This window comes from Pelotomaculum isophthalicicum JI (genome assembly GCF_029478095.1).
Taxonomy (GTDB): Bacteria; Bacillota; Desulfotomaculia; order Desulfotomaculales; family Pelotomaculaceae; genus Pelotomaculum_D; species Pelotomaculum_D isophthalicicum.
In genome coordinates this window covers 1-57,671 of record NZ_JAKOAV010000009.1, presented here as the reverse complement: position 1 = coordinate 57,671, position 57,671 = coordinate 1, and the positions used below count along the sequence as shown (strand labels likewise).

Below are 57,671 nucleotides of genomic sequence, written 5' to 3'. Positions count from 1 at the left end.
AGCCCCGGCGTCATTGCTTCCACTGCTTGCGCGTCCAGATATACCATGGTGCCTGCTGCCTTAGGCTTGCTTGCTATTTCCTTTTTTCCGAAAGCAGTTGAATTTGTTAGTTTAATTCCAAGAGTTGTGATTGGCAGTGTACTGATTTATGTGATGTGCTCCCAAGTATCCGCGGGTCTGATGGTGGCCTTAAAATCCGCCAAAATTGAATTTGATGACGGTCTGGTCATGGGGCTGCCTTTCATGCTTGGGATAGTGGTATCCTTTTTGCCGGGGGATGTTCTTGGAACCTTCCCTGTGTCTCTGAGACCATTATTAGGTAACGGTTTCGTGGTTGGCGTACTAGTGGTACTTTTTTTAGATCATGTTGTTTACCGGTCAAAAACATAATATTAAGCTTGTTATCTTCGGTAGAAGTCGTAATACATTTCTCGGGCTTAGTCTTCGCTATTTTCCCCATAAATTCCTCCTTTTATAATATCCTGTAAAGTAGATATCTTCCAAATAACCCCTGGCATTTTATACCTAATATGAACCTCCGAGAATAATTCTAGAAAGCTCTTAGCCCTAGCTAGTGACTAAAATTTAACAGAATGCGAACAATAAATGAAGCGTAGAGATTCCGGTGGTGATCAGAAATAAAAAAATATCGTTCACCCTTGATGTCGGCCTTATGGTCGATAGCCATTCCTGGTTTTGGACAGCTTTATATCGGGGATTATCTTATAGGAGTATTGCTGGTTTTATTGGAGTTAGTAATCAATGTAAAAGCAAGTTTGAATTTATCCATCCTATATTCATTCAGAGGGCAGTTTCAGAATGCTTCAGACGTGGCTAACTTCCAGTGGATATTGTTTTATCCTTGTTTATATGCCTACTCAATCTGGCAGGCTTATAACAGGGCAATGGAGATCAACAATGGTTTTATCCAGGCTGAAAAAGACAGAATATTTGCCAATACGAAATATAACGGGTTGTTTATCGGTGTTGCGATGGGAGGAACATTGGGTGTTATATATAGTTGTAGAATCGGTCCTATATTCTGTGGGATTTTAGGTGGAGTAATAGGTGGGTTATTAGGGGCTGTTATTGAGAGACTGAGTAAGGGAATATTTTATAAGAACTAGGGAAAATATAATCAAAAATATCGTGTGGGAGGCAATAAATTTGGAACAACAAACAACAATAGAAGCTCAAGGTACAATACAAGAAATTCACCACCATGCTCCACTAACTTCATCCGAAATAGCAATACTTTGGCGTACAAATGTTTATTATAGTATGCTTGAGTGTATCTATAAGCATTTCCTGAATACATTGGACGCCCCAGACCTTCGTCCATATATTGAGGATGCCATATCTATGTTTGAGAAGCGGGTAAATCGAACTTCTAAAATCCTAAAGAAAGAAGGACCTATCCCAAAGGGGTTCGGAGATGAGGATATAGATTTAGGTGCTCCGAGGTTGTTCACGGATCTATATTATTATTACTTTACCCTTAATTTGGCTCGGATTGGACTCCAACTCGGCGGTATGAACTTATCCCATTCAGTTCGTAAGGATGTTCGGGACTTCTATACAGAAGCTCTTATGTCAACAACGAGGTTCTATAACCGGTTTTCTGAAATAATGCTGGAAAAGGGAATTTATATTCGGCCACCCATTACGAATATTTACAAGGAAGCAGATGTGATAGAAAAACAGAACTTTTTACGCGGGTTCTTAGGTGAACGAAGACCTCTTCTTGCTGAAGAAATAGATCAACTTTTTTTTGGGATTAGAAATAACGAGTTGGCAAAAGCCTTAGCAACTGGTTTTTTGCAAGTCGCTAAATCAGAACAGGTTCGAGCATACATGGTAAAAGGTGTGGAGATCGCTAGGAAACTCAAGGATATATTAAGTTCAGCTCTGCAAAAGGAAAACATTCCGGTCTCAATACAGTCCGGCGAATTGGTCACGGACTCAACTATACCACCGTTATCTGACAAATTAATGATGCAAAATGTGGTTGTGTTAATCGGTATCGTGAACTATGCAACTTCCATTGCATCAAGCTTGAGACATGACCTCATCGTAACTTATACCCGGTTGATTGGCGAGGCTGTGAACTACGGGGAGGATGGGATAAACATTATGATAGAGAATGGCTGGTTCGAGGAACCTCCACGCAAAATAGACCGGCGGGAACTGGCTAAGGAACCGGTACATTAATAAAATTATTTTATTTAACAGGGCTTATTAAAAGGTATTAATCCCAGCAGGAGCAAAACTCGGAAAGGCTCCGAATTTTCACTGGGAACTCTCGCCTCCAGAACGGGAAGACTTCTATGTTTTTCACCGTTATTCTTACTATTTTTCAACAGTGATTACTAACCCAAGAAACCCCCTCAAAGCCTTATCTGGCGGGAGTGTGTGAGAATCGAACTCACCACGGACAGGAGCACTGCCCGACGACTGGTTTTGAAGACCAGGAGCACCACCAGGCACCATCCACCCCCGCTAAGCATTATAACATATATTCTATAACCCGGCAACGAGAGCGGTTACGGAAAGAACTTATCCGGAATTAATCTTATTGTTTTTCGACAGTAACAATAAGTTGTCGCTTTTTGCTGCTGTATTTTGGTTCGCCTTTTTTATATAGGGAGGATTTTTACATGCACCAGCGAATATTTATAAAGTGGTTTAAGTCCGTTAAATCTGGCTAAATAAGCTGATTTGTTGGTAATTTTGTCTTAATTAAAGAGTAATTGTAGGTGGAAAAATGCTGGAGCTCTATAAAGGCATAGAAGAAGACATGAAAGTTGTAGAAAAAGAATTGCAGGCAACACTACAGGCGCAAGACCCCTTTATAACAGAAACATCCACACATCTCTTCTATGCAGGGGGCAAGCGATTGAGGCCTGCTCTAAGCTTATTGGGAGCTAAGTTTTGCAATTTTAAATTAGCAGACGTAATACCCCTGGCAGTTGCTCTGGAGCTAATCCACATGGCCACACTCATTCATGACGACGTGGTTGATAATTCATTGATCCGCAGGGGTCTTCCCACAGTAAATGCAAAATGGGGAAAGGCAACATCAACTCACATTGGAACATATCTATTCGCGAAATCATTGATCTTGATTTCCCAGTATGAAGAAAAGAAACCGCTAATCACAAAAGTTCTGTCTGATGTCAGCGTAAAAATGTGTGAAGGTGAGATCCGGCAGATTTCAGCTTCTTTTGATACCGGCCAGGTATCGAAGGATTATTTTTATAGAGTTAAACGCAAAACAGCGTTTTTGATCATGGCAAGTGTGCAACTTGGGGCGGTAGCTTGTGGGGCAGACAGAAAAACATATTTGCCTCTTCGTAGATATGGGAATAATATTGGTATGGCTTTTCAAATAACCGATGATATCCTGGATATGGTCGCCGACCAGAGCAAATTAGGCAAGCCTGTCGGTGGGGATCTACGCCAGGGAATTATCACCTTACCGGTTATTATTGCTCTTGAAAAATCCGGAGAAAAGAAACGTTTGGTGGAATTGGCGGGGAAAATGGAAAAAAGTGAAGAGGAAGTGCAGGAAGCGATTGAAATAATCAGAAGCTGTGGAGCTATTGATTATTCATTTGAAGTAGTTAATAAGTATCTGAGCAAGGCCAAAGAAGAATTGATGGCTTTGCCCGATTTGCCTGCGAGGAATAATCTTTCGGCAATCGCTGATTTTATTGGTATCAGAAAGCATTAACATATATGGACAACAGTATAATATAAGCTAATTCTTCCCCCGGAGGTATGGGATGGGGCATTATCTAATATCTCTAGACTTGAGCGATAAATTATGTCTGGTTATTGGCGGTGGACAAGTAGCAGAACGTAAAGTATACTCCTTAATTGAAAGTGGCGCCTTGGTTCGGGTTGTCGGCCCGGAATTAACCCCGGGTCTCAAGGATATGGTAGAATCAGGCCGGATTCTCTACAGACAGGGGCAATACCTTCCGGCAGACTTAAATAATATTTTTCTGGTAATCAGCGCCACGGACAACAAGGAAGTAAACCGGCAGGTTGCTGAGGACTGCGCTTCCCGAAACCTGTTAGTGAACATCGTTGATACCCCGGAGAAATGCAATTTTTTCGTTCCTGCCGTAGTCAAACGGGGGGGGCTTTCCATCGCGGTATCGACCAGTGGCAGGAGTCCGTTGCTGGCCAGAAAAATACGTGAGGAACTGGAAACAACTTACGGTCTTCAATATGGTGAGTTTCTGGATTTGATCGCTGATATTCGCAGAGACGTAATTAATAATGTTTCCGACAAAAACAAGAAAAAAGAAATTCTTGAGAATATGGTTTGTGACGAAGTTTTGGATTTTCTTAAAAGCGGCAGGATGGATATGGTAAAGGAGAGAATACTTAGTGCTTATCGCAGTGGTAGGACTTAACCACAGAACAGCTTCGGTTAAGGTGCGGGAGAAGTTGTCATTCAGCGGTATTTCCCTGGAGAAAGCTTTGAAGCAGCTAAAAACTTATCCCGCGATACAAGGATGTGTTATTTTATCGACATGTAACCGGACTGAAGTCTACGCCGCCACGACGGAGGTGGATGAAGGGCTTAACGCCATCCGGGATTTTTTATCTCGCTGGTCTGGTGTGGATGTTTCTGAGATAATAAATATAACTTATTGTCATGCCCTTTACGACGCTGTCCGGCATCTATTCAGGGTCGCGGCAGGATTGGACTCGATGCTGCTTGGTGAGACCGAAATACTTGGCCAGGTAAGGGCGGCTTACCTGCAGGCTTATGACTATTATACGACCAACCGTATAATTAATACCATGTTTCAACAGGCTATTGCTATCGGGAAGCGCGTACGGACGGAAACAGGGATTGATAGGAATGCCGTGTCAATCAGTTATGCAGCGGTTGAGTTGGCGAAGAGCCGGCTGGGCAGCCTGTCCAGTTGTTCGGCGCTCATCATCGGCGCCGGCAAAATGAGTGAACTGGCTGCAAAACACCTTGTGGCAAACGGTGTTTCTGGTATTATTGTTTCAAACCGTTCCTTCGACCGGGCGGAGTTGCTTGCGTCACAGATGGCGGGGAAAGCGGTCAATTTTAATGAATTGTCCAAATACCTTGAAACGGCGGACATTGTAATTAGTTCTACCGCGGCTCCCCATTGTGTGATTAAAACTGCCGAAGTAAGTCATATTATCGAAAGAAGACACGGACGGGAGATGATTATGATTGACTTGGCAGTACCAAGGGATATCGAAACTGGAGTCGGCGAGCTTGAGGGAGTTGCCCTCTATGATGTTGACGACCTGGAAATGGTTGTGGATCGCAACCTGGCTGAAAGAAAACAAGCAGCCATAAGAGCTGAAAAAATAATCGAAGAAGAATTAAGTGAATTCATGAAGTGGTTGGGGACACAGTTCGTTATTCCTACAATCTCCGCTTTAAAACAGTGGGGGGAAAATATTAAAAGAAATGAGCTAAGGCACGCGTTAAACCGTTTGGAAAAGCTTTCCGAGCACGATCAAAAAGTGGTTTGCTCACTGGCCAATTCGATTGTCAATCAGATCTTGCATATACCGGTGACTCAGCTAAAAAATTATGCGTTGACCAATGAAGGACACCTTTACACCGAGGTGCTGCAAAACCTTTTTTGCCTTAACGTTCCCGGCCAAAAAACCACAAAAAAGACACCGAACGCTAATACTGAAAACAATACCGGTCTTGCCTAAAATAATTGGGAGTTTTATATGAGCAAAGAAATCGTTATCGGTACAAGAGAAAGCAGGCTGGCTCTTTGGCAGGCTAATTGGGTAAAAGACTGCTTGCAGAAGTTAGCGCCAGCATATAGTTTCCGGATAAAAGGTATTAAGACTCTGGGAGATAAGAATCTTGATACGGCCCTGGCAAAAATCGGAGATAAGGGGCTCTTTACGAAGGAACTGGAGCTTGCTCTGCTGCGCGGTAAAATTGATTTGGCTGTGCATAGTATGAAGGATATGCCCACTATTTTGCCGGAGGGACTGGTGATAGGAGCGGTATGCCGCAGGGAAAATCCCGGCGACGTGCTGATTTCTCGCAAAGGTAATAAACTCGAGGATTTGCCTCCGGGCGCTATTATCGGCACCAGCAGCCTCAGACGCCGCGCTCAGCTTTGTCACTACCGGAATGATTTTAAAATTATCAACCTGCGTGGCAATGTCGACACCCGCTTGGGCAAACTGGAAAGCGAAATGATGGATGCTGTCGTGCTTTCTTTCGCGGGAGTGCACCGTCTGGGACTGGGTGACAGGATTACGCAGTTGATTCCTCTCGAAGTATGCTTGCCCGCGGTGGGGCAGGGTTCTATTGGCGTGGAAATACGCGCCGGGGATGAAGAAATGCAAAACCTGACCGGTAAAATTGATCACCATGAGTCGCGCTTGGCTGTTACTGCTGAAAGGGCGCTTTTGAGGAAACTTGAAGGCGGTTGTCAGATACCGGTCGGCGCTCTTGGTACGGTTGACAACGGGCGCTTATTGCTGGAAGGAGTAGTAGCGAGTTTGGATGGCAGTAAACTTGTGCGCTCTTCCTGGTCAGGCTCGGCTGAGGATGCGGCGTCTATCGGCGTACAGTTGGCGGAAAAGCTGGCACAAATGGGTGCGGGAGAATTATTGCGGAGTATGCGGCAGGAGAATTGTCATAATGTATGAAGGCGTTGTTTACCTGGTGGGCGCGGGACCCGGCGACCCGAAATTAATTACCGTACGCGGTCTTGAATTGATCAAAAAAGCCGATACAATTATATATGACCGGTTGGTGGCCCCCAGGCTCCTGGCATTTGCCCGGCCCGGGGCTGAAATTATTTATGCGGGCAAGGAACCCGGTTGCCACGCTATAAAACAGGAGGAAATATGCCGCCTGTTGGCGGAGAAAGCCGGCGAGGGGAAGGTTGTAGTCCGGCTGAAGGGAGGGGATCCCTTTGTTTTCGGCCGTGGCGGAGAGGAAGCCGAAGCTCTTCATGAGGCGGGAGTGCGTTTTGAGATTGTTCCAGGAGTGACCTCGGCCATTGCGGCGCCCGCTTATGCCGGCATTCCGGCGACTCACCGGGATTATGCGTCTACCCTGGCTATTATTACCGGAAATGAAGCCCCGTTAAAAGATGATTCCAGTATTGACTGGGAGAAAATCGCCACGGGTGCGGATACTTTAATATTTCTGATGGGTATGGCGAACTTACAGGAAATAACGCAGCGTTTAATAAATGGCGGCCGTTCTTCTCAAACACCGGCGGCGTTGGTAAGATGGGGTACGAGACCGGAGCAACGCACTCTGGTCGGAACACTGGAGAACATTAATGAGCAAGCTGAAAGATCGGGTTTCACAAACCCTGCTGTAATTATTGTGGGCGAGGTCGTTCTATTAAGGGAGAAACTGAAGTGGTTTGAAAACAAACCTCTATTTGGCAAAAAAATATTGGTAACCCGTGCGAGAGAGCAAGCCGGCGCTCTTTCAGAGAAAATTGAAGCCCTTGGCGGTGAATCACTGGAATTTCCCACTATAAAAATTGCTGAACCTGTAGATTTTGCTTCTTTGGACCAATCTATTAAAGAACTGAATAATTTTAATTGGGTAGTTTTTACAAGCGTGAACGGTGTTGAGTCTTTTTTTAAGAGGCTGCGCCACCACCGGAAAGATATACGTGAGCTCTATAACGCAAGGCTTTGCGCTATCGGACCCAAGACAAGAGAAGCGCTGGAAAGATACGGGCTTTTGGTGGAATACATACCCGGTGAATACCGGGCTGAAGAAATAGCCGTGGGGCTGCGCGGCAAACTAACATGCGGAGAGCGTGTGCTTTTGCCAAGAGCGGCGGAAGCGCGTAAAGTATTGCCAAAGGCATTAAGCGAAATGGGAGCTGTTGTGACTGAAGTTGCCGCTTATCGTACCGTGCCGGCGGCCGGCAACAGTGCCGCGTTAAAAGAAGTACTCGGACGTGGCGAGATAGATCTGGTTACCTTTACCAGTTCCTCCACCGTACGATACTTTGTTGAGATGGCCGGCAGCCCGTTGCTTAGTGCTACGCGGGGGAAATTCGCTGTCGCCTGTATCGGACCGGTTACTGCAGGCGCTGCCCGCGCATTGGGCCTTCAGGTTGACATGGTGGCGGAGGAATATACAATCGAAGGATTGGTTGAAACCATCGTTAAATCACAGGAGTCAGAATTCAGGAGTCAGAATTCAGAATTCAGGAGTCAGAATAAGAGCATGGTTTTTTATCTTTAAATATTCTGAGTACTGACTCCGGACTCCTGAATACTTAAATATTGCGAGGGTGTGGAATAAATGATCGGCGTTACTAAGCTATTGTGTGGTGATGAATATTTCGGTGACTCACTGCGTTATAGCAGCGGAGCGGGAAACCAAGCACACGGCGTAAACGCGGGGCATGGGCCGGTAGTGGTATGGAACTGTACCCGGACCTGTAATTTAAAATGTATTCATTGTTATTCCACTTCAGACGCAAAAAAATATGAAGGTGAACTGACCACTGGGGAAGCGTTGCGTTTTATCGATCACCTGGCGGAGTTTAATGTGCCTGTTCTCTTGATTTCAGGAGGCGAACCGCTTTTAAGAAATGATCTGCCGGAACTGATTACTTTCGCGGTAAGTAAGGGCATCCGGGTGACTTTATCCTCCAACGGCACCTTGCTCAATGAGGAAAAAGCTAAAATTTTTAATAAATTGGGTATCAGTTATATTGGCGTCAGCCTTGACGGCACCGGTGCAATAAATGACCGCTTCCGGGGCTGCGGGGGTGCTTTTAACGCTGCCCTCAACGGCATCAGGAACTGCATTGCCGTGGGACAGCGGGTAGGTTTGCGCTTTACCATTAACAAGCATAATTATCATGAAATAAATGATATTTTTGACTTGATTGAAAAGGAAAATATACCACGGGTTTGCTTCTACCACTTGGTTTATACCGGCAGGGGAAGCAAAATGGTTGGGGAGGATATATCCAAGGATGAAACGCGCGCGGCCGTAAACTTGATTATTGAACGTACGGCAGACTTCCACCGGCGCGGTCTGAGGAAAGAAATTCTGACAGTGGATAATCACGCCGACGGTATTTACATATATCTTAAACTCAAAAAGACTGACCCGGCAAGAGCGGAACAGGTTTTAACGCTGCTCCGGATGAACGGCGGCAACCGCACCGGGATGGCGATCGGAGCGGTAGATTGGAACGGAAACGTACACCCAGACCAATTTACCCAAAACTTAACTTTTGGCAATGTGCGGGACAGGAAGTTCGGAGAAATATGGACCGATTACTCACAGCCTGTTTTAGCCGGACTGAAAAACCGGAAGCCGCTCCTGAAAGGTCGCTGCGCTCAATGCAAGTGGCTGGATCTCTGCAACGGCAATTTCCGGGCCCGCGCCGAAGCGGTAACCGGTGACTTCTGGGAAGCTGATCCGGCCTGTTACCTGACTGATGAAGAGATTGGACTGCAATAATAGATAGGAGTCAGAATAAGAGCATGGTTTGTGTTGAAATATTCTGCCCTGAAGATAAATCATTACCATTTTCAGCCACCCAATGGTGAAGCGAAGCTTCTTTAAGTCTGAATTTTTAATTCTGACTACTGACTTCTGAATTCTGAATACTTGAATTATGGGGGTCCTATACTATGTCTTTCCCCGTACAGCGTCCAAGGCGTTTGCGGTCAAATGAAATTATTCGCCGGATGGTACGTGAGACGGCTTTATCCGTGGACGATTTCTTATACCCCGTTTTCGTTACTCACGGGGAGGGCGTTGCCCGGCCTGTCGAGGCTATGCCCGGCATATATAACTACTCGATAGACAGGCTACTGGAGGAACTGACGGAAGTAGCCGGGCTCAAAATACCCGGTGTTCTTCTTTTCGGCATCCCCGCAGTTAAAGATGACCTTGGCTCGGAGGCATATGCCCGCGACGGGATTGTCCATGAAGCGGTGCGGGCAATTAAAAAAGCATTCCCCGGTTTATTGGTTGTAACTGATATATGTCTTTGTGAATACACCAGTCATGGTCATTGCGGAGTGGTTGAGAACGGCAGTGTGTTAAACGACCCGACTCTTGAGTTGCTGGTCAAGACAGCTCTGTCTCATGCCGCGGCGGGGGCGGACATGGTTGCTCCTTCCGATATGATGGACGGACGTGTGGGAAAGATTCGCGCGGCGCTGGATGCCCAAGGATATGAAAATGTTTTAATTATGGCTTACTCCGCCAAGTATGCATCGGCTTTTTACGGACCTTTTCGCGAAGCGGCGGGTTCGGCCCCGCAATTTGGCGACCGCAAGACCTATCAGATGGACCCGGCCAACGCCGGTGAAGCCCTGCGGGAGGCGCGGCTGGATATAGAAGAGGGAGCTGACATCGTCATGGTCAAGCCAGCCCTGGCCTATTTGGATGTGATCCGGCGGGTCAAAGACGAAACCGGTTTTCCGGTGGCGGCGTACAATGTCAGCGGTGAATACAGTATGGTTAAGGCGGCGGCGCAAAAGGGCTGGATCGATGAGCGAAAGATTGTCATGGAGTTACTCACCGGCATTAAACGGGCGGGGGCGGACATTATTCTCACCTACCACGCCAAGGACGCGGCAAAATGGCTGCGGGAAGGGGAATAGCCGTGATAGTATCCTGGAACACCACCAATGCATGCAACATGTACTGCCGGCACTGCTACCGCGACGCCGGGGAAAGGTCAAATGAGGAACTGAGTACAAAAGAAGGCCTGGCGCTGGTAGACCAGATAGCTGAAGCCGGTTTTAAGATCATGATCTTCAGCGGCGGGGAGCCGCTGATGCGCGACGATATATATACGCTGCTAGAGCGGGCGAAGGAAAAAGGACTGAGACCTGTTTTCGGCACCAACGGCACTTTGATCAGCGGGGAAGTGGCCCGGCGGCTCAAGGAATCCGGCGCCGCGGCAATGGGAATCAGCCTGGACAGCGTCGACCCGGCCAGTCATGACGATTTCAGGGCTGCACCGGGGGCATGGCAGGGGGCGGTGGAAGGGATGCGCGCCTGCCGGTCAGTTGATCTTCCTTTTCAGGTCCATACTACCGTGATGGAATGGAATCTGCCGGAAGTAGAGAAATTAACCGACTTCGCGGTAGATATCGGCGCTGTCGGGCATCATATTTTTTTCCTGGTTCCATCCGGCCGCGCTGTCAACATTGAGGCTGAATCATTGCAGGCCGCCCAGTACGAAGCATTGTTGCGCCGCATAATGCGCAAGCAAACTGAGGTTAAGATTGAGTTGAAGCCGACTTGCGCTCCTCAGTTTATGCGGATTGCCGCCCAATTGGGGGTGAAGACACGCTTCAGCAAAGGCTGCCTGGCCGGGATATCTTACTGCATAGTCAGCCCTGGAGGTATCGTCCAGCCGTGCGCCTACCTGAATATCCCGGCCGGTAATGTCCGAGAGAAGACTTTCGGCGAAATCTGGCGCGACTCAAAAATTTTTCATTCATTGAGAAACGGGGAGTACAAAGGAAGCTGCGGCTCCTGTGAGTACAAACAGATCTGTGGCGGCTGCCGGGCCCGCGCTTATTTCTACCACGGCGATTACCTGGCTGAAGAACCGTGGTGTCTTTACCGGGCCGAACACTAAAGGTTATATTCTGAAGGGGCGTTGTTTCATGCATTTGGATAAAATCGACCGGAAATTATTAGATCTAGTCCAAGATAATTTTCCTTTAATACCGGAGCCGTACCGCAAGCTTGGGGAAATTATCGGTGTGAGCGAGAATGAAGTCCTGGCCAGGCTGAAGCGAATGCGGGACGAAGGGGTAATCCGCCGCCTGGGCGCTATGTTTGAATCAAGAAAACTTGGCTATAGCGGCACTTTATGCGCCATGCAGGTTGAACCGGATAGAGTGGATGAAGTGGCCGCCGTAATAAATTCCTTTTCCGGTGTGACCCATAACTATCTAAGGGAACACCAGATTAATATGTGGTTTACCGTGCTGGCTGGAAGCAAAGATGAGTTAAGTGAAATATTAGGTCTAATCCGTGAGAGAACAGGTATCGGAGAAATAATGGATCTGCCCGCGGAAGAAGTATTCAAAGTTAGAGTTAATTTTAGTCTTTAGTTAAACGAGGTGGATAAAATCCTAACCGAACTAGACATAAAGATAATCAGAGTTCTTCAAAACGGCCTGCCTCTGGTTAGCCGTCCCTTTCAGGCAATGGCGGAAAAATTGGAGATGACCGAGGATGAGCTTATCGATAAAGTAAAAAGTTTTATTAACGACGGGATAATCAGACGTTTTGGAGCGACAGTGCGGCATTTTGATCTCGGTTTCGTGGCGAACGCCATGGTGGTATGGGATGTGCCGGAAGAGAAGGTGTCTGAAACGGGACGGATAATGGCCGGGTTTGAAGAAGTTACGCACTGCTACCGGCGTCCGCGGCGTCCTGGTTGGCCTTATAACCTTTTTACGGTTGTCCATGGGCAAAGCCGGGAATACTGTGATGAAATCGCAAAAAGGCTGTCCCGGGCCACCGGGATAACTAACTATTCCCTGCTGTACAGCACCGCTGAGCTTAAAAAAAGCAGCATGCGTTATTTTGAATAGAAAAGAGGTCAGAATCAGGTGACCAGGAATTACACCAGGTCGGTTGAGCTTTTTGAGAAAGCGAAAAAAGTTATCCCCGGCGGTGTCAACAGTCCGGTGCGCGCCTTCAAGTCGGTGGATTCAACCCCGCTTTTTATTGAACGGGGTGAGGGACCGTTTGTTTATGACGCTGACGGGAACGAATACGTCGACTACGTGTGCTCATGGGGGCCACTGATCCTGGGGCACCGTCACCCGCGGGTGGTTGAGGCGCTGAAGCGCTGCTTGGACGAGACCGGGACCAGTTTTGGGGCGCCGACTGAATTCGAGAATGTCCTGGCCGGCATGATTGTTGACGCCGTGCCGTCCGTGGAAATGGTGCGGCTGGTTAATTCCGGCACCGAAGCCGTCATGAGCGCGCTCCGGCTTGCCAGGGGTTATACGAACAGGAATAAAATCGTCAAGTTTGAGGGGTGTTACCACGGGCACGCCGATTATTTGTTGATTAAAGCCGGCTCCGGGGCGCTGACGCTGGGCGTGCCGACCAGTCCGGGAGTAACGGCCGGTACGGCTGCCGATACTATAAACGCGGAATACAACGACTTGACTTATCTGGATGAGTTATTTAGAAAACAAGGTGAAGATATCGCGGCGGTGATAGTGGAACCGGTCGCGGGGAATATGGGTGTCGTTCCGCCCGCCGCGGGTTTTCTGGAGGGGCTGCGCCGATTGACCCGGGAATACGGCAGCCTGTTGATTTTTGACGAAGTGATGACCGGTTTTCGTGTGGCTTACGGCGGGGCGCAGCAGCTTTACGGGGTGACCCCGGACTTAACCTGTCTCGGTAAAGTGATTGGAGGCGGCCTTCCAGTGGGCGCTTACGGCGGCAGCGTCAAAATTATGGAGCAGGTGTCACCTGCGGGGCCGGTATACCAAGCCGGAACATTGTCGGGAAACCCCCTGGCGGTGACGGCGGGCATCGCTACTCTAAAAATGTTAAACCAACCGGGTGTTTATGAAAGTCTTGAAGAAAAGTCGGCAAAACTGGCCGGCCGGCTGACTGACGCAGCCGGAGAAACCGGGGTGGAAGTCAGTTTCAACCGGGTCAGTTCGATGTTATGTGTTTTTTTTACGGGGGCAAAAGTTAAAAATTACGTGAACGCATGTTTATCAAATACTCAACGTTATACCGCTTTCTTTAAATCCATGCTGGAGCAGGGAATTTACCTGGCCCCTTCCCAGTTTGAGGCAGCGTTTATCTCCCTGGCGCACAGCGACAAGGAATTGGAAAAAACGGCGGAAGCGGCGCGGAGCGCTTTCCGGGCGGCAATGGCAGTTACCGCAGCTACAGTTTAACGGCAGGTATTATATTTTAGGTTGAAAAAGGCCGCATGCGTTAAGGTATTCACCACAGCAGGTTACGGCATTCTGCAGTCCGACCTTGCCTATTTCCTTTAAAAAATCACTGATATCAATTTCAGCCGGGATTTTTTTCTCCATAGCAAAATACTTGGGAATAAGGGCGGCGCAGCCCATTTTTCTCTCCTCCCTGCCGATGATTGTGATGTAGAACCGGCAGTCCCCGCAGGTGTTCACCGCTTTTTGTTTGGATTCCGGGATAAAGAGCCGGTGACTTGAATACAGGTAATTTCTCCTGTAGTAATCCGTTGTGTTGGACATTGTCAGCACCCCCATCTGTTCTGGAACATTACGCTGACGCCGGTCAGGGATGTCGCTTTAAAGATCGCTGTTTCACCATGGCGGTCTTTGATTTTATCCAGAGCGCGCGTAATCTTTCTCCTTTTTTCGGTGACGCCGAACAGATCCAACTGCTCTTCTGAATTTTTGATCAGGTGGGAAAGAGTGAGACCAACCATTCTTACCGGCTTCCAGTACGGCCAGTGCCGTTGCAGAAGCACAACGGCAGTGCCGTAAATATCCTCCGACAAGTCAGAAAAATAAGGCATGGACTGAGTCCGGTGCAGGCATTGGAATTCGGTGTCCTTAAGAGTAAGTCCGACGGTTTTGCCGGTATAACCCCCGATACGCACCCGCCTGCCCACTATTTCCGAGAGTTCGTGAATAATCACCTGGATGTTTTCGTGCCCGGCCAGATCTTTGGGAAGAGTAATTTGGTGGCCGGCTGATTTAACCACCTCCAGGTTTGCCGGGTTGACCGGGGAATAGTCCACGCCGTTGGCAGAGTTTTTCAAGATTAACCCGATTAGCCCGAACCGTTTTTTTAAAGTACCGGCCGGATAGTTTGCCAGATCTCCAATTGAATGTATATTAAGGAGCCATAGGTTTTTTTCCATCCGGTGCCCTACACCAAAGAGCTCTTTTACCGGCAGGGGCCAGAACACCCGGGGAACGTCCTGAAAATTCACTTTGGTAATGCCCAGCGGTTTTTTAATTTCCGCCGCCATTTTACTTATTATCTTGTTTGGACCGATCCCGACGGAGGTGGGTATGCCTGTTTCTTCCAAAATATTTTTTTGGAGACGGGAAGCTATTTCTTCTGAAGAATCTGTTTTATGGAGACGTTCCGTGCCGGTCAAATCAACCCAGCTTTCGTCGATGCTGAATGGCTCCACCAGGGGGGAATACCGGCGTTTGATCCTGAGAATCCGCGCCGAAAAGTCAACGTACAGGCTGTGCTGCGGGGAAACAATCACACCTTCGTTCCCCAGTTTCTCGCGGGCCTCCCGTACCGCCATGCCGGTTTTTATGCCGTATTCACGTTTTGCTATATAGTTCGCTGCCAGACAGATCCCGTGGCGCTTCTTTTCATCCCCGCCGACGACCACAGGAATATCTGCCAGTTCAGGATTTAAAGCGATATGGCAGGAGGCGAAAAAAGAGTTTGCGTCAATTAGGAGAATAGGGCAGTTCAAAACCATCACCCCGCAAACAAGTGTTCGTATTACTATTATATCCAAAACACTTGTTTGTAGCAATGGATAATTATACTACCATTCCCATGCTAGTGATTAGGTTTTAACCACTTGATTTTAATGATATGGTTTTCCAATGGCTTAAATTCAGGGTCACCGGTTAAAAGTATTCCACGGGTGTTTACTGTTGTTGCCGCCGCAAAAGCATCTGCGTATGATAACCGGTATCTGGCTTTAATGTCCCCGGCCATCATAGTAACTTGCTCCTCAGCTTGCATCAGTTTAATAGGCCAGGCTTTGATAATTTCTACAGCTTGTCTGGCTATTTGACGGTTGTATACGCGCTGTAGCCTGTAATAAACCTCACCTAGATTAATCCAACTCATATAAACTGCAATTTGCATATCCCGGACTGATCGTAAAATATCTTCGACATCTTGGGCTGCTGGTTCATCGTTTAGGTAAGACAGGACAGCGTAACTATCTAATACGAATTGTTCCACTTTCAGTCCCGGCCTCTCTTTTTACGTTCAATTTCTAGTTCTTCGGCCCGGATTTCTTTCATGTGCTGGGCTGCTGTTTCACCGCCGTGAAGCATTCCTCTGGCTGAACCTATTGGGTCTTTCGGAATAGGAATGATCGCTATGTGTCCATCTATCTCAGTTATCCTGGCAAGCGAGTTAGGTTTTAGCCCGTATTTTTCCCTGAGAGTGATTGGAATAACTATTTGCCCTTTAGAACTTATTTTATTAATTTCCACTCCTGCACCACCTTAACAAGTTCTACTGATATTATTATTTTATCACAATAATGCATTAAGTAAAACTATATGTTTAAATATAAAACCACCTGCTTTAGCCGGTGGTGTGTTGTTTTATATATGTAAGCCGATAGCTGTTGTCCCGCAGGTCTTTATTCATGTTTTTTGGGCCAGGCCGGTAAGTTCGCTGATTTCGTTGATTCCGTTTTCATGAAGGTAGTTCTCTATCCCCTTGAGCACATCCATGGTTGCCCGGGGGTTGATAAAGTTGGCGGTACCCACTGCTACGGCAGTGGCCCCGGCCAAGAAAAACTCGATTGCGTCTTCAGCTGTGGTAATACCGCCCATGCCGATAATAGGCAGTTTTACCGCCTGGTATACCTGCCAGACCACCCGTACCGCCACCGGTTTAACCGCCGGGCCGGAGAGTCCTCCGAGCACATTTCCCAACACCGGACGTTTCTTTTTTATGTCGATGGCCATCCCTAAAACGGTATTAATCATGGAAAGCGCGTCCGCTCCCGCTTCCGCCACTTTTTCGGCCACTGCCACGATGCTGGTTACATTAGGTGATAGTTTTACAATCACCGGCAAGCCTGTGCTTGCTTTCACCGCGCGGGTGACTTCCGCCGCCATGGCCGGGTCGCTGCCGAACTGCATCCCGCCTTTTTTAACGTTGGGGCAGGAGATGTTGACTTCCAGGCCGGCTACACCGGGGGCGCGGCTGAGCTTACCAGCCAGCAGGGCATAGTCATCCACAGTGTCACCGGCTATGTTAACAATAACCGGCAGGTCATAATTCGCCAGGAAGGGTAGCGCTTCAGAAATAAAACGCTCCACGCCGGGGTTTTGCAGGCCGATGGAATTCAAGATGCCGGCTGGTGTTTCAGCAAGCCTGGGGGTGGGGTTGCCGGTTCTCGGCAGCAGGGTAATCCCTTTTACCACAATGGCGCCCAAGCGGTTTAAGTAAAGGTAAGGCGCGTATTCCGGCCCAAAGCCGAAAGTTCCCGACGCGGTGGTGACCGGATTTTTCATCAAAATACCGCCGACATTCACGGACAGGTTCGGCTTGATTCGGCTCATTCCCATACCACCTCTTTGGCCGGAAAAACCGGGCCTTCCACACAGGCCCGCCGGTATTGCACACCATTTTCCCCACTCCGGGTTTTGCAGGCGCAGGAGAGGCAGGCTCCCACACCGCAGCCCATTCGTTCTTCAAGGGATACTTCACCGGTAATGCCGGCTGTTGTAATAATATCTGTCAAACGTTTAAGCATTCCGTAAGGGCCGCAACCGTAAACCTTTGCATCATCACCGCGCCGGATCGGTCCGCTTTGATTATCGCTCTTCCGTAAATATTCCTCAAATAAACCGGTGACAGTTCCATGGTAACCGGTCGAACCGTCGTCGGTGGAAGGGAAAACCCGGTGGCCAGATTCCTTAATTTCATTCATAAAGAATAATTGTTTTTCTGTGGCCGCTCCCAGAAAAACATCGGCGCTGGTTCCCGAATCAGCTATCTCTTGCAGGAAAAAATAGAGCGGTGCAATGCCGATGCCGCCGGCCACAACGAAAATACGCGCATGCCTTGAAGGTATCGAAAAACCATGACCGAGCGGCCCCAATAGGCTGATGGTGTCACCTCTATTATTTTTCGAAAGAAGGGAGGTTCCTTTTCCGGCAACTCGATAAAAAAGAATAACCTTGCCCTTTTCACGATCCACAGCATGGATGCTGACCGGTCTGCGCAATAACGGGTCCGAAGTATGGCCACAGCGTACATGCACGAATTGCCCCGGTTTCGCCGCTTCAGCAATTTCCGGCGCAAACAAGTATAACCTGAAATGACCCGGCGCAATCTTATCTTGCTTTATAACTTTCGCGTCAGCAACCGGCGACAATTTTTTCCCTCCCATATCGCATATTATTATTTATTTAATGTATTCTTGAAGCGGGACCAGTCTGTTATGCTCCTTTTCCTTTTCTTCAGCGAGAACATCTATAATAGCGCGGGTGGTATCCAGCGATGTCAGGCAGGGAACACCGTATTCAACTGCCGCCCGGCGGATTTGGAAGCCGTCCCGCTCCGGCGCTTTACCTTTGGTCAAGGTGTTGATCACCAGGTTTATTTTATTTGCCCGGATCAAGTCAACAATATGCGGGGAGCCTTCGTGAACTTTCTTCACTTGTTCCACCGGCAAACCGGCTTTTCTGATTAGCTCCGCGGTTCCGGAAGTGGCAAGGATACGGTAGCCCAAGTCTTCCAGGCTCCGGATGACCGGCAGGGCTTCTTCTTTATCCCGGTCGGCTATAGTGACCAGGACGGTTCCCTCTTTAGGAAACATACTCCCGGCTGCGACCATTGCCTTAAATAGAGCTACTTTAAAGTCGCGGTCAACGCCCATGACCTCTCCGGTTGATTTCATTTCCGGACCTAATGAAATATCCACCTGGAGCAGCTTTGCAAAGGAGAAAACAGGAGCTTTTACACCGATAACGTCACCTTCAGGATAGAGCCCGGAGTGGTAGCCCATTTCCTTTAAAGTACTGCCCATAATAATTTTTGTAGCCAGGTTAACCATCGGGATGCCGGTAATCTTGCTCAGATATGGCACGGTACGGCTGGACCGGGGGTTGACCTCAAGTACATAAATTCCATCGTCATGCAGCACGTACTGAATATTTATAAGACCTTTAACGTTTAAAGCCCGGGCCAGTCTGATGGTATAATCGACAACTTGTTCTTTTATCTTTGGACTTAGTGTTTGTGGTGGATAAACCGCGGTGCTGTCACCGGAATGAACACCCGCCCGCTCAATATGCTCCATGATTCCCGGAATCATAATGTCCACTCCGTCAGAAATGGCGTCAACCTCAAGCTCCTTGCCGAAGAGGTACTTATCCACCAGCACAGGGTGTTCAGGTGTTATTTTTACCGCAGTGGCCATGTAATTCAATAAATCGTCATTATTATAGACAATCTCCATGGCCCGGCCGCCAAGGACATAAGAGGGACGCACCAGCACCGGGAACCCAATCTCGGAAGCGATTATGACCGCTTCATCCACCGAAAAAGCAGTACGGCCTGGCGGTTTAGGTATACCCAACTCAATAAGCAGGCTGTCAAACCGTTCGCGGTCTTCAGCCCGGTCAATATCTTCCACGGTAGTTCCCAATATCCTGATGCCGGCGTTTTCAAGAGGCTTGGCCAGATTTATGGCCGTTTGGCCACCGAACTGCACAATTACTCCCTCGGGTTTTTCCCTGTCCAAGATGTTTAAGATATTCTCAGTGACCAGAGGCTCGAAGTAGAGCCTGTCGGCGGTGTCGAAATCAGTGCTTACTGTTTCGGGGTTATTATTAACAATAATTGCTTCAAATCCTTGCTCACGGAGCGCCCAGACAGAGTGCACAGAGCAGTAGTCAAACTCAATACCCTGTCCGATCCGGATCGGGCCGGAGCCCAGCACCATAACCTTGCGCTGGGATGTGGCCTGGGACTCGTCTTCCTGATCGTATGAAGAATAATAGTAGGGCGTTTCAGCTTCAAACTCGGCGGCGCAGGTATCTACCATTTTAAAAGTGGGCAAAATTCCGTTTTCTTTGCGTCTAGCCCTTATCTCACATTGATCCAGCCCGGTCAGTTTGGCCAGGTGGGCGTCGGAGAAGCCAAATTTCTTGGCTTGTTCTAGCAGGGCAGGGGATATGCCCTCTTCAGCGGTGCGACAAATTTCATTTTCAAGCTGCAGGATACCCTGGATTTTATCAAGAAAAAAGCGGTCTATTTTGGTAATATCATGTACCCGCTCAATGGTCAAGCCCCGGCGCAAAGCTTCGGCGACAAGAAAAAGACGTTCATCTTCCGCGCAGGCCAGTTTGGCTTCAAGCTCCTCCGAACTTAATAATTCCGCTCCAGGCAGTTTCAAATAGTCCAACCCGATTTCCAAAGAGCGGACAGCCTTTAACAGCGCGCCTTCGAAGGTGCGGTTGATCGCCATTACCTCTCCGGTGGCTTTCATCTGAGTGCCCAATTCACGGTCGGCCAGGGCGAACTTGTCAAACGGCCAGCGGGGGTATTTAATAACCACATAGTCCAATGCCGGTTCAAAACAAGCATAGGTCTTACCGGTAACCGCGTTTTTAATCTCGTCCAGGGTCAAGCCCATGGCAATTTTAGCCGCCACTTTGGCTATCGGGTAACCGGTGGCCTTGGAGGCCAGGGCGGAAGAACGGGAAACCCTGGGGTTGACTTCGATCACGTAATATTGAAAACTGGCGGGGTCCAGGGCAAATTGCACATTACAACCACCTTCTATACCAAGAGCGCGAATAATCTTCAGGGACGCTGTTCTTAATAGCTGATATTCTTTATCGCTCAAGGTTTGCGAAGGAGCCACCACGATGCTGTCCCCGGTGTGGATTCCCATCGGATCTATGTTTTCCATATTGCAGATGGTAATGCAGTTATTGGCGCTGTCCCGCATTACCTCGTACTCCAATTCCTTCCAGCCCACCACGCAGCGCTCGATCAACACCTGGTCAATGATGCTGTATTTTAAACCTCTGGTTGTGATGTTGCGCAACTCATCCATTGTGTAAGCGATGCCCCCGCCGGTGCCGCCGAGGGTGTAGGCCGGGCGCACGATTAAGGGCAGCCCGATTTCGCGGGCAAAGTTCTCGGCTTCTTCCAGTGTTGAAACAATTATGCTTTCGGGAATAGGCTCCCCGATTGTCTGCATCATTTCCTTAAATAATTCCCGGTCTTCGGCGCGCTTAATCGCCTCTAAAGAGGTACCCAGAAGCTGTACTCCTTCCCTGGCCAGAATACCGGATTCCGCAAGTTGCAAGGCCAGGTTCAGACCTACCTGCCCGCCCAGGGTGGGGAGCAGGCCGTCCGGTTTTTCCTGCCGGATTACTCTGGCGACAAATTCCGGTGTCAAGGGCTCGATATACACCCGGTCGGCCATGTTGGCGTCTGTCATAATCGTGGCTGGATTGGAGTTTACCAAAACCACTTCCAGGCCTTCATCCCGCAAGGAACGGCAGGCTTGGGTGCCGGCGTAGTCAAATTCGGCTGCTTGGCCGATAATAATGGGGCCGGAGCCGATAACCATTACTTTATTGATACCTTTTTTTAGCGGCATGCTACCTCCCCCCCTTATCCATCATAGCCATGAACTGTTCGAAAATGTATTCGGAGTCTCTCGGACCGGGTGAGGCTTCGGGGTGGTATTGCACGGAAAAGACCGGCAGGTATTTGTGCTTCAGACCTTCCACCGTGCCGTCGTTCAAGTTGCGGTGGGAGACGACAATGTCCAGCCCTTTCATTGATTCCTCATCAACTGAGAATCCATGATTATGCGAGGAAATATAAACCCGTCCGGTTTCCAGATCCTTTACCGGGTGATTGGCTCCCCGGTGGCCGAACTTCATTTTATAGGTCTTGGCGCCCAAGGCCAGACCAAGAATCTGGTGGCCAAGACAAATACCAAAAACGGGAAGTTTGCCGATTAATGAACGAACCGTTTCAATCGCATAAGGCACGTCGGTAGGGTCGCCAGGACCGTTAGAGAGCATAACCCCAGCCGGGTGCAAGGCAAGAATGTCATTGGCTGTCGTGTTCGGGGGCACAACTACCACTTCACAATTGCGTTCCTGAAGACAGCGAATAATATTTAGTTTAGCGCCGAAATCCATCAAGACAACACGGTGACCGTCACCAGGCAATGTGTAAACTTCAGTGGTGGCCACAGTAGGGACCAGATCTTGCCCGGTAAGGTGTGGACAATTGCGCGCCTGTTCCACAAGCGACTGTATATCGGCGGCGCTGGTGCTGATGATGCCGCGCATGGTTCCGAAACTGCGGAGTCGTCTGGTTAGGGCACGGGTATCAATGCCGGCCAGGCCGATCACGTTTTCTCTCTTTAAAAAAGTGTCAATGATTTCGGAAAGTCTCCAATTGCTGGGCCGATTGCACTCCTCCCGCGCAACGAAGCCGCGGACGTACGACTTTTTTGACTCGAAGTCCTCTTTCATGATGCCGTAGTTACCGATTAATGGGTAGGTCATCACAACGATTTGGCCACAGTATGAAGGGTCGGTGAGAACCTCCTGGTAACCGGTCATCCCGGTATTGAAAACCACTTCACCCCATCTTTCACCTGTTGCGCCAAAAGCTTCGCCGGTAAAAACGGTGCCGTCTTCCAGGGCTAGTACTGCTCGCATAATAACACCTCCGCAATATTTGGGAAATCTATTTAAAAGAAAGATTATTTATAATCATAATAAAATACCTTCACGCATTACTACGCGTCCTCCAACTATCGTCATATATGGCATGCCCTTTAATTGCCGCCCGGTGAAAGGAGTGTTCCGGCCTTTACTGGCAAACTGCTCCGGGTCAACTGTCCATGAAGTCGCCGGGTCAATAATTGTTATGTCAGCGTCAGCGCAGGTCTTTAGTGTACCCTTGGAGATCCCCAACACCGAGGCCGGATTTATGGTCAGCTTTGAAATGGCCTGCAATGGAGTAAGCACACCGTTGGCGACCAGTTCGGTCCAGACCAGGCCAACCGCTGTTTCCAGGCCTACAAGACCAAATGGGGCGAGTTCATATTCTACATCTTTTTCCTCAATGGTGTGCGGGGCATGGTCGGTAGCAATAACGTCAATAGTGCCGTCGGCCAATCCATCCTTTACCGCGGCCACATCGGCGGCAGTGCGCAATGGCGGGTTAACCTTAGTGGACGTATCGTAACCAGCTACTGCCCCGTCATTCAGGCTGAAGTGGTGAGGCGTGACTTCGGCGGTAACTTTGACGCCTCTGGCTTTAGCTTCGCGTACCAGTTGGACGGAACCGGCAGTGCTGACGTGAGCGATGTGCAAGCGGCAACCGGTTTCTTCGGCCAGAAGAATATCTCTGGCCACCATCACTTCTTCCGCGGAAGACGGTATTCCCTTCAAACCAAGTACGGTGGACATGTATCCCTCGTGCATTGCTCCGCCGGCGGAAAGATTCTTATCTTCACTGTGGGATATTATAGTCAGGCCGAGCATCCGGGCATACTGCATGGCCCTGCGCATTAAGCCGGCGTTCATCACGGGCATCCCGTCATCGGAAAAAGCCACCGCTCCGGCTTCCTTCATATCACCCATTTCAGCCAGTTCCTCACCTTTGCTTCCCCTGGAGATAGCTCCTATAGGATAAACATTTGAGGTTCCCTTTACAAAGGCGGTGTTTTTTATATGTGAAATTATAGCGGCGTTGTCGGCCACGGGGTTGGTGTTGGGCATGCAGGCCACAGTAGTAAAGCCGCCACGCGCCGCGGCGCGGGTGCCGCTGAAAATGGTTTCTTTGGCTTCAAATCCAGGCTCGCGCAAGTGCACATGCATATCGATTAAACCCGGCGCCACCAGCTTACCGCTGACATCTAACACTTCAGCGCTACCGGCGTTTAAATTTACCCCTATTTTAGCAATTTTGCCGTCAGCGAGCAGAATATCCTTCTCGACAACTTTTCCGGTGCCCGGGTCGATCACTGTTCCGCCTTTAATGAGCAATCTCATGCTGGTTACCACCTCCGGTCAGCAGGTAAAGCAATGCCATGCGCACCGCTACTCCGTTAGTTACTTGTTCATTTATTACAGACTGAACTCCATCCGCCACCTCCGGGGCAATTTCCACACCCCGGTTCATCGGACCCGGGTGCATTACCAACGCGTCCGGCGCGGCTAGTTTAAGACGTTCAGTATTTATCCCAAAAAGCTGGCTGTATTCGCGCAGCCCGGGGAATAATCCCTGTTGCTGCCTTTCCGTTTGAATCCGGAGAATGTTGATTACGTCAGCATCTGCGATGGCTTCCTCAATACTGGCGTAAATCATTGCACCAGTTTTTTCAATTCCCTGGGGGAGAAGTGTGGCCGGTCCTGACAACCTTACCTCGGCGCCCATTTTGGTAAAACCCCAGATATCAGAGCGGGCTACCCGGCTGTGTAAAATATCTCCGATGATTGCTATCTTCAGCCCTTCCAAACGGCCTTTTTTCTCTCTCACGGTAAACAGATCCAATAAAGCCTGGGAAGGGTGCTCATGGGCGCCGTCTCCGGCATTAATAACCGGGGCGTTAATAGTTCGGGCCAATAATTCAGCCGCACCTGCCATCGGATGCCGAAGCACTACCAAATCCGCACCCATGGCGGCGATAGTACGGGCAGTATCCTTTAATCCTTCCCCCTTGCTAACACTGCTTGTTCCCGCGGCAATATTAACTGTATCTGCACTTAAGTACTTGGCTGCCAGCTCAAAGGAAACCCTGGTGCGAGTGCTGGCTTCATAGAATACAGTTACTACTGAACGACCCCGCAAGGTAGGTACCTTTTTAATTTGCCTTTTAATTATCTCCTTCATTGGCGTGGCAGTATCCAATATCAGTTTTATTTCTTCGGCCGGGACAAACTGCAGGCCAACTAAATCTTTGCCACTAAGTCCCATCTATTTACCCTCCAAGCTCAAAAATAAAGACCCCTGTCTGGTTAATTACCGGGCTGGGGCCTTAAAGGGAAGATTTCCGGAACCTGTTCCCTTTCCGGCCTCGCAGGACCGTACTTTGTTAGGATGGAGCCGGATTAAGTCGTCAAATTCCGGTTGCCGGCCGGTGTCTCTTTTGACGACCCGAATTTTTACTTAGCCATGGGGTTCGAATATTATCACTCTGTCCTCACCGTCTATTTCTGTCAAACGTACTAATACTGATTCTTTGCTTGAAGTCGGTACATTTTTACCGATATAATCAGATCTGATAGGTAACTCACGGTGGCCTCTGTCAACAAGAACAGCTAATTGAATTACTTTAGGTCGTCCCAGATCTATTATTGCGTCAAGGGCCGCTCTTATTGTGCGGCCTGTATAGATGACGTCATCCACCAGGATCACTTTTTTACCGGAGACAGGGAAGGGTATCTCTGTTGATCTGACCAAGGGATGATGAGCTAAAGTTGTCAGGTCATCACGGTAAAGAGTAATATCCAGAATACCTACCGGTGTTGTACACCCTTCGATCTCCTTGATCCGTTCAGCAAGACGTTCTGCCAGGGGAGCGCCTCTGCGGCGGATACCAATCAAAGCCAGATTTTCTATGCCTTTATTTCGCTCAATTATTTCATGGGCGATGCGGGTTAAAGAGCGACGAATCCCTTCTTTATCCAGGATTTGCGCTTTCTCTTTAATCATGCGAAACCTCCGTGGTTTTTCAGTGAACAATTACGTATGCCGGGAGTTTAACCAAAATAAAAAACCTGCTCACCACCGGTAAGCAGGCATAGTTGGCCTCGTTAACCATTTCTATGAATCCTTACCGGTCTCACGGGACCGATTTCAAGGTACTTATCCTTAATTAGTTTATAGAAAATAGAAGAACGTGTCAATAGATAATTTATTTAGCTATACGTCTATTTGTAGAAACAGACATTGCGCCATCCTTATCCAACTCTGCTTTGACATTGTTCTGTATAGAAGTGAAGTTGAGCTGGCGATCGCCAATTTGAATACGCACACCTTCATTGACTTTATTAATAAAAACTTTTCTTTTCTCACCTGTCCTGATTACCGTTTTAGCGCCCAATTCAGAACCCGCTTCGTTAATAATAACATCTCCGTTAGCTAATATTTCACCGCCGCGGAACACTCCAGCTATGTTCACGTTACCCCCGGCGCGGATAGTGGTATTGATACAGCCGCGGCCACTTACTTTCACATCACCGGAGGCTTCGATTTTGCTGTTCACTGCATACGCAAAAGAGATGTCGGCTTTGTTCCTGGCCATATTCTCTATTAATTTATGCGCTTCGTCCATTTTCAGGAGGATGCTGCGCAAACAATCTAGCGATTCTAATTTTAACAGATTTAATCCCCGGAGATACCTGCCGATATCCACCATTAGTTCTGTTATTTCATGGGGTAGACTAAATGAGTTCTCACCGGCAAATTTAATTAACTCATTAATTAGATTGGGAACGCGGGAGTATTTCTTATCAATTAAAACTTGGATTAATTGACCGGTTTTTACATCCTTTAATTGTGGATGATTGGCCAGCCCGGGAACCAGCTTGGCGATTTCAGACAAATCTGACTGAATGGGGTCAAGCATTCTGAAAAAATCTTTGTAAAATGATTTATTGCTCCCGGCTATCAGGTTGCTCCCGGTTATATTTTGTTTGACATTAACCCCTCCCTGGGCTGTGATATTAGCCTCAAAAACCATACCGTGAATGTCGACTTTTTCCGACGCCTGTACTGACATACCCTCACAGACAGTGCCCTGTACTACAACGCTGCCTTTAAAACGAATATTTCCGGATGAAATGTCAACGTCGCCTTTTTTTTGCAGCACCGGGTCTACATCAATTGCATACTTGTTGCCAATCTTCTTCATAACAGGACTACCACTAATCTTAGCTATTACTTTACTACCGTCAGATGAAACTTCCGCCCCTTTACCGGCGGTCAATTCACAAACAATAGGTTGGGCGGGGGCAATAATATCACCTGTCACTTTTTTTCCCGGAGTGCCCTGAACTCCCGGGTGTTTCACCGCTAGCAGCGTACCCGGATCAACCGACAGTATTTCAACCATATCGCGAAAATTAACTTTCTTGTCATCATCTTTAACCTTTTCATCGTCTGATTTTTTTTTGACGGTTAGTTCAACCTGTTCGTCAATTGTATTTCCGGGAGGATCCCCTTCGGCTATAACATACTGTCCACTTTCCGGTTTTGCCAGTATATCTTGGATAACGTCGTGTTTTATACCGTAGTTAATATTTTTTTTCGCTAACTCCTGCATTATATCAGCCAAGGTAAAGGGACAGGCATCTTCAAGGTTACTTGATAATTCTAACACCAAGTTACTTTCAGGATCACTGTCCTGCGCATATTGACGGTTAATAATACTTGTCTTCATTTCAAGCACGGCCGACAATCCGCCGGAGGTCAACTTTACCTGATAGGTTCCTTTCTTCTCTTCTTCTTCACTTGTTACAGCTTTTAATTCAATAATATCTTTTTCACTAACGGTAGTTTTTTCTTCAATTTTTATTCCGTTTATCAAGAGTTCTATGCCGTTGCATGGAGTGATCGTAGGGAAGTTACCGTTTTCACCTGGGTTCTTTACGAATATCTTTCCATCTTTAACCCAAACTTTACCTAGGTTATTTTTATCCCTATTGTTTTGGCCGGTATCAGATTCCATGGATAATCCCCCTTACGGCGTTACTTTATTTGTGATATAATGCATTTAGTCAGAAAATAGAATCCTTTCAGATTATAGGTAATTATAACATACAATTGATAAACATGTAAGATGCAAATAACATCTTAGCCAAATTATGCTTGACCAACCATTAAAAGTATTATCTAATATAACAAACAAATCGTATTATTAATATTAGAGGGTGGGACTATGTCATTAATTAAAAATCCGCTGATTATCGCTCTTGATGTTGATACAATTGAGGAAGCATCGGTTCTGGTAGATAAGTTAAGTCCTTACGCCGGGGCTTTTAAAGTAGGCATGCAGCTTTATAATTATGAAGGTCCGGAAGTAATTCGCATTCTAAAAGAAAAAAACGTCGCAATTTTTATTGACCTGAAGCTGCACGATATCCCGAACACTGTTGCAGGTGCCGCCCGCGTGCTCACCAGGCACGGGGTCTCGATTCTCAATGTGCATGCGGCCGGAGGCAAAACAATGATGAGGGAAGCCGTCAAAGCCGCGCGGGATGAAGCTGCTAAAACCGGAATAGACTGTCCTTTAATTGTCGCCGTCACTGTGCTTACAAGCATCGATCAGGAAGTATTTAACAATGAGGTGGGTATTAACGGTTCAATCCAGGAGCGTGTAGTTTTATGGGCAAGGATGGCTAGGGAAGCCGGTTTGGACGGTGTGGTCGCTTCGCCTCATGAGATCGCCGCTATAAGAAAAGCGTGCGGGAATGATTTTGTCATTATTACACCCGGCGTACGTCCGGCGGGCGTAATCGCAAACGACCAGAAAAGGATAATGACTCCTGGCGAAGCTATGCGGCAAGGCGCTACTTACCTGGTGGTAGGCAGGCCGGTTACGGCGTCTCCCGATCCGGCGCAAGCGGCTAGGGCTATCCTGGAGGAGATAAAATAGAAAAAACAGGAGTCAGAATTCTGAGTACTTAAGTGAAGAGGTGTATCATGCTTACAATGGATGAAGTTCAGTCAATATTTCTAGAAACCGGAGCGATGCTCAACGGTCATTTCCGGTTGACATCAGGCCGTCACAGCGACAGGTATTTTCAGTGCGCTATGGTTTTGCAACATCCCGGTCATACTGAATCTCTTTGCCGTGAATTGGCCGGGCGGTTTGCCGGCGAGAAGATTTCCGCAGTTGTCGGTCCGGCTATGGGCGGTATCATTGTGTCCTACGAGGTGGCCCGGGCACTCGGAGTCCGCAGTATGTTTGCCGAACGGGAAAACGGCGTCATGAAACTAAGGAGAGGTTTTTATATTAATCCCGGTGAAAAGGTGCTGGTGGTGGAGGACGTGATTACTACCGGCGGTTCGGTGCTTGAAGTCATTGAAGTTGTCCGGAAGTCAGGTGGCGAGGTAGTTGGCGCCGGGGTGCTGGTTGACCGGAGCAATGGAAAAGTGGACTTGGGTGTAACGACTGAAGCGCTCCTGGTTACGGAGGTATTATCCTGCCCGCCGGAAGAATGCCCGTTGTGCAAGAAAGGGATCGAAGTAGTAAAACCAGGCAGTAGAAATATTTAATTAATCTCTAATCAATCTTTTCTTTTATCTTCGATAATGAGCCTCGTTGCCAGATCCTCATCAGGTACGCCCATTATCGTTTTTTGTTGCTCATATATAACCATCCCCGGCCGCGCGTTATTAGGTTTGCTGACATGTTTTATTTTTGTGTAGTCAACAGGAACACTCTTTGATTCCCGCGCTTTACTGAAATATGCCGCCAGACTTGCTGCTTCCGCCAATGTTGCTTGAGGTACTTCCTTGCCCTCTGTTCTGATAATCACATGAGCGCCGGGAATGTCTTTCGCGTGCAGCCACAAGTCATTTTCCTGCGCCAACTTCAAGGTTAATAAATCATTTTGTTTATTATTTTTTCCCGCAAACAACTGAAAACCGTCTGAAGAACGGAAAGATAAAAATACTGGTTTATGTTTATGTTTATCTTTTGTTTTTTTTCTTATGGATGATTTTTGCAGAGGTTGTTTGATAAATCCCTGTTCGATTAGTTCCTGTCTAATTTCTTCTAAACCGGATATTTCAACAGTTTGCTCCAGGGCTGTTTTGATTCCTTCCACATAATCAAGTATTTCACGAGTCCGTATAATCTGGGTCTTTAACGCCATGTGTGTATTTTTGGCTTTCAAATATTGTTTAAAGTATGACTGAGCATTCTCAGACGGAAAGCGGTGCGGATTCAGGGGTATGGTTACAACCTGAGGCCCATTTCCATAGTAGTTTTCTAAAGATACTTCAGTGAGCCCTTTTTCCAACCGGTAAATGTTAGCGGTGAGCAATTCTCCGTATAGTTTCAGTTTGCCTGCCCCAGCGGTTTCGTCCAGGCCTTTCACATATAGATCCAACTTTTTCCCCAACTTATTTATTTCTTTATTAAGCAAGCTTAAGAGAATGTTTTTTTCTTTCTTGAGCCGGTCATTTTTTGTATATTCCATAAAGAAAAGGTCTAAAAGGAAGTTCATCTCACCGTTTATTCTCTTTAACCCGGTATGCGTCAGATTAATTGCGGCAAAATCCTGAAATTTGCCTTTTGGACTGCATGTAAGGCATGGCTCGAAACAGCCTTCACCGGCTGGTAGAATAAATTCTTGTAATGCTCTCCACAGCGACCTGAGTTCATAATCGCCACACTGATCCAGAATAATGTCCGGCGATAAATTGGCCCGAAAAACAATTTCCCGGCAAGTGACGGTACTCATACCCCCGAGGCACTTTTGCAGCAGAGCCGGAAGGGGGGTATCCAGCGGCGATTTAAGACTGGTAAGGCGGAACAGCTCTTCGTCAACCGTAAAAGGGTTTAATTTTTTCTGGGGCGGCGGAGATAGATACGGGCGTCCAGGTAATACTTCTCTGTATCTGCTGACACTGTGAGAATAACGTTTAATACCGTCAACGATAAAATTATTGATGGGATCTACCAGGATGATATTGCTATGCTTGCCCATGGTTTCACAGATCAGGTGCTTGGGTGAAGGATTGCCGAACTCGTCTCTTGACTCTATCTTCATTATAAATACACGTTCCAATTCAGGTTGTGTAAAGCTGATAATGCGCCCACCCTCCAGGTATTTACGCAAAACCATGCAAAAAAGAGGAGGGGTGGCGGGATTTTCCCCGGCTGAAGTAGTTATGTGAACCCGTGCGTTTTTTGCATTGGCCGAAAGAAGTAAACGTCCCCTGAATCCTGGCCGGTGCACTAATAGGATTATCTCATCTTTACTTGGCTGGTAAACTCTTTCGATTCGCCCGCCCACCAGCTTTTCCTTTAGTTCTCTTGTCACTGCCGCTAGTACAAGGCCGTCAAAAGGCATGCTATATCCCCTCAATACAACTCGTTGCCATTAACATCTTTTTTATTTTATAACAAAAGCAGTGTCTTGGAAAATATTTAGTTTGACAGCTATTCGGCATAAGAGGTTAAAACGGTATTTTTCTAAACTGAAATGAATATGTTTAGGAATAATCAGGAAAAAGGACAAGGGGTGGTTGTTTTGCCCGGGCAATGGCATGCCATGACTGAGACGGAGATTTTAGAATATTTTAAAACTGACCTGAAGAACGGGTTGTCTGAAAAGGAGGTCAGTGAAAGGTTATTAAGATTTGGACCAAATCAATTGGTCCGGAATGCAAAAGTATCATTACATCAACTTTTCTTTAAGCAGCTTGCAAGCATTGGAATGCTGGCGCTTTTAGCGGCGATTGCTATTTCAATTATTTGCCTTGAATATAATGATGCTGTAGCTTTGATGGTTGTTGCAACAACAGCGGCAATTCTTGGCAGTATTCAAGAATACCGCGCAAAACGCTTTATTAATACATTAAAACGAATAACCATGCCTACAGCAAAGGTAATACGCGGTGGGCATGAGCGCAAAGTTCCTGCCGCGGAGCTGGTACCGGGGGATATTGTTCTTTTGGCGGAAGGGGATCTGGTTCCGGCAGACCTGCGCCTGCTACTGACTGAAAAATTAGAAGTTGATGAGTCAGCCCTTGTGGGAGAATCAGTGCCGGTTAGAAAAACAAAAGATGTCCTACCCGGCGAAGAACTGGCCTTAATAGACAATCTTAATCTAGCCTATATGAATACAGTGATTGTCAAGGGGCAGGGGTGTGGTGTTGTTGTTCACACCGGCATGGCAACCGCGATCGGTTACATAAATGGAATTAGTATGTCGGATGAACGTTATCAGGCACCGATAAAACACTGTCTGGAACTTTTCTACAAGGTTATGTCTGCTTTTTGTCTATTTACCTGTGTATTAATTTTGGCGATATTGATGGTTAAAGGTGAGGAGTTCCGCGCGATATGCCTGGCGGGTTTATGTCTGGCTGTAGCGGCTATCCCAGCAGGTCTTCCGTCAATCGTCACAGTTGCACTGGCTATCGGCGCAAAGCGAATGAGCAAACGTGGCGCTGTTATCCGTAAACTCACTTCTATCACCAATCTTGGTTGTACCACGGTGATCTGTTCAAATAAAATAGGAACCTTTACCAAAAACGAAAAAATTGTGAAAAAAATTATGGTTGGCGGGCGTACTCTGGAAGTAACAGGGGAAGGTTATGATCCCAAGGGTGGTTTTACCGGGGACAAGCATGAGTTACATTTTAACTTATTGGTTAAAGCGGCTGCTCTCTGTAACAATGCAGTCTTAAAACGCGGCAGTATTAATATTGCCGGACTTTTTAGAGGTCTGACGGGAGGCCGGACAAGCGGGAAATGGTCGGTAAAGGGGGATTCAACAGAAGGGGCGCTTCTCGTTATGGCCGCTAAGGCAGGATTTTGGCGGGAAAGGTTAGAGTTGCATGAACAGAGGGTGGCCGAACTGCCTTTTGATCCCGAACGCAAAAGAATGGCCGTAGTGTACCGGGAGCCTTCCGGAGCCATGTCAGTTTATGTGAAGGGCGCGCCGGAAGTGCTGTTGGAGCGTTGCACTCATGGTTATATTAACGGAAAAATAGTGCCCTTGTCAGCCCATGACAAAGGGGAAATCATGGCATATAACACCTCAATGACAAAAGAGGCGCTCCAGGTGCTGGCTTTTGCTTATAAGCAGATTCCTGACGATGCTGGAAATATTTCTGAAGAAATTATTGAACAACAGTTGATTTTTCTCGGTTTAGCCGGGATGCTCGATCCGGTTAAACCCGCGGCGTTAAAAGCGGTGCAAACTTGCCACCGGGCTGCTATAAAAGTAATGCTGTTAACGGGAGACCAACGTTTCACCGCGCGTGCACAAGCTAGTAAAGTGGGTGTTATTGCCAAAGAAGAAAATATCCTTACCGGCAGTGGTTTGGACCGTATGTCAAATGAACAGTTACGTGCCTACATCAATCAAGTTTCAGTGTGCGCCAGGGTTACACCAAAGCAAAAGCTACGAATAATAAAGGCATTAAAACAGTTAGGACATGTAGTTGCCGTAACTGGAAGTGGACTGGAAGATGCCGGGACTGTCAGTGAGGCAGATATTGGTATTGCCATGGGTTATTCCAGTAATGAAAAGACAAAGGAAGTTTCCGACATATTTCTTGAGGAAGATCATTTTGGCAGTATTGCAGCAGTGATTGAAGAAGGACGGGGAATCTATAATAACGTGCGTAAATCAATACGTTTTCTTCTTTCTTGCAACACAGGGGAAGTATTTACTACGCTTCTCGCTTTATTGGCGGGGCTGCCAATACCTTTGCTGCCGGTTCAGATCTTATGGGTAAACGCTATCAGTAATTTTTTACCTGCGATGACTTTAGGACTGGGGCCTAATGATCGCAATCTTATGATACGGCCACCCCGCCATTTGGGGGACAATGTTCTTGACAGGAAACTGGCCTGGCAATTTGTTGCCGACGGGGCGGTTATCAGTATGAGTATAGTTCTGGCATTTTTTACCGGGCTTTCCATGGGAGAAACCTCGCTTGCCCGTACCATGGCCTTCAATACGCTAGTTTTTTCCCAGCTATTCTTTGTTTTAACTTGTCATAATGAATCGCACGCCGGTCTCCGTGAGGGTCTTTTTATAAATCCCTATTTGACGGGGACAGTGTTAATATCTTGTGTATTACAAGTTGCAATGAATTATGCGCCATTCTTGCAGTCATATTTTCATGTCGTACATTTAAACGTTTTGAAATGGGCTTGTGTTCTGTTTATTTCTGTAATACCTTCCGTTATTGGCATGTTGTTTCGACATATTGTTGGTAAATATGAGAAAAAAATGATGTACCTGAGGGTGCGATTAGGGTAAAATAATAGATATATCAAATTCGGGGGTATGAATATTGCGTTTTACAAAGGTACAGGGTCTTGGTAATGACTTTATATTGGCTGATTATATTGAAGAAAAATTCATACCGGATGATTTCCCTGGTATCGCAGTTAAGGCTTGTGACCGCCATTTTGGAATTGGGGCAGATGGTCTGGTGCCGCTTCTTACTTCGGAAGTGGCCGACATAAAAATGCGCATTTTTAATTCAGACGGCAGTGAGGCTGAGATGTGCGGGAATGTGATTCGCTGTGCCGCCAAGTACCTTTTCGAGCATGGCATAGTGAGAAAAAATAAAATAAAAGTAGAAACGCTGGCCGGGATTATGATTCCAGAACTGATCATTGAAAACGAACGGGTAAGTATGATACGGGTTGATATGGGTGAACCCCGGCTGCAAAGGTCGGAGATACCCATGGAAGGACCGCCCGGAAAAGTTGTTAACGAACCATTGGAAGCAGGCGGCATAATCTACAATGTAACCGCTGTTTCAATGGGTAACCCGCATTGTGTTATCTTTGTGCCGGATGTTGAACAGATACCTCTTCAGACAGCCGGTCCTTTACTGGAGAAACACCACCTGTTTCCTTGTAAAACCAATGTGGAGTTTGTTCAGGTAGATAACCAGGATGAGGTATATATGAGGGTTTGGGAAAGAGGAGCCGGTGAGACTATGGCTTGCGGCACAGGAGCTTGTGCCGCGGCGGTGGCTAGTGCAATAAATGGTTATACCCGGCGTCAATTATCCGTGCGCCTGAAGGCAGGCGTTCTTTTTATTGAATGGGCGGCAAACAATCATATATATATGACCGGTCCCGCTGAAGAGGTTTTTACGGGGGATTATCCGATATTTAATTACTAACCAAGCGTTTTTGGTAAAAGAAGGGGAGAAATATGGAAAAAGTAGAATATAATATTTCTTTCTGTACATTTAGATTAGAAAACGTTAGTGCGTTGCTGGAAATATTTATGAATGAAAAGAAAAAGGCTATAGAAGATTTGAAAAAGATATATGAAAAATACTTTGTGGAAAATGAACCGCCTGAGGATGAACAGGATTGGAAGAAAGAAATAGTTAATAAGTTAAAAAAGCTTGAAGGCTTTACAGATAATTCTGACAACCTGGATAATATATTTGCGAAATCTGTTGATTTGTCATTCACCGTAACAGCAGGTGAAAAGACATTAACTACGAGTGGCAATAACTGGTTGGAGTTATTGGATAAATTAAAGATATCCGTTAATGCAATAAGGATTAAATTTGAATGTTCAAGCTTAAAAAGGAAAATCTTGTTTGTTGTTAGAGAGCATAGTGGAATAATAAATACTTATGACAATAGATATGAAATAAGAGGAGTTAATCCAAACTGGGTTAATGAAGTCGCAACATTATTTGATAGTATCATTAACAAATGTAGTAATAAGAGAAAATATTGGTATGAAATGAGTTTCTCTCTGGAATTAATATTTAGCGTAATTCTTGCCGGCTCTGTCTTTTCTTTTTTTAGGATCTGTATGAGCATTTTGGATCTGGAGCAAAACTTTTTTATTTCAATACCAAATGAAATAATAGCCTTCCTGATAGGCGCATTGTTATATATATTTATTTGGCTATTTTTGGCAATACCCCTTACTACTAAATATCTTGAATATATGATTGAACTATATCCCTCAGTTGAAATATTCTTAAATGAAAGAAGAGTTAAAAATAGGAAAAAATTATACTATTCACTTATAATTATATTCATTCCATATATTTTAGAATTATTTATGAGTTTTCAAGGTAGATAAGTTTTTGAATTTATTTCCTTTAACTGATAGTGAGTTGAGCGGTTGGCATGGAATTATTTGTTATACTTTTAATAATAATGTATACATATCGGGATAGTGTTGCAACAGGATAACATAGTGGCTAAAATTGAATAGGATATATGATAACCTATGCATATAGATAGATTTGTTTAAATTAAGTGTATTGACTACCTGGTTCGATGTTGAGCAAGGAGGAGCTTGAAAATGAGATTATCCAGCAGGGCACAAATGATCAGTCCGTCCCCGACTTTGGCAATAGATGCCAAGGCAAAAGAAATGAAGAGCCGGGGCATTAGCGTTATCGGTTTCGGAGCAGGTGAACCAGATTTTGATACGCCTGATCATATAAAAGAAGCAGCTGTTGCTGCTGTATGGGGTGGTATGACAAAATACACGCCTGTTGCAGGAACAAATGAATTAAGAGAGGCTATATGCCAAAAATTTAAGATTGATCAGGGTCTGGACTATAAGTTAGCCCAGATTGTTGTGTCCGCAGGCGCGAAACACTCTCTTTATAACGCTATCCAGGTATTGGTTCAGTCAGGAGATGAAGTGATTCTCCCATCTCCATACTGGGTAAGTTATCTGGAACAAATAAAACTGGCCGGGGCTGAGGCAAGGTTCGTAGAAACGCGGGAAGATAACGATTTTAAATTAACACCGGCAGAATTGGAAGCAGCAATTAATTCACGCACTAAATTATTAATATTGAATTCCCCCAGTAATCCCACGGGTGCGGTTTACTCTGAAATAGAGCTTGAAGCTCTTGGAGAGGTCATCATTAAACACGATATTACAGTAATTTCCGATGAAATATATGAGAAATTGATTTACGATGACACCCGGCATGTCAGCATTGCATCTCTTTCACAGGAACTAAAAGAGCGGACAGTAGTAATTAATGGCGTTTCAAAAGCTTATGCGATGACTGGTTGGCGAATTGGTTATGCCGCCGCGACAACCTCTGTTGCATCAGCTATGGCCGACTTGCAGAGTCATTCCACATCGAACCCTACCTCTATCGCGCAGGCAGCCAGCACTGTTGCGCTCACCGGTGAGCAGGAGCCAGTCAGCAGGATGGTGGCTGAGTATACCAGGCGGAGGGATTATGCTCTTGATCGTTTAAGGGCTATTCCCGGCATTACTTGTACCAAGCCCGATGGCGCTTTTTACTTGTTCCCCAATGTAAAAAATTGCTTCGGTAAGTCATTTAAAGGAAAAATAATTAATAATGCGAGCGATTTGGCCGCAATCCTGCTTGATGAAACCCAAGTAGCGGTAGTACCTGGATTGGCTTTTGGAAATGATGATTATTTGCGAATATCATATGCAATTTCAATGGATGGTTTAAAAGAAGGGTTGGACCGGATTAATTCGCTTATTAGTGAATTAAAATAAGCTGCTGAAATGGATTACGGATGAAATGCTTAAAGCGCATAAAAGCGCTTTTTTTATAGCCAAATACTTGCTATAGATGACTAGAACATTTTATAATTTACCAAGATATTTTTTTGATTGTGAAGGAATTTCTTTTACCAAGCGCGAATAACACCCCATTCCTTTTTCTGGTCACTTAAACTTGTTGAAAAAGGATTACAAAATAATTTTAAAAGAATAGATAATACTAAATTATTATGAAGAAATAGTTTGAAACCGGGTGGTGGGGAATTGTTAAAAAGCATGACTGGATATGGACGTGGAGAGGCAAACGCATGCGGTAAAAAATTTACCGTTGAGCTTAAAGCGGTGAACCATCGCTTTTGTGAAGTGGTTTTACGGCTGCCGCGCCCGCTTATGTCAATGGAAGATCAGATAAAACGTTTAATCCAGTCACAGATAGCTCGCGGGCGAATTGACTGTTTTTTAGGAATAGAGAAGTGCAGTGAAGAGACAACAGCCTTAGTAAAAGTTGACAAAGCTCTAGCAGCGGCGTATTATAAGGCAATGAAAGAACTGCAGGAAGAGCTTGGCGTGGAGGGCAAAATTAAACTAAAGCACCTTACAGTACTGCCAGGTGTAATGTCTTTGGAAGAAGTTGCCGACAATGTGGAAGAATGGTGGTCAGCTATAAGGGAAGCAGTTGAAAATGCTCTTGAAGATTTAATAAAGATGAGGGTGACAGAAGGAGAACAGCTGGCTAAGGATATTTGGAAAAGAGTCGGACAAATAGCCATCCATAACGCTAAAATAAGGGAAAGAGCGCCTTATGTTGTGGAAGATTACAAGGAAAGGTTGGAAAAACGTCTTAATGATTTTCTAAATAACAGTGGGTTGGACGCTGGACGTATTACAGCAGAAGCGGCATTGTTTGCCGAACGCTCCAACATTACTGAAGAAACTGTGCGATTGGATAGTCATTTGAGTCAGGTTTATGCTTGTCTGGGTGCAGACGAAGCTGTTGGACGGAAGTTTGATTTTTTAATTCAGGAAATGAACAGGGAAATCAATACAATCGCCTCAAAGGCAAACGATCTTGAGATAAACAGATTGGTCATAGAAGTAAAGAGTGAGTTGGAAAAAATAAGAGAACAAGTTCAGAATATAGAGTAAAATAATAAATATAACCTGGGGGAAGACAATACTAAGGGGGAAGTGTAATGGAGATCAAGTTGATTAATATCGGTTTTGGTAACATCGTCTCGGCTAACCGGATTATCGCCATAGTCAGCCCGGAATCTGCGCCAATAAAAAGGATTATAACGGAAGCCAGGGATCGGGGCATGCTGATTGACGCTACCTACGGGCGCCGTACCAGAGCTGTAATTATCGCGGACAGCGATCATGTAATTCTTTCCGCAGTTCAACCGGAAACTGTGGCTCATCGATTGGTGTCCAAAGAAGTGATACCGCAGAATGAAGATTCATCTGATTGACATGAGGTAAATGGCAGTGCAGGAAAAAGGTTTATTACTGGTACTATCCGGTCCTTCCGGTGCGGGAAAAGGAACCATTTCCTTAGCTCTTCAAAAGGAAAATCCTTCATTGCGTCTTTCTGTTTCCGCTACTACCAGACAGCCCAGGAAAGATGAAGTGGACGGGTTACATTATCATTTTTTAAAAAAAGAAGTTTTTAAAAATTTAATTAATAATGATCAACTTCTCGAATGGGCCGAGGTTTATGGCAATTATTATGGAACTTTGCGGCGATTTGTACAAGAGTCCCTTGAACAAGGGGACGATGTAATGCTTGAAATTGATATTCAAGGCGCTCTTCAGGTAAGGCAAAATTTTCCTGACGCAGTGCTGATTTTTATTGCTCCACCGTCAAAATCCGAATTAAGGTCGCGTCTTATTTCAAGAGACACAGATTCAAAAGAAGAAATCGAAAAGCGTTTGGGTTGCGCCATAAGTGAAATGGAACTTGCTCGTCAGTATGACTTTATTGTTATTAACGATGATATTTCGAAAGCGTTGGAAAAAGTCCGTGCGGTTATAACAGTTGAAAAATTGCGTCCCAGGTACCACGAGTTATTTTTTATGCAGTTCAAACAATAGTGTTTACTGGAGGGTAGATATGAACCAACCAACTCTCGATGAGCTAATGGAAAAGGTAGACAGCCGGTATACCCTGGTTGTGGTAGCCGCAAAGCGGGCTAGGGTACTCACCGAGAGGGGAAATACCAAGCTCGAAAAGGCTAGCGACAAGCCAGTGACCACCGCGCTTAAAGAAATAGCCGTGAACAAGATTATCTATAAAAGAAACAAGACGGGAATCAAGTAGTGGCAGGGAGGATTACTAATGCTGGCGGGTAAAAATATTACCGTGGGAATAGCCGGCGGTATAGCGGTTTTTAAAGTTGCTCAATTAGTAAGCAATCTTGCTTCCGCCAAGGCCGAGGTGCGAGTGATAATGACCCGGGCGGCCCAGGAATTTGTTAAACCGCTTACCTTCCAGACACTATCCGGGCATCATGTGTATACTGATTTATTTGAAAGAACGTTTGGCGGACCAGTTCAGCATATAGATCTGGCCAGCGGTTCAGATCTGATCGTTCTTGCACCTGCTACAGCTAATATTATCGGCAAAGCCGCTAACGGCATTGCCGATGATTTGATTTCCACCGTGGTTATGGCTGCAACATGCCCTGTGCTCGTTTGTCCGGCAATGAATGTAAATATGTATAATAACCGGGTTGTTCAGCGAAACGTGACAATATTGCGTGACCTTGGTTACCATATTGCCGAACCCGGGGTAGGTCGATTGGCCTGTGGCACAGAGGGCCGCGGCAGATTAGCCGAGCTAGATCTTATCATGGATAAGATCAATTTTATACTTTCTGATAATAGGGATCTGAATGGGCTGTCGGTGATGGTTACAGCCGGTCCAACTACAGAACCGATCGATCCGGTGCGGTATATAACAAACAGGAGTTCGGGCAAGATGGGTTATGCTGTTGCTGATGCCGCAGCCAGGAGAGGCGCCCGTGTTGTATTAATCAGTGGGCCAGTGGCGTTGAATCCGCCACCAGGGGTTGAAGTAATAAATGTAGAAACAGCAAACGAGATGTACTCCGCAGTGATGGATCGTTTTTCAATGGTTGACTCTGTAATTATGTCTGCAGCTGTGGCAGACTATAAGCCCAAAATAACAGCAAATCAAAAAATAAAAAAACATGAGAGTACTCTAACAATAGAGCTTGAAAAGAACCCCGATATTCTTGCCCAGTTAGGTAAAATGAAAGAACGCCAGGTTTTAATTGGTTTTGCCGCTGAGACCGAAGAACTGGTAAATAATGCCATGATAAAAGTGGAGCGCAAGAATTTGGACATGCTGGTAGCTAATGATGTCACTCTGCCCGGCGCTGGATTTGGAACGGACACCAATATTGCCAAGCTGGTCTTCCCCAGCGGCAGGATTGTTTCCTTGCCCAAAATGGACAAGTTGTCGCTGGCTAATCATATTCTGGATGAACTAGTGATTTTAAGAAAAGGTAAAGAATAATTTAGTAAGAATTAGTTGACAATTGAAGAGATATGTATGACAGTACATGGATTACTGAATATTTTTAATTTTTTAATAGAAGTCACACGAAGCTTGTTTTATAAATATTACAAAAAGGATTCCATTATTACATGTAGAATATTTATAGTATTTATATAAATTAGTTAAATATTGTTCACCTTGGTTAGGAGTTAAGGCATGATTTATTTGAATAACATTCTCGGTGTTATTTTACGTTGGGGACTTGTTAATATCGCGGCTGTATTGATAATTATTCTTTTCAAACCAACGCCCATGGAGATTGTTATATTAATGATTCTTGCCAGTTTAACTGCCACTTGCCTTGTTATTCAACACATCTGGAAACATCAGAATGCAAGGATAAAAAAAGTGGAGCTTGATTTCCTGCATGCCCAGATAAACCCGCACTTTTTATTCAATACACTGAACACCATAGTATCTTACACCAGGACAAATCCCGAAACTGCCCGCCGTCTCCTAATACGGTTGGCTTCTTTCTTCCGCCATGCCTTAAAGAGACACGGGCATTTTAACAGTCTGAAAGAAGAGATTGAATATATAAACACTTATCTGGTGCTTGAAAAGGCACGTTTTCGCGAAAAATTAGTAATCCAAAGAGATATTGACCCCGAATTGCTAAATTACCGGGTACCCGCGTTAACTCTACAACCTATTGTTGAAAATGCTATAAAACACGGTATTCAACCCAAAATTGGGGCGGGGACGGTGCATATAAAAGTAAAAGCGTCAGGAGATGAAATGCTTTTTGTGATTTCGGACGACGGGGTTGGGATGAACAAAGATGATTTAAAGAATATAATGCTTCCCGGTTTTGGCTCTGGTAACGGAATTGGTTTGAGCAATGTTCATGAGCGACTGATAAGCTTATTTGGTAAGAATTACGGCCTCCGTATAGAAAGTAGTGAAAACAAAGGCACCACTGTTTGCTTTAGGGTTCCTTTGATGATTAGTGAAGATGTTAAAGGAGGTCTCACCGGTGAAGCTAAAAGCGCTGATTGTCGATGACGAGTATCCTGCCAGGCAGGAACTTCGTTTAGCCTTGAGCAATTTTAGTAATATTGAAATAGTTGGTGAGGCTACCAATGCCTATGAAGCCTTGGAACTGATCAAGGCGCTCCATTATCAAGTTCTTTTTCTTGATGTTTCTATGCCGGGTATGAGCGGTTTGGAAGTGGCGGCGGCTATTCAGGAACTGGAAACCAGACCATACATTATTTTTGTTACTGCCTATAAAGAGTATGCTGTTTCCGCTTTTACGGTAGACGCCGTCGATTATTTGCTAAAACCGGTTGATCCGGGACGTTTAAAAAAAGCCATTAATAAAGTGAATAAGATAGCGCAGAATGATATGTTGCTGTCTGAGTTGGCAGCGACGGTGGAACAGACCCCTGGCAAGCATATTGAAGAACGAACACGTGAAAAAAAAATGGACTCTTTGCAGCGTGAGATCCAGGATCATATAAGAATAGATTGTATTCCGGCGGGTAAACAGGGCAAAACTATTTTAGTGACTGAATCTGATATTTTTTATGCTTTTACTTTGCAGGATAATGTTTATATTAAAACTGAATCTGATAAACTTTTTACCCGTTTTACCTTAAAAGAGCTAGAGACAAGACTTAATCAGCAATATTTCTTCCGGACCCACCGATGTTACCTGGTAAACCTGCACAAAGTAAAAGAAATAGTTCCATTTTTTAACGGTACATACAACCTTATTGTTGCAGATAAGGAAGGAAGCGAAGTTCCAGTAAGCAGAGCTCAGGCGAAAAAACTCAGACGAATTTTAGGTTTTTAGATATTTTTAATTTGAAAATGCGTTAAATGAACTGTCCTGCGTGTTTTGAAACGGGTAGGTTGACCCGTTTTCAAAGTAATATCACTTTTGGGCAGGTTTTTTCTTTTTACTGAAGAAAGATTAGGATAAAATAATTGGAAAGAGCTAGTTGTCGGGAGTTGGATATTTATTGGAAAATAATTGCGTTATGCTACCGGTGGAAGGCTTGGCCGGCATTGGCGTGGACACCGTGGAAATTGACCGGTTAAAAAATGCGGTGGAGCGTATAGGCGAACGGTTTCTTAACAGGATTTTTACTCCTTCTGAACGGTGCTATTGCGACAAGAAACGGGATCGATACGCTTGCTATGCCGCGCGATTCGCAGCAAAAGAAGCTGTTTTCAAAGCAATGGGTACTGGAATTACAGGTGTTCGCTGGACTGACGTGGAAGTCGGTAAGTTAACGGGAGGTTGTCCTATTGTGCAGTTGCACAATAAAACAGCTATTCTTGCAAGAAATAAAGGAATTTGTGAAATAAAAATAAGCTTATCCCATGACCGGGCCAGGGCAATGGCTTTTGCTGTAGCTATAAGAGAGGAGGCGTAAAAATGCGGGTTGTTACTGCTGAGGAAATGAAGAAGCTGGATCAGACTGCTATCAAAGAATACAAAGTTCCAGGACTTGTTTTGATGGAAAACGCCGGCCGCCAGGTAGTGGAGGTTATAAGGAAAGTGCTGGGAAATGTGCGCGGTAAAGTTATCACTGTATTTGTCGGTAAAGGAAACAATGGTGGTGACGGCTTCGTAATAGCGCGTCACCTGCTAAATATGGGTGCGGAAGTTAAGGTGCTGGCCATAGCGGAACTTGATGAGATCACCGGTGATGCCGCCACTAATCTTAACATCTGGCGGAAGATGGGTCAGAAAGTATACTCTTTGCAACATGGGGACGGGATAAATATAGTCCGTTTGGTTCTAATGAATACGGATCTAATTGTTGACGCTATTTACGGAACTGGTTTTCGCGGAAAAATGGTTGAAAAAACAGGGCGAATAGTAGAAGTGTTGAATGGAAGCGGCAAACCTATAGTTGCCGTGGATATCCCGTCAGGTCTGGAAGCGGATACCGGAAAAGCAAGCGGGCCATGCATTCAAGCTGCTCACACGGTTACTTTTGCCCTCCCCAAGTTGGGGTTGATTCTGGAACCAGGCGCTGATTACGCCGGTGAACTACACGTTGTCGATATTTCTATACCGGCCGTTCTTATAGAAAAAGAAGCGCCGCAAAGATATTTGATTACTGGAGAAATGATTAAGGAATGGCTGTCTCCCCGCCCTTCAGACGCCCATAAGGGTAACTTCGGGCGGGTATTGGTTGTGGCTGGCTCACGCGGGATGACCGGAGCAGCTTGCCTGGTTGGCGAAGCCGCCCTGCGAGCTGGAGCGGGTCTGGTTACAGTGGCGGTGCCTGAATCACTGCATGACATAATGGAATCAAAACTGACGGAAGTTATGACTGTGCCATTGCCTGATACAGGAAAGGGACACTTGAGCCGTGGCGCTCGCCAAAACATACTTTCCTTGCTGGATAACGCGGATGTATTAGCTCTGGGTCCAGGTTTATCAACCGTACCAGAAGTGGTTGCTATGGTTAGAGAGCTCTTGCCGTCAGTACGAATTCCGTGTGTGATTGACGCCGACGGCTTAAATGCATTGGCGGGAGAAGTCGAGATTCTGAGAAAAATCCAGGCTCCGGTAGTGATAACCCCTCATCCCGGTGAAATGGCCCGATTAATGGACGTTACGACAAGGGAAATTCAAGAGGATCGTCTATCAATTGCAGGAAAAGCGGCAACAATATGGAATGTAGTCGCGCTGCTCAAAGGAGCCCGAACGGTAGTGGCCGCTCCGGACGGAGCTATTTACATTAATCCCACCGGTAACCCGGGTATGGCTACCGGCGGCAGCGGCGATGTACTGACAGGGGTAGTGGCGGCGCTTATCGCGCAAGGTCTGAATCCGGCTCAAGCGGCATCCGCAGGAGCTTATGTGCATGGCCTGGCCGGTGACATGGGTGCCAGGATAAAGGGAATGATCGGTTTAACAGCCGGAGACATATTATTTAACCTGCCGGCAGCAATGATGAATGTTGTTGGCACTGATTGAATACCTATTTTCAGGAGGTGTTACCATGATCATCGGAGTGCCTAAGGAAATAAAAATAAATGAGGATCGTGTTGCTATAACTCCAGCAGGCGTTCAGACATTTACCGGGGCTGGACATAAGGTTTTGATTGAGGAAAAAGCCGGCCTTGGCAGCGGTATTACAGACGAAGCGTATGTTTCTTCAGGAGCTGAGCTGGTTGCCACCGCCGCTGAAGTCTTCAAACGCGCAGATATGATAATGAAGGTGAAAGAACCGCTTCCCAGTGAGTTCCAGCTACTGAGAGAAGGACAGATTCTTTTTACTTATCTCCATCTTGCTCGTGAACCGGAGTTAACAGCCGCCTTAATCAAAAACAAAGTGACAGCCGTGGCGTACGAAACTATCCAACTGGATAACGGTGTTCTGCCATTACTCACACCGATGAGTAAAATTGCGGGAAAGATGGCTGTCCAGGTTGGCGCTCATTTTCTTGAAAAGCCGTACGGGGGCAAAGGAATCTTATTAGGCGGGGTACCAGGGGTGGCCGCCGCGGACGTGGTGATCATCGGCGCCGGATCTGTAGGTGCCAGCGCCCTCAAAGTGGCTGTGGGAATGGGAGCGCAGGTTACCATTATCGACCAGAATGCCGAACGGCTACGCTACCTTGATGACCTGTACGGCGGGAGAATTAATACCCTGGTTTCAAACCAGTTTAATATCAGGCAATCTGTACGTTATGCGGATCTTTTGATTGGGGCCGTGCTCGTAGTCGGCGCAAAAGCGCCAAAGCTTGTTAGTGAAGAAATGGTTAAAGAAATGAAGCCCGGTTCGGTCATTGTCGACGTTTCCGTTGATCAGGGGGGCTCAATTGAGACGATTGACAGAGTTACCACTCATAATGATCCTGTTTACATTAAATATAACGTACTCCACTATGCAGTAGCCAATATGCCAGGCGCCGTCGCCCGGACTTCCACATTTGCCTTGACAAATGCCACCCTTCCTTATGCCTTGGAGTTGGCGAACAATGGTTTTTATGAAGCTGTCAAGAATAATAACGCTTTATCGCGCGGGGTAAATACTTATAAAGGCAATCTCACCTGCGGGGCGGTAGGAGAATCTTTGAAAAAAGATTATATGAAAATCGCTGATTTATTGGGATAACCTTTAACGGATAACCTTTAACGATTGACATAATGTGCTTTTTCAGGAGTGGAACTAGTATGTCCGTATATCCAGTTTGGGCTGAGATCAATTTGGATGCGATTGCCAACAATGTCCGGGAGATTCGTCGTGTTACCAAGTCTACAGCCAAAATATTGGCAGTGGTCAAAGCTAACGGCTACGGTCACGGCGCAGTTGAAGTAAGCCGGGTCGCTTTGGCCAACGGCGCAACGTGGCTCGGTGTTGCCAGAATATCGGAAGGGGTGGCGCTTCGTGAGGCGGGGTTGGAAGCCCCGGTGCTGGTTTTAGGGTATATACCACCGGAACAGGCTGTTGAAGTTGTGCGCCACCGGCTATCGCAGGCTGTTTATACCCGCGAAATGGCCTTGGTATTGGCGGAAGCCGCGGCGCGGGGCGGGACACGGGCGAAAGTGCATATTAAAGTTGATACCGGTATGGGCAGAATTGGCTTGGTGTCAGGTCCGGATATTGTAGACGAAATATTACGACTGGCGAAAACACCGTATCTAGAAGTAGAGGGTATTTTCACGCATTTTGCTAACGCTGACGCTGATAAAAATTATACCAAAATGCAATTGGAGCGTTTTCTCGACATTACAGAAGCGCTACGGAAGAGTGGTCTCGACATCCCGCTAAAACATGCTGCCAACAGTCCGGCATTAATGGAAATGCCGGAGACACACTTGGACATGGTAAGGGCAGGGATCATTGTCTATGGCCTAAATCCTTCCGACAGACTTAAACACACTGGCTTAAAACTTTATCCGGCCATGAACCTGAAGGCTAAAGTCGCTTATGTTAAAACTGTGCCGGCTGGTTTTAAAGTTAGTTACGGGTGTACCTATACAACTGCTAAACCAACAGTTATCGCCACTTTGCCTCTAGGGTACGCCGACGGCTATCCAAGGTCGCTTTCTTCTAAAGGGGAGGTCTTGTTGAATGGCCGGCGGCGGCCTGTAATTGGCAGGGTTTGCATGGACCAGATTATGGTTGACGCCGGCAACGACTCGCATATAAAGATGGGGGATGAGGCTGTGCTCATCGGCCGCCAGGATGACGAAGAAATTACTGCTGATGATATAGCGATGAAATTAGGTACGATTAATTATGAAGTAGTTTGTATGATCAGCCTACGGGTCCCCAGAATATATGTAAAGCAAAAGGAGTCAGAATTCAGAATTCAGGAGTCAGAATAAAGAATATTTATTATCTTTAAATCTACTGACTACTGACTACTTTAATAATATTGACAAATAAAGTGCCAAATGACATAATGGTAATTAATACCAGGGGGGAGTGTCGGGAACACAGCGAGGTCCGGAGCCCGCTATGCGGTTCGATTCCGCATCTTCCCTTAAAAAGGAAGCCCCGGCTTATAGCTGGGGCTCTCCGATTATCTGGATTTCTTCAATTATCCACTTGAAAGCCCCACCCCAACTACTCCGCCGATTGTACCGCAAGATAATGTTATTATTAATTTGTAAAAGATATTAAGTCCGGCCTGACCAGGTATAAATAGTGCTGCGGCAGCCCAAACAACTATAAAAAACAGAAGACCTACCGCTAATCCATGATAAAGTCCTTTATTTCCGGCTTGCCTGCCGGCGGTAAGAGATCCGCCGAAAGCGCCTGACGCCAGGATTATTGCAGCGGATAAGGGAAGAGTCTTTTCCGAAAGTGATGACAAGTGGTAAACAAGGCCGGTGCCTATACTTAGCAGCAATGCAATGGTCAACGCGAAAAAAATACCCCTTATCACTGCGCCGACATTAAAAGGAAGCTCAAAGTTATCCATATTTACAGATGGCATTGCAACACCCCCGGAAAATAATTATAATTATCTTTATGTAAGTAGTTGACATATTATGATTGCATCTCATCTATTTAGAGAACAGGGGATTATCTTGAGTAAAAATGTTTATGCTTATCAAATTGGTGATTCAATATATTTAAATATTACCAACAAATGCACCAATAAATGTGTATTTTGTATCAGACAGGCAAAAGAGGGTATCGCTGGTTATGACCTCTGGTTGGATAAAGAGCCCGATCTGAACGAATTATTATTAGCCGTTGGAGATGTTAGTCAATACCGGGAAGTAGTTTTTTGTGGCTATGGCGAGCCGTTGATTAGGGCAGATCTGGTAATTGAGACATCCCGCGTGTTAAAAAAGCTCGGTGCATCTGTAAGAATTGACACGAACGGCCAGGCCGACCTAATTCATGGACGCGATATCGCCTCAGAATTAGCCGGTTCGGTTGACGCCGTTTCGATTAGCTTAAACGCACCCGATGCATTGCAATACGTGTCACTATGCCAGCCGCAGATGGGAGAAGAGGCTTATGGAGCGATGCTCAAATTTGCCGCTAGTTGTAAAAAACATATCCCAAAAGTTACATTGTCGGTAGTCAGATTGCCAGGTGTTGACATCAAAAAATGCCGTGAAATAGCCGTTAATCTCGGAGCTGAATTCATAATAAGAGAATATTTAGACGTATTCACTTAGTTAGGTAGCTTCTTGTTAGGTAATGATTTTTTTTGCACCGGTGGATTAGTGTTTTGAACGATATAATCCGAGTTTCCATCCAGATTAACCATTGGGGCTGAACCTGTCATTTCATGCACGAAGGAATTTCCTTTCTTGTTAATGTTTTTGTTTTCGCCCATGATAACACCTCCATCATTTAATTCTAGCTTTCTCCATCCGGTTTTTTTTTATGTATGGTAGTAATGGGGAAGAATACTCCTGGGTAGCGGCGGAAAAATAAAGAAATAAAAAATAAAATAAACATTAACATATACGGATTGTGAAGTTGTTAAAAAGTGAAAAGTTTATTGCAATGGCACTAATTGGAGTGAGGGAGGGTTCCGTCACTATGTATGAGCTTGCTATCCGAACGCGTTTCGCTGCCGCGCACTGTTTATTAAACTACGATGGGCCATGTGCCCAACTGCACGGCCATACATGGCAGGTAGAAGTTGTCTTTAAAGGCCATAAGCTGGACCAGAAAGGTATGCTGGTTGATTTTAAAGAATTAAAAAGCGGGGTAAAAGAAGTTATTGAAGAACTCGATCACCAAAATCTGAACATGCTGGAGCCATTTAAACAAAACAGCGGAAACAACCCTACGGCGGAAAACCTGGCCAGATACATATTTCGCAGACTAAAAACTAAGTTTACCGATTCGCTGGAAAATGCGAAAATTGCAGTAGTACGTGTTGGTGAATCTCCGGAAGCTTCGGCGGCGTACTGCGAGGAGGAGGACTAGTTTTGAAAAGTATCGTGCTTCTTTCCGGCGGTCTGGATTCGACTGTGTCCCTTGCCTGTGCCTCAAGGGAATCAGACATTGTTTTGTGTCTCACATTTAATTACGGACAGCGCGCCTCGCAAAATGAAATAAAGGCCGCCGCATCCCTGGCAAGACATTACGGTTTGCACCACCAGGTCGTCGAAATTCCTTTTTTAAAGGATATCACCGGCACAGCGCTGGTAAAGAGTGATTTAGACCTGCCGGAACCGGAGATAGCCGCACTTGACGAACTGGAAGCTTGTAACGCTTCCGCGGCAAAGGTGTGGGTTCCCAACCGTAACGGTCTTTTTATCAACATTGCCGCCGCTTTTGCCGAATCTTACGAAGCCCAACTGGTTGTAACCGGTTTTAACAGTGAAGAAGCGGCGACATTTCCTGACAACAGCGCCAGCTTTGTAAAATCGATAAATGAATCCTTGAATTATTCCACCCTTAATCATGTAAGAGTGGTCAGCTACACTCAAAGGCTTGATAAAGTGGATATTATAAAACTTGGTTTAAAGATGTCGGTTCCATTTCAATATATCTGGAGCTGTTATCGCGGCGGGGAAAAAATGTGTGGCCGGTGTGAAAGTTGCTTGCGCTTAAAACGCGCCGCCAACCTGGCTGCTTTAGATTTGGGCGGCATGAGTTTTTTGGGGGAGATCTGATGAAAGAACTTTTTATAAAAGAAACAATTACTTATGACGGTAGGCAGCTATCATCCCATTGGGCTTACCGCAATTTCGGCATTCAGGGGGAGAGCATCGTTTCTTTTAGGGGACCTTGCCGGGTTGAGTTGACAGAAATGGTCGACATTAAAGATGTTTTAAGCAATTCACCAATATTTAGTACGGACATGCTCCATTTTATTATTGAACACTTTGACCTTGATTTGGAGAAGACTATTGTCAGGCAGCGGCTTTTGATTGCTACTTTAAAAGATATCATAACAGAAAAATCAGGGGCCGTACTAAGCCGATACGGAGACGACCTTTTTTTTCAAAATCGCAAACTAACCGTGTCAATAGCCACTCTTACTCCTGTATCTACCATGATTCACACTGGTGTTAACGTAACAGGCAAGGATGCGCCCGTACCGGCCATTGGACTGGCGGAAATTGGCCTTGATCCAGAAGAAATCGAGGATGTCGGCAGGTCTCTGCTCAGTGAGTACGTTAAAGAATATGAGCAAATAAAAATGGCGCGTTGTAAAGTACGGGGGGTTAGATAATGCCCTGTCAGATTGCGGAGATATTTTCTTCAGTGCAGGGTGAAGGATTACTGGTCGGTTGCCGTCAGGTTTTCATCCGGCTGCAGGGCTGCAACATAAATTGCTCATTCTGTGACACCCCTGTCAATGAGACTGGTTTTTGCAAAATTGAACAACATCCCGGGCAAAAGGATTTTAGACAACTTCCCAACCCCTTGTCGGCTAAAGAGGTTGCCGACGCGGTACACTCTTACGACCTGTCAATACACCATTCTATAAGCCTTACTGGCGGTGAGCCATTGTTATGGACCTCATTTATCAGGGAATTGATTCCTTTTATAAAAGGCACCAGGCACGGAATCTATCTTGAGACTAACGGCACATTGCCTGAAGCACTCTCGGAGGTAATCGAACTTATTGACATAATCGGTATGGATATTAAGTTGCCTAGTATCAGCGGCCTGATTCCCTTTTGGGAAGAACATAGACTTTTTTTAAAGATAGCTGGCAAGAAACAAGTTTTTGTTAAAGTGGTTGTCGGTGAAGATACCACGGAAGAAGAGATCGAGCAAGCCGCCGTTTTAATTAGCGAATATGGCAAAGGCATAACCATGATAATCCAGCCGGTCAGTCCGGCAGCAAGCGGTATTAAAAGTGTTTCACCCGCACGGGCGCTTTATTTGCAGCAGCTTGCTCTTAAAATACTGGCAAATGTTCTTATTATTCCACAGACTCACAAGATAATGGGCCAGCTTTAATTCGAACAAGGGTGGCACTAGGAGGGTAATTGTGATTGATCAACAAAAAATCGAAAAAGCAGTAAGGATGATTATTGAAGCTATCGGAGAAGATCCGGAAAGGGAAGGTTTAAGGGAAACGCCGTCACGGGTTGCCCGTATGTATGAGGAAATATTTAGCGGTCTCTGGGAGGAACCAGACGCACACTTAGAAAAGAAATTTTCAGGAGACCATGAGGAAATGGTTATCGTAAAGGATATACCGCTTTATTCCATGTGTGAGCATCACCTGCTGCCGTTTTATGGGAAGGCGCATGTAGCTTATATCCCCCGGAAAGGCAATGTGACCGGCTTATCAAAACTGGCTAGACTGGTGGAAGGTTTTGCGAGGCGGCCGCAACTGCAGGAAAGACTCACTTCCCAGATCGCCGACTCGATAATGCGTAGGTTGAACGCACAAGGTGCGTTAGTCGTTATTGAAGCTGAACATATGTGTATGACCTTTCGCGGTGTAAAAAAACCTGGTTCAAAGACTGTAACTTCAGCAGTAAGGGGCATCTTCCAGAGAAGCGAGGCGACCAGGGCGGAAGCGTTTTCTTTAGTTAAAGATTAAAAATCAGTTTTGAGATGTGAGCGGAGCACTTTTAATTAGCTGATTTCAGGAGGATGAAATTGGATAATAACGATATCCCCACCACGGGAAAACTTGAACTAATAGCTGTAAAGTCATTCAAAGCCTGTGATGATATGTATAAAATAATTGATTTTTTAAACAAGACATTAAAAAACAAACATGTTATTTTTGGCCTCACGAAAGATGCTGCCAAGGATACCATGAAAATATCAATTTATGAGGCTTGAAAACGGAGAAATTTATGCGAGTATTAATTAGTAATGATGACGGTATTAACGCGGCCGGAATTACACAGCTTAGAAAGTCCTTGGAGGAACAAGCGGAAGTCTTTGTAGTTGCTCCGGACCGGGAAAGAAGCGCCACGGGTCATAAAATTACTATGCACAGACCGCTGAGAGTGAAAGAACAGTTATATCCGGGCACAAACTCAAAAGGCTGGGCAGTAGACGGCACTCCTTCAGATTGCGTTAAACTTGGTCTGGAAGCGCTGCTTCCAGAACTTCCCGACTTGGTTATATCCGGCATTAATCTGGGGCCGAATCTTGGCACCGATGTATTATATTCCGGCACGGTTTCGGCAGCTATTGAAGGGATCATCAATGATGTTCCCGCTATTGCTATATCGCTGGCCAGTTATGAGTTTAATGACTTCACGTATTCCGGCATTTTCATAAAAAAATTTGTATCAGAATATGGTAATATTCTGCGTGATGGTATTCTTTTGAATATCAATATACCACCAGGGTTGCCACGCGGTATTAGAATAACCAAGCTGGGAAACAGGCGATATACTAATGTGTTTTATAAAAGAACCGACCCGAGGGGCGGAACTTACTTTTGGATGGCAGGGGAGCCTTTTGACGTTGACGGGGATAACCCTGACACTGACGTTTGGGCGATAAATGAAGGCTATGTGTCGATCACCCCGGTTCATTACGACTTGACCAATTACAAAGTATTGAATGATGTGAAGGAATTGGTTAAGGAATTTAACGCGTTTTAATTTCGGTTTTGAAGTGTATTACTGCTTTTAGCCTGTTCAAGTCGTTAATGCTGATACCTCCGTTTAATATCAATATCAGGACATATATGACCATACCGGCAAGGGCTCTTCCGGTAGTTACCAAAAATTCAGAATGCGTGCAAGCCGACAAGTAACTTTTTGACAACAAAATTACGATACTCATTCCTGCAGCTGCGAACAGGGGTTTTAAAAGTAATTTGTGTAATCTTATCTCCGAGCCGGTATATTTGCGTACATCAGCCAGGTTCAGTAAAGCCATAATCATGTAATAAATAACAAGAGCCGCAGATGTGCCTTGCACGCCAAATTGTGGTACCCCGGTAAGATAGTATATGCCGGTAATTTTAAATAAAGATGCGATAACCATGTTTATAAACGGCCGGGATGCTTTGCCAAGGCCCTGGAGAATACCGGTGGAAGTTTGCGCCAGGTACAGGAAAGGCCCTCCCAGAGCAAGTATGCAAAGGCTTGCCCCCGCTTTTGGATAATCAAAAATCAATCCGCACAATTCTTCTGAAAGCATAACATAGACAACTGTGCTGGGCATTCCGGCAATCAATGTAATTCTAACGGCATCTTCACAGCGTTTACGGACATTTTTCAAGTTGTTTACAGCCAGTGCGCCAGATATTGCCGGAAGTAGGGCGGTAGCAAGTGAAAGAGTAATAATTGCCGGGGCGAACAGCAAGCTTTGGGATATGCCCACAAATTGCCCGTAAGCTGATGTAGCTTCAGACAGTCCCATCCCATTTGCCAGAAGACGTTTCGGAATCAATACGGCATCAATCCATAAAAGTGTGGTAGATGCAAAACGGGTCAATGATACCGGAATAGCTAAATTAAAAACCCTGACAGCAATTGAATAAAACGACTCAAAATGTAATGTCCTGAAACCGGATGGCACAATGGGACGTTTGCGTATGTAAATCAGCAGAATAGATACAAAACCGGCCAGTTCACCTGTTACCACGCCTAGTGAAGCTCCAGCCGCAGCATATTCAATACCTTTCGGTAAAAGCATATATGCGATTAAAAGGCCGGAAACACATCTAATCAGCTGTTCCAGGGATTGGGTTAAAGCTGTTGGCGTCATTTGCTGAAGCCCCTGAAAAAAACCACGGAATGCGGAGCATAGCGATACTATAAGAACGCCTGGAATAAGGAATAAGAAACTGTAATATGCTTTGGGATTGATAAAAATATATTTAAGTAGAAAGGAAGCTCCAAGGTAACACAATGCTGTGAAAATCGTGCCGCTTGCAATAAGGGTAAACAAGCAAATTTTAAAAATGCGGTAGGCTCCCCGGAGATTGCCGCGGGCTGCCTCTTCTGAAACAAGTTTGGCTATGGCTACTGGAATGCCTGCGGTAGCCATAACCACTACCAGAACATATATAGGGTAAATCATGTTAAACAGGCCAATGCCCTCCGGCTGGATCAAACGAATCATAAAAACTTCATATGTGAAACCCAGCATTCTATTGAATAGCCCACTGAACAGTAGGACTAAAGTTCCGTTGATTAATGATTGTCCGGCCATATTTTACCTGCCATAAAATAGAACTTTAATTGCATATGATAATATCTATGCATCCTTAATTTTCCTATGAGGCAAATTTTATAATGCGGTATCTTATTCAACTAAAAAAAATCACGGTTATTTTTAAAATAACAAGGAATTTACACACTTACTGTAGAATTACACCCTTGATGTTTATGCCATCAGCCTGGGGTACCTTAATAATTGCTCCTGAGGGGGTTCTTTTTGTTTTCATCCAAAATATCCCTGCTTAGGTTCTATGTAGTATAGAAATAGTGCTTTAAGGAAACCATTATTTACAAAAGGGGGAACACAATTTGAAGAATTATCAAACCAGTCAAATACGCAATGTGGGTGTAGTTGCGCACGGTGGAGCCGGTAAAACCTCACTTGTCGAAGCCATGCTCTATAATACCGGGGTTCTCTCCCGTTTGGGCAGAGTGGAGGATGGCACTACGACTTCCGACTACCACCCTGAAGAAACTGCCAAACAAATAACCATACATACAAGCCTTGTTCCTTGCGAGTGGAACGGTGTCAAAATTAACTTGCTGGACACACCCGGTTTTTCTGATTTTATCGGTGAAGTAAAGGGAGCGTTGAGAGTTGCCGATTGCGCTATGTTTGTCATATCCGCGGTGGATGGTGTGGAAGTACAGCATGAAGTTATCTGGGATATAGCGGATAAATATAACCTGCCCAAGATAATATTTGTTAATAAAATGGACCGGGAGAACGCCAGCTTTAATAAAGTCCTTGATGATTTAAAGACTAAATTTAAAGGTAATTTTGCGCCGATCCAGATTCCTAACGGATCGTTTGATACCTTTACAGGTGTGGTTGACATTATTAACCAAAAAGCCTACACCAGTGACGGCAAAGGCAAGGAAGCACCGGTGCCCGGAGAACTAGCCGGTGAGGTCGACCAGTTCCGTGAACTGCTTATTGAAGCAGCGGCTGAGGGAGACGACGACCTGACCATGAAATATCTTGAGGGAGAGGAACTCACTCTGGATGAGATTAAAGATGGTTTGAAGAAAAGTATCGCGCAAGCAAAAGTTGTTCCGGTACTGGCCGGCTCGGCTACAAAGAATACCGGCGTGGCCCAGTTGATGGATGTGATCGCGGACTACCTCCCGGCTCCGAAGGAAGATAACGGCCCGATGTCGGCCTTGGTATTTAAGACGATAGCAGACCCCTATGTCGGCAAGATGAATTTTCTCCGCGTTTTCAGTGGTAATTTTAAAAGTGATACTGTTGTATATAACAGTACAAAAGAAAAGACGGAAAAAGTCGGTAATGTCCTTTATGTCAGGGGTAAAAATACAATCCAAACCGATGTAGTTCCAACCGGTGATTTAGCAGTTGTTGTGAAATTGCAGGACACCGGGACAGGCGATACTTTATGTGATAAGGACAAACCGGTTGTCCTGGATAAGATTGATTTCCCGGTACCAACACTTTCAGTGGCAATCGCCCCTAAGAGTAAAAACGATGAAGACAAACTGGGCGACGCTATTAACAAGTTGCTGGAAGAGGACCCGACTATTAAGGTTGAGAAAAACACCGAGACAAAACAGACGCTTATTACAGGTATGGGTGAACTGCATATAAATATTTTGCTAGAACGGCTGAAACGCAAATACGGTGTCGACGTAGTTACGAATGATCCTAAAGTGCCATATCGTGAGACGATCAGGTCAAAAGTTGAAGTTGAAGGAAAACATAAAAAACAATCAGGCGGTCGTGGTCAGTACGGTCACGTTTGGGTACGGTTTGAGCCAAATCCCGAGGAGGATTTTGTTTTTGCTGAGGAAGTTTTCGGGGGTTCTGTTCCCAGAAACTATTTCCCGGCTGTAGAGAAAGGCCTCCGGGAAGCTATGACAGAAGGTGTGCTGGCTGGTTATCCAACAACAGGAGTTAAGGCCACCCTATATGATGGTTCTTACCACACGGTGGATTCTTCGGAACTGGCTTTTAAAATTGCCGCGTCACTTGCTTTCAAAAAGGGAGCCTTGCAGGCCAAACCTGTTCTTTTGGAGCCGATGATGGATGTTGAAGTTTTAGTGCCAGACAACTTTATGGGGGACATAATCAGTGATTTCAATACAAAGCGCGGCCGGGTATTGGGTACCGAACCCCAGGAAAAACAAACCTTGATAAAAGCGCATGTTCCGCTATCAGAAATGTACCGGTACGCCATCGATCTTAAGTCAATGACTCAGGGTCGCGGTTCTTTTACAATGGAATTTACCGGTTATGAAGAAGTGCCTGGACGCTTAGCTGATGACATAATAAAGAAGGCCAAGGCGGCGCAAGAAGCAGACAAGTAATAAAACATGTGTTAGGGCAAGACCTTACATCCCAAAATGATTAAAAAAGAGATCCCGTATCACTGTCAAAGTGGCACGGGATTGCTATTTTTATCATTATTATTGTCCAATTACTCCCTTCATTCGCTAAGGATATTCAGTGGTAACATTACAGCTAATTATCCCATAAATATATACATGGAGGGAATACAATGCGTAAATACTATTTGATTGCTCTCGTGCTGTCAATATTAGCCTTTGCCAATATGGTACAAGCCGCACGTCCGGCCAAATACGGCACAACGGTTATCAATGACGATCAAACCAAAATTGTCGGTGATATAACAATGATTCCACTAAGATTGTCATCTGAACCCATGATTATCTTAAACTCAAAACAGATAAATGACATAACAAGTGTTAATTGCACCACAGCACAAGATATTATTAGCTACAACATATGCTATATCGGTCGTTGGATCCATCGGGTTGTAAATGGCAAGATAACCATGACCGCTTTAAATCAGGGTTCAGAATTACATTTTTCTGTTGAGGGAACGAGAAGCATTACAGCAAACTTTTTTGCCGATCCTAAGGCAATTTATCAACCATATATAGCCTACTCGGTTGACGGCGCCGCTTTTACTCGTGCCATTGTGGCGAACACAGTTACTATAGCTACAGGACTTCAACCGACCAGACATACGGTTAAGATTGTAGCTTCCGGTATATATTACAATGATGATGTTTGGTTTGCTGGCAGGGGTCTTAATTTTCAAGGGGTGACTGTTGACGAAGGGGCTGTTGTAGAACCTTTAAATTCAACCAAAAAGCGTATACTGTTTTTAGGTGATTCAATAACAGCAGGACTAAACGTCCTGGGTAATGACGGGACACCTGCAACTGCCGGCGCAGAATTGACCTTCCCACATATTGCCTCTGATATTCTCGGGGCTGACCCATGGCAGGTGGGTTTTGGTGGAACAGGCGTTGTAGCTGAAGGTACTGGTCATGTTCCTAATGCTGTAAAAAGCTTTCAATGGAAGATGTTCGGATATCCTATTAATGAACCTGTCCCTGATGTGATTGTTGTCGCACAAGGGACAAATGACGGACTGCAATCACCTGCAGCTTATCAAGCTTCCTACCAGAATTATTTAAACCTCATAAGGGCGACTTATCCAGGTAAACCAATATTCTGCATGAGACCATTTCTTGGCATGCAGTCCG

The 57,671-nt window shown here is 45.8% G+C and carries 56 protein-coding genes, 1 tRNA gene and 1 pseudogene (1 of these 58 running past the window's edge); 41 read left to right on the top strand and 17 right to left on the bottom strand.

Annotated features, from left to right (window positions below; genetic code table 11):
- The 3 genes from L7E55_RS06740 to L7E55_RS06730 all read left to right on the top strand — a co-directional run.
- Window positions 1-390, top strand: partial view of a uracil-xanthine permease family protein gene (locus tag L7E55_RS06740; protein WP_277443338.1) — the 3' portion only. Its footprint begins 903 nt before the window's first position; 390 of the gene's 1,293 nt are visible here — the last part of the coding sequence; the start codon falls outside the window, past its left edge; it ends in the stop codon at window positions 388-390.
- 344 nt (window positions 391-734) lie between these two features.
- Window positions 735-1,127, top strand: a complete 393-nt coding sequence (locus tag L7E55_RS06735; RefSeq protein ID WP_277443337.1) for a hypothetical protein — start codon at window positions 735-737, stop codon at window positions 1,125-1,127.
- 40 nt (window positions 1,128-1,167) lie between these two features.
- Window positions 1,168-2,211 carry a DUF3231 family protein gene (locus L7E55_RS06730; RefSeq protein ID WP_277443336.1) on the top strand — a complete coding sequence of 348 codons (1,044 nt, stop codon included), beginning with the start codon at window positions 1,168-1,170 and terminating at the stop codon, window positions 2,209-2,211.
- Window positions 2,212-2,400: 189 nt separating this feature from the next.
- Here the strand turns inward: L7E55_RS06730 and L7E55_RS06725 are convergent.
- Window positions 2,401-2,498: transfer RNA gene (locus L7E55_RS06725), tRNA-Sec, on the bottom strand.
- A gap of 266 nt (window positions 2,499-2,764) precedes the next feature.
- Here L7E55_RS06725 and L7E55_RS06720 point away from each other — a divergent pair.
- The 11 genes from L7E55_RS06720 (at window position 2,765) to hemL (ending at window position 13,941) form a co-directional block, all read left to right on the top strand.
- Window positions 2,765-3,733, top strand: a complete 969-nt coding sequence (locus L7E55_RS06720; RefSeq protein WP_277443335.1) for a polyprenyl synthetase family protein — start codon at window positions 2,765-2,767, stop codon at window positions 3,731-3,733.
- Between the two features lie 52 nt (window positions 3,734-3,785).
- Window positions 3,786-4,424 carry a precorrin-2 dehydrogenase/sirohydrochlorin ferrochelatase family protein gene (locus L7E55_RS06715; protein WP_277443334.1) on the top strand — a complete coding sequence of 213 codons (639 nt, stop codon included), beginning with the start codon at window positions 3,786-3,788 and terminating at the stop codon, window positions 4,422-4,424.
- Window positions 4,399-5,727 (top strand): glutamyl-tRNA reductase, encoded by a 1,329-nt coding sequence (gene hemA / locus L7E55_RS06710; protein ID WP_277443333.1) that lies wholly within the window; start codon window positions 4,399-4,401, stop codon window positions 5,725-5,727. The genes L7E55_RS06715 and hemA overlap by 26 nt, the downstream gene beginning before the upstream one ends.
- A gap of 18 nt (window positions 5,728-5,745) precedes the next feature.
- Window positions 5,746-6,687, top strand: a complete 942-nt coding sequence (gene hemC, locus L7E55_RS06705; protein WP_277443332.1) for a hydroxymethylbilane synthase — start codon at window positions 5,746-5,748, stop codon at window positions 6,685-6,687.
- Window positions 6,680-8,260, top strand: coding sequence for a uroporphyrinogen-III C-methyltransferase (cobA, locus tag L7E55_RS06700; protein ID WP_277443331.1), 1,581 nt, complete (start codon window positions 6,680-6,682; stop codon window positions 8,258-8,260). Before hemC ends, cobA begins: the two co-directional genes overlap by 8 nt.
- 60 nt (window positions 8,261-8,320) lie before the next feature.
- Window positions 8,321-9,496 carry a putative heme d1 biosynthesis radical SAM protein NirJ1 gene (nirJ1, locus tag L7E55_RS06695; protein WP_277443330.1) on the top strand — a complete coding sequence of 392 codons (1,176 nt, stop codon included), beginning with the start codon at window positions 8,321-8,323 and terminating at the stop codon, window positions 9,494-9,496.
- A gap of 173 nt (window positions 9,497-9,669) precedes the next feature.
- Window positions 9,670-10,650 (top strand): porphobilinogen synthase, encoded by a 981-nt coding sequence (gene hemB, locus L7E55_RS06690; protein WP_277443329.1) that lies wholly within the window; start codon window positions 9,670-9,672, stop codon window positions 10,648-10,650.
- 2 nt (window positions 10,651-10,652) lie between these two features.
- Complete coding sequence (gene nirJ2, locus L7E55_RS06685) at window positions 10,653-11,639, top strand: putative heme d1 biosynthesis radical SAM protein NirJ2 (RefSeq protein ID WP_277443375.1); 987 nt, start codon at window positions 10,653-10,655, stop codon at window positions 11,637-11,639.
- The gene (ahbA, locus tag L7E55_RS06680) at window positions 11,536-12,120 is read left to right on the top strand and encodes a siroheme decarboxylase subunit alpha (protein ID WP_338091182.1); all 585 of its coding nucleotides are present in this window, start codon (window positions 11,536-11,538) and stop codon (window positions 12,118-12,120) included. The genes nirJ2 and ahbA overlap by 104 nt, the downstream gene beginning before the upstream one ends.
- 18 nt (window positions 12,121-12,138) lie before the next feature.
- Window positions 12,139-12,606, top strand: a complete 468-nt coding sequence (gene ahbB, locus L7E55_RS06675; RefSeq protein ID WP_277443374.1) for a siroheme decarboxylase subunit beta — start codon at window positions 12,139-12,141, stop codon at window positions 12,604-12,606.
- Between the two features lie 18 nt (window positions 12,607-12,624).
- Window positions 12,625-13,941 carry a glutamate-1-semialdehyde 2,1-aminomutase gene (gene hemL / locus L7E55_RS06670; protein ID WP_277443327.1) on the top strand — a complete coding sequence of 439 codons (1,317 nt, stop codon included), beginning with the start codon at window positions 12,625-12,627 and terminating at the stop codon, window positions 13,939-13,941.
- Between the two features lie 9 nt (window positions 13,942-13,950).
- Here the strand turns inward: hemL and L7E55_RS06665 are convergent, their stop codons facing one another.
- The 12 genes from L7E55_RS06665 to L7E55_RS06610 all read right to left on the bottom strand — a co-directional run bounded on the left by L7E55_RS06665 (window position 13,951) and on the right by L7E55_RS06610 (window position 27,485).
- Window positions 13,951-14,265 (bottom strand): hypothetical protein, encoded by a 315-nt coding sequence (locus L7E55_RS06665; RefSeq protein ID WP_277443326.1) that lies wholly within the window; start codon window positions 14,263-14,265, stop codon window positions 13,951-13,953.
- Window positions 14,266-14,267: 2 nt separating this feature from the next.
- Window positions 14,268-15,479, bottom strand: coding sequence for a DNA polymerase IV (locus L7E55_RS06660; protein ID WP_277443325.1), 1,212 nt, complete (start codon window positions 15,477-15,479; stop codon window positions 14,268-14,270).
- 89 nt (window positions 15,480-15,568) lie between these two features.
- Window positions 15,569-15,982, bottom strand: a complete 414-nt coding sequence (locus L7E55_RS06655) for a type II toxin-antitoxin system VapC family toxin (RefSeq protein WP_277443324.1) — start codon at window positions 15,980-15,982, stop codon at window positions 15,569-15,571.
- A 2-nt stretch (window positions 15,983-15,984) separates the two neighbouring features.
- A complete protein-coding gene (locus tag L7E55_RS06650; protein WP_277443323.1) occupies window positions 15,985-16,239 on the bottom strand; it encodes an AbrB/MazE/SpoVT family DNA-binding domain-containing protein in 255 nt (84 codons plus the stop codon).
- Between the two features lie 156 nt (window positions 16,240-16,395).
- A complete protein-coding gene (locus tag L7E55_RS06645; protein WP_277443322.1) occupies window positions 16,396-17,322 on the bottom strand; it encodes a dihydroorotate dehydrogenase in 927 nt (308 codons plus the stop codon).
- Complete coding sequence (locus tag L7E55_RS06640) at window positions 17,319-18,140, bottom strand: dihydroorotate dehydrogenase electron transfer subunit (RefSeq protein WP_277443321.1); 822 nt, start codon at window positions 18,138-18,140, stop codon at window positions 17,319-17,321. The genes L7E55_RS06645 and L7E55_RS06640 overlap by 4 nt, the downstream gene beginning before the upstream one ends.
- A gap of 30 nt (window positions 18,141-18,170) precedes the next feature.
- Entirely contained in the window at window positions 18,171-21,383 is a 3,213-nt protein-coding gene (carB, locus tag L7E55_RS06635) for a carbamoyl-phosphate synthase large subunit (protein WP_277443320.1), read from the bottom strand.
- A gap of 1 nt (window position 21,384) precedes the next feature.
- On the bottom strand, window positions 21,385-22,464 hold the full coding sequence (gene carA, locus L7E55_RS06630; RefSeq protein WP_277443319.1) for a glutamine-hydrolyzing carbamoyl-phosphate synthase small subunit: 1,080 nt from the start codon (window positions 22,462-22,464) through the stop codon (window positions 21,385-21,387).
- Between the two features lie 54 nt (window positions 22,465-22,518).
- Window positions 22,519-23,805 (bottom strand): dihydroorotase, encoded by a 1,287-nt coding sequence (locus tag L7E55_RS06625; protein ID WP_277443318.1) that lies wholly within the window; start codon window positions 23,803-23,805, stop codon window positions 22,519-22,521.
- Window positions 23,789-24,730, bottom strand: coding sequence for an aspartate carbamoyltransferase catalytic subunit (locus L7E55_RS06620; protein WP_277443316.1), 942 nt, complete (start codon window positions 24,728-24,730; stop codon window positions 23,789-23,791). Before L7E55_RS06620 ends, L7E55_RS06625 begins: the two co-directional genes overlap by 17 nt.
- Window positions 24,731-24,922: 192 nt before the next feature.
- Window positions 24,923-25,468 (bottom strand): bifunctional pyr operon transcriptional regulator/uracil phosphoribosyltransferase PyrR, encoded by a 546-nt coding sequence (pyrR, locus tag L7E55_RS06615; protein WP_277443315.1) that lies wholly within the window; start codon window positions 25,466-25,468, stop codon window positions 24,923-24,925.
- 202 nt (window positions 25,469-25,670) lie between these two features.
- A complete protein-coding gene (locus L7E55_RS06610; RefSeq protein ID WP_277443314.1) occupies window positions 25,671-27,485 on the bottom strand; it encodes a DUF342 domain-containing protein in 1,815 nt (604 codons plus the stop codon).
- A 210-nt stretch (window positions 27,486-27,695) separates the two neighbouring features.
- On the opposite strand from L7E55_RS06610, the gene pyrF reads away from it, so the two are divergent.
- The gene (gene pyrF / locus L7E55_RS06605; RefSeq protein ID WP_277443313.1) at window positions 27,696-28,412 is read left to right on the top strand and encodes an orotidine-5'-phosphate decarboxylase; all 717 of its coding nucleotides are present in this window, start codon (window positions 27,696-27,698) and stop codon (window positions 28,410-28,412) included.
- A 47-nt stretch (window positions 28,413-28,459) separates the two neighbouring features.
- Entirely contained in the window at window positions 28,460-29,035 is a 576-nt protein-coding gene (pyrE, locus tag L7E55_RS06600) for an orotate phosphoribosyltransferase (protein ID WP_277443312.1), read from the top strand.
- An 11-nt stretch (window positions 29,036-29,046) separates the two neighbouring features.
- Here pyrE and L7E55_RS06595 read toward each other — a convergent pair whose 3' ends face one another.
- On the bottom strand, window positions 29,047-30,840 hold the full coding sequence (locus tag L7E55_RS06595) for an Rqc2 family fibronectin-binding protein (protein ID WP_277443311.1): 1,794 nt from the start codon (window positions 30,838-30,840) through the stop codon (window positions 29,047-29,049).
- Window positions 30,841-31,020: 180 nt separating this feature from the next.
- On the opposite strand from L7E55_RS06595, the gene L7E55_RS06590 reads away from it, so the two are divergent.
- The 15 genes and pseudogenes from L7E55_RS06590 to alr all read left to right on the top strand — a co-directional run bounded on the left by L7E55_RS06590 (window position 31,021) and on the right by alr (window position 46,886).
- Window positions 31,021-33,768, top strand: coding sequence for a cation-translocating P-type ATPase (locus L7E55_RS06590; protein WP_277443309.1), 2,748 nt, complete (start codon window positions 31,021-31,023; stop codon window positions 33,766-33,768).
- Between the two features lie 34 nt (window positions 33,769-33,802).
- Window positions 33,803-34,648 carry a diaminopimelate epimerase gene (gene dapF, locus L7E55_RS06585; protein ID WP_277443308.1) on the top strand — a complete coding sequence of 282 codons (846 nt, stop codon included), beginning with the start codon at window positions 33,803-33,805 and terminating at the stop codon, window positions 34,646-34,648.
- Window positions 34,649-34,680: 32 nt separating this feature from the next.
- On the top strand, window positions 34,681-35,577 hold the full coding sequence (locus L7E55_RS06580; protein ID WP_277443307.1) for a hypothetical protein: 897 nt from the start codon (window positions 34,681-34,683) through the stop codon (window positions 35,575-35,577).
- 225 nt (window positions 35,578-35,802) lie between these two features.
- Window positions 35,803-36,996, top strand: coding sequence for a pyridoxal phosphate-dependent aminotransferase (locus L7E55_RS06575; RefSeq protein WP_277443306.1), 1,194 nt, complete (start codon window positions 35,803-35,805; stop codon window positions 36,994-36,996).
- 270 nt (window positions 36,997-37,266) lie between these two features.
- Complete coding sequence (locus L7E55_RS06570) at window positions 37,267-38,148, top strand: YicC/YloC family endoribonuclease (protein ID WP_277443305.1); 882 nt, start codon at window positions 37,267-37,269, stop codon at window positions 38,146-38,148.
- A 47-nt stretch (window positions 38,149-38,195) separates the two neighbouring features.
- Window positions 38,196-38,471, top strand: coding sequence for an extracellular matrix/biofilm regulator RemA (gene remA, locus L7E55_RS06565; protein ID WP_277443304.1), 276 nt, complete (start codon window positions 38,196-38,198; stop codon window positions 38,469-38,471).
- Window positions 38,472-38,481: 10 nt separating this feature from the next.
- Complete coding sequence (gene gmk, locus L7E55_RS06560; RefSeq protein ID WP_420852015.1) at window positions 38,482-39,093, top strand: guanylate kinase; 612 nt, start codon at window positions 38,482-38,484, stop codon at window positions 39,091-39,093.
- A 19-nt stretch (window positions 39,094-39,112) separates the two neighbouring features.
- Complete coding sequence (rpoZ, locus tag L7E55_RS06555) at window positions 39,113-39,319, top strand: DNA-directed RNA polymerase subunit omega (protein ID WP_277443302.1); 207 nt, start codon at window positions 39,113-39,115, stop codon at window positions 39,317-39,319.
- Between the two features lie 18 nt (window positions 39,320-39,337).
- Window positions 39,338-40,540 carry a bifunctional phosphopantothenoylcysteine decarboxylase/phosphopantothenate--cysteine ligase CoaBC gene (coaBC, locus tag L7E55_RS06550; RefSeq protein WP_277443301.1) on the top strand — a complete coding sequence of 401 codons (1,203 nt, stop codon included), beginning with the start codon at window positions 39,338-39,340 and terminating at the stop codon, window positions 40,538-40,540.
- A gap of 381 nt (window positions 40,541-40,921) precedes the next feature.
- Window positions 40,922-41,587, top strand: a pseudogene (locus L7E55_RS06545) (sensor histidine kinase); the annotation flags it as partial.
- A complete protein-coding gene (locus tag L7E55_RS06540) occupies window positions 41,559-42,380 on the top strand; it encodes a LytR/AlgR family response regulator transcription factor (RefSeq protein WP_277443300.1) in 822 nt (273 codons plus the stop codon). The pseudogene L7E55_RS06545 and the gene L7E55_RS06540, both read left to right, overlap by 29 nt.
- A gap of 169 nt (window positions 42,381-42,549) precedes the next feature.
- On the top strand, window positions 42,550-42,966 hold the full coding sequence (gene acpS, locus L7E55_RS06535; RefSeq protein ID WP_277443299.1) for a holo-ACP synthase: 417 nt from the start codon (window positions 42,550-42,552) through the stop codon (window positions 42,964-42,966).
- Between the two features lie 2 nt (window positions 42,967-42,968).
- A complete protein-coding gene (locus L7E55_RS06530; protein WP_277443297.1) occupies window positions 42,969-44,525 on the top strand; it encodes an NAD(P)H-hydrate dehydratase in 1,557 nt (518 codons plus the stop codon).
- A gap of 25 nt (window positions 44,526-44,550) precedes the next feature.
- Complete coding sequence (gene ald / locus L7E55_RS06525) at window positions 44,551-45,669, top strand: alanine dehydrogenase (protein ID WP_277443296.1); 1,119 nt, start codon at window positions 44,551-44,553, stop codon at window positions 45,667-45,669.
- 59 nt (window positions 45,670-45,728) lie between these two features.
- A complete protein-coding gene (gene alr / locus L7E55_RS06520; protein WP_277443295.1) occupies window positions 45,729-46,886 on the top strand; it encodes an alanine racemase in 1,158 nt (385 codons plus the stop codon).
- Between the two features lie 215 nt (window positions 46,887-47,101).
- Here alr and L7E55_RS06515 read toward each other — a convergent pair whose 3' ends face one another.
- Entirely contained in the window at window positions 47,102-47,500 is a 399-nt protein-coding gene (locus L7E55_RS06515) for a TIGR04086 family membrane protein (RefSeq protein WP_277443293.1), read from the bottom strand.
- Window positions 47,501-47,594: 94 nt separating this feature from the next.
- Between L7E55_RS06515 and L7E55_RS06510 the strand changes: the two genes are divergently transcribed.
- Window positions 47,595-48,197: a TatD family nuclease-associated radical SAM protein gene (locus L7E55_RS06510; protein WP_338091181.1), complete on the top strand. Its 603-nt coding sequence runs from the start codon at window positions 47,595-47,597 to the stop codon at window positions 48,195-48,197.
- On the opposite strand, the gene L7E55_RS06505 is transcribed toward L7E55_RS06510, so the two are convergent.
- Window positions 48,194-48,358, bottom strand: coding sequence for a hypothetical protein (locus L7E55_RS06505; protein ID WP_277443291.1), 165 nt, complete (start codon window positions 48,356-48,358; stop codon window positions 48,194-48,196). The two genes, L7E55_RS06510 and L7E55_RS06505, sit on opposite strands and share 4 nt — an antisense overlap.
- Before the next feature lie 209 nt (window positions 48,359-48,567).
- Between L7E55_RS06505 and queD the strand changes: the two genes are divergently transcribed.
- From queD to surE, 7 genes are read left to right on the top strand one after another with little or no spacing between them, the layout of a single operon-like run.
- Window positions 48,568-48,960 carry a 6-carboxytetrahydropterin synthase QueD gene (gene queD, locus L7E55_RS06500; RefSeq protein WP_277443288.1) on the top strand — a complete coding sequence of 131 codons (393 nt, stop codon included), beginning with the start codon at window positions 48,568-48,570 and terminating at the stop codon, window positions 48,958-48,960.
- A gap of 2 nt (window positions 48,961-48,962) precedes the next feature.
- On the top strand, window positions 48,963-49,652 hold the full coding sequence (gene queC, locus L7E55_RS06495; protein ID WP_277443287.1) for a 7-cyano-7-deazaguanine synthase QueC: 690 nt from the start codon (window positions 48,963-48,965) through the stop codon (window positions 49,650-49,652).
- A complete protein-coding gene (locus L7E55_RS06490; RefSeq protein ID WP_277443285.1) occupies window positions 49,652-50,215 on the top strand; it encodes a DUF366 family protein in 564 nt (187 codons plus the stop codon). Before queC ends, L7E55_RS06490 begins: the two co-directional genes overlap by 1 nt.
- Entirely contained in the window at window positions 50,215-50,952 is a 738-nt protein-coding gene (locus tag L7E55_RS06485; RefSeq protein ID WP_277443284.1) for a 7-carboxy-7-deazaguanine synthase QueE, read from the top strand. The genes L7E55_RS06490 and L7E55_RS06485 overlap by 1 nt, the downstream gene beginning before the upstream one ends.
- A 31-nt stretch (window positions 50,953-50,983) precedes the next feature.
- Window positions 50,984-51,544: a GTP cyclohydrolase I FolE gene (gene folE, locus L7E55_RS06480; protein ID WP_277443282.1), complete on the top strand. Its 561-nt coding sequence runs from the start codon at window positions 50,984-50,986 to the stop codon at window positions 51,542-51,544.
- A gap of 53 nt (window positions 51,545-51,597) precedes the next feature.
- Entirely contained in the window at window positions 51,598-51,792 is a 195-nt protein-coding gene (locus tag L7E55_RS06475; RefSeq protein WP_277443281.1) for a YpmA family protein, read from the top strand.
- Window positions 51,793-51,806: 14 nt separating this feature from the next.
- Entirely contained in the window at window positions 51,807-52,568 is a 762-nt protein-coding gene (surE, locus tag L7E55_RS06470) for a 5'/3'-nucleotidase SurE (protein WP_277443279.1), read from the top strand.
- On the opposite strand, the gene spoVB is transcribed toward surE, so the two are convergent.
- Window positions 52,555-54,129, bottom strand: coding sequence for a stage V sporulation protein B (gene spoVB / locus L7E55_RS06465; RefSeq protein ID WP_277443278.1), 1,575 nt, complete (start codon window positions 54,127-54,129; stop codon window positions 52,555-52,557). The two genes, surE and spoVB, sit on opposite strands and share 14 nt — an antisense overlap.
- A 317-nt stretch (window positions 54,130-54,446) precedes the next feature.
- Between spoVB and fusA the strand changes: the two genes are divergently transcribed.
- Both fusA and L7E55_RS06455 read left to right on the top strand, forming a co-directional pair.
- Window positions 54,447-56,462, top strand: a complete 2,016-nt coding sequence (gene fusA, locus L7E55_RS06460; protein WP_277443277.1) for an elongation factor G — start codon at window positions 54,447-54,449, stop codon at window positions 56,460-56,462.
- A gap of 191 nt (window positions 56,463-56,653) precedes the next feature.
- The coding region (locus tag L7E55_RS06455; protein ID WP_277443276.1) for a GDSL-type esterase/lipase family protein at window positions 56,654-57,671 on the top strand (1,018 nt) is incomplete at its 3' end.

Excerpts from the sequence above, each read along its gene's own strand:
- L7E55_RS06720 (WP_277443335.1), top strand. The coding sequence starts at position 2,765 with ATGCTGGAGCTCTATAAAGGCATAGAAGAAGACATGAAAGTTGTAGAA.
- L7E55_RS06715 (WP_277443334.1), top strand. The coding sequence starts at position 3,786 with ATGGGGCATTATCTAATATCTCTAGACTTGAGCGATAAATTATGTCTG.
- hemC (WP_277443332.1), top strand. The coding sequence starts at position 5,746 with ATGAGCAAAGAAATCGTTATCGGTACAAGAGAAAGCAGGCTGGCTCTT.
- cobA (WP_277443331.1), top strand. The coding sequence starts at position 6,680 with ATGTATGAAGGCGTTGTTTACCTGGTGGGCGCGGGACCCGGCGACCCG.
- nirJ1 (WP_277443330.1), top strand. The coding sequence starts at position 8,321 with ATGATCGGCGTTACTAAGCTATTGTGTGGTGATGAATATTTCGGTGAC.
- hemB (WP_277443329.1), top strand. The coding sequence starts at position 9,670 with ATGTCTTTCCCCGTACAGCGTCCAAGGCGTTTGCGGTCAAATGAAATT.
- L7E55_RS06665 (WP_277443326.1), bottom strand. The coding sequence starts at position 14,265 with ATGTCCAACACAACGGATTACTACAGGAGAAATTACCTGTATTCAAGT.
- L7E55_RS06645 (WP_277443322.1), bottom strand. The coding sequence starts at position 17,322 with ATGAGCCGAATCAAGCCGAACCTGTCCGTGAATGTCGGCGGTATTTTG.
- carB (WP_277443320.1), bottom strand. The coding sequence starts at position 21,383 with ATGCCGCTAAAAAAAGGTATCAATAAAGTAATGGTTATCGGCTCCGGC.
- carA (WP_277443319.1), bottom strand. The coding sequence starts at position 22,464 with ATGCGAGCAGTACTAGCCCTGGAAGACGGCACCGTTTTTACCGGCGAA.
- L7E55_RS06625 (WP_277443318.1), bottom strand. The coding sequence starts at position 23,805 with ATGAGATTGCTCATTAAAGGCGGAACAGTGATCGACCCGGGCACCGGA.
- L7E55_RS06620 (WP_277443316.1), bottom strand. The coding sequence starts at position 24,730 with ATGGGACTTAGTGGCAAAGATTTAGTTGGCCTGCAGTTTGTCCCGGCC.
- pyrR (WP_277443315.1), bottom strand. The coding sequence starts at position 25,468 with ATGATTAAAGAGAAAGCGCAAATCCTGGATAAAGAAGGGATTCGTCGC.
- L7E55_RS06610 (WP_277443314.1), bottom strand. The coding sequence starts at position 27,485 with ATGGAATCTGATACCGGCCAAAACAATAGGGATAAAAATAACCTAGGT.
- pyrF (WP_277443313.1), top strand. The coding sequence starts at position 27,696 with ATGTCATTAATTAAAAATCCGCTGATTATCGCTCTTGATGTTGATACA.
- pyrE (WP_277443312.1), top strand. The coding sequence starts at position 28,460 with ATGCTTACAATGGATGAAGTTCAGTCAATATTTCTAGAAACCGGAGCG.
- L7E55_RS06595 (WP_277443311.1), bottom strand. The coding sequence starts at position 30,840 with ATGCCTTTTGACGGCCTTGTACTAGCGGCAGTGACAAGAGAACTAAAG.
- L7E55_RS06580 (WP_277443307.1), top strand. The coding sequence starts at position 34,681 with ATGGAAAAAGTAGAATATAATATTTCTTTCTGTACATTTAGATTAGAA.
- L7E55_RS06575 (WP_277443306.1), top strand. The coding sequence starts at position 35,803 with ATGAGATTATCCAGCAGGGCACAAATGATCAGTCCGTCCCCGACTTTG.
- remA (WP_277443304.1), top strand. The coding sequence starts at position 38,196 with ATGGAGATCAAGTTGATTAATATCGGTTTTGGTAACATCGTCTCGGCT.
- gmk (WP_420852015.1), top strand. The coding sequence starts at position 38,482 with ATGGCAGTGCAGGAAAAAGGTTTATTACTGGTACTATCCGGTCCTTCC.
- rpoZ (WP_277443302.1), top strand. The coding sequence starts at position 39,113 with ATGAACCAACCAACTCTCGATGAGCTAATGGAAAAGGTAGACAGCCGG.
- coaBC (WP_277443301.1), top strand. The coding sequence starts at position 39,338 with ATGCTGGCGGGTAAAAATATTACCGTGGGAATAGCCGGCGGTATAGCG.
- L7E55_RS06530 (WP_277443297.1), top strand. The coding sequence starts at position 42,969 with ATGCGGGTTGTTACTGCTGAGGAAATGAAGAAGCTGGATCAGACTGCT.
- ald (WP_277443296.1), top strand. The coding sequence starts at position 44,551 with ATGATCATCGGAGTGCCTAAGGAAATAAAAATAAATGAGGATCGTGTT.
- alr (WP_277443295.1), top strand. The coding sequence starts at position 45,729 with ATGTCCGTATATCCAGTTTGGGCTGAGATCAATTTGGATGCGATTGCC.
- L7E55_RS06515 (WP_277443293.1), bottom strand. The coding sequence starts at position 47,500 with ATGCCATCTGTAAATATGGATAACTTTGAGCTTCCTTTTAATGTCGGC.
- L7E55_RS06505 (WP_277443291.1), bottom strand. The coding sequence starts at position 48,358 with ATGGGCGAAAACAAAAACATTAACAAGAAAGGAAATTCCTTCGTGCAT.
- queD (WP_277443288.1), top strand. The coding sequence starts at position 48,568 with ATGTATGAGCTTGCTATCCGAACGCGTTTCGCTGCCGCGCACTGTTTA.
- L7E55_RS06490 (WP_277443285.1), top strand. The coding sequence starts at position 49,652 with ATGAAAGAACTTTTTATAAAAGAAACAATTACTTATGACGGTAGGCAG.
- L7E55_RS06485 (WP_277443284.1), top strand. The coding sequence starts at position 50,215 with ATGCCCTGTCAGATTGCGGAGATATTTTCTTCAGTGCAGGGTGAAGGA.
- L7E55_RS06475 (WP_277443281.1), top strand. The coding sequence starts at position 51,598 with ATGAAATTGGATAATAACGATATCCCCACCACGGGAAAACTTGAACTA.
- surE (WP_277443279.1), top strand. The coding sequence starts at position 51,807 with ATGCGAGTATTAATTAGTAATGATGACGGTATTAACGCGGCCGGAATT.
- spoVB (WP_277443278.1), bottom strand. The coding sequence starts at position 54,129 with ATGGCCGGACAATCATTAATCAACGGAACTTTAGTCCTACTGTTCAGT.